Origin of the sequence: Mesorhizobium sp. M1328, from assembly GCF_040318075.1 — a bacterium.
Lineage (GTDB): Bacteria > Pseudomonadota > Alphaproteobacteria > Rhizobiales > Rhizobiaceae > Mesorhizobium.
This window is the reverse complement of sequence record NZ_JAMYLO010000012.1, coordinates 114,261-169,107: the sequence shown is the minus strand read 5'-3', so window position 1 is coordinate 169,107 and position 54,847 is coordinate 114,261. Positions and strand designations below refer to the sequence as shown.

Here is a 54,847-nt window from a genome sequence, read left to right as displayed (position 1 = left end):
CCCTTCATGGCGCTCCAGATGCCGTCGAGACCGGCGTCGAGCTCCTCGCGCGACATCTGCGTCTCCTCGTTGACGCGCTTCATCTCGGCAATGGAAAGCCCGCTTCTCGCTGCCAGGGACAGCATTTCGACGGCATTCTTGAACGGATACGGAACCTTCTTGCCCTCTGTTGTCGCCGAGCCCCTTGCCTTCAGCCGCTGCAGTTCTTCCTCGGACACTACGAAGCCGCCGCCGATCGAATAGTAGACCCGCCTCAGCAGCAACCGGTCGCCGGCATCATAGGCAGAGAAGGCCATGCCATTGGCGTGACCCGGCAGCGGCGTCTTGCGATCCAGCACAAGATCCGTTCCCGGGTCGAAACGATAGGACGGATGGCCAGGCGGCGAAATCCGCTTCTCGGCGGCGATGCGAGCGACGATGCCGTCCGCCTGGTCGGGATCCACCATCTGCGGCGTCTGGCCGGCGAGGCCGAGCACCACGGCACGATCGGAGCCATGGCCGATGCCGGTGTAGGCGAGCGAGCCATGCAGGCTGGCCGCGATGCGGTCGACCTTGGCGCCGGCCGGGCGCGGCCAGTCGTCTCCCGCAATCTCATCGAGAAACCGCCGCGCAGCCGTCATCGGCCCCATCGTGTGCGAACTCGATGGGCCGATGCCGATCTTGAACAGGTCGAAAACCGAAAGGAACACGTGGGCGTTTTCTCCTGGGACCCTGTTGAGGTCTACATATAGGAACTGCCATGATGTTTTCCGCTGTTTTGAAGATCGCGGCGCTGCGCCTGCCGACCTTGTTTGCTCCGGCAGCGACATTCCAGCTTCGACCATCGAAGCGTCCCCTCGGCCTGTGGTAAAAGCAACGCATGAGCGATTCCTTTCATCTATCGATGGCCGACCTTGCGGCGCTGGGGTTCTTCCTTGCCGCGTGGGTGCTGCATACGCTCGCCGCCGACGGAATGCTGGTCAGCCGCATGTCGCTGACGAGGGCGATGAACGTGCAGCGTGAGGCCTGGATGCGGACCATGGCCGAACGCGAGATCCGCATCGTCGACACCGCCATCATGAGCGGCCTGCAACAGGGAACCGCCTTCTTTGCCTCCAGTTCGCTGATTGCCATCGGCGGCTGTTTTGCCCTGCTCGGCGCCTCCGATCAGGTTCTGACCGTGCTGAGCGACCTGCCGTTTGGCGCCACGTCCTCACGCGCGGCCTTCCAGACGAAGGTGTTCGGGCTGGTGCTGATCCTGGCCTTTTCCTTCTTCAAGTTCGGCTGGGCTTACCGGCTATTCAATTATTGCTCGATCCTGATCGGCGCCGTGCCGATTCCGCATGGCGAGGCGTCGCGCAATCCGGTCACCGAAACGGCAGTCTGGCGTGCCGCGCGCATGAACATGCTGGCCGGGAAGCATTTCAATTCGGGCCTGCGCGGCGTGTTCTTCTCGATTGGTTATCTCGGCTGGTTCGTCGATCCCACCGTTTTCGTGCTATCGACGCTGCTGCTACTGGCGGTACTGGTGCGCCGCCAATTTTTCTCGGCGGCGCGGCAGGCGGTGCTCGGTCAGCCGCCCGGCCCGGGAAAAGGCCGATCGATGCGGCCCGACAGCCAATAGGCGATGAGCCCTATCCATTCGCGGATCGCAACAGTGGTGACCTCCAGCCAGTCGCCGGGATAGGGGAACGTGGTGATGCCTTCCCTACCGGAGGTGCGATAGTCGACTGGCCACGGAACGGTCGAAAAGCCGGCTTTGTCGAACAGCGCCTTGGCGCGTGGCATGTGGAAGGCCGAGGTCACCAGCAACCAGGTCTCGCCCGGTTTCGGCGTCACCAGTTCCTTGGTAAAGACAGCATTCTCGTAGGTGTTGCGGGATTTGTTCTCGAGGATCAGCCGATCGGCCGCGACGCCGAAAGCGGCAAAAAGACGCGGCGCGGTATCTGCATCGCCTTCGCCGCCGCGGAACGTTTCGATGCTGCCACCGGAGATAACGACTTTCGCTGTCGGAAACCGCCGCGCCAGCACGGCCGCCTCGACCATCCGGTCGCCGCTGGAGTTCATTTCATAGCCACCACGCACCAGATTGACGGCGCCATCCAGACTGCCGCCAAGTACCACGATACCGTCAACCTTTTCCGGCAGCGGCGGCCTGGGGAAGCGTTCCTCCAGCCGATTGAGCATCATGGGGCCGAGCGGGCTCCATGTCGAAACCGCCAGAATGAGGAAGGCAAGAGCGCTGCCGGCGGTCGCCAATCGCCGCCGACCGAACATCGCCGCGACCAGCCCCGCCAGCAGCAGGAAGATCGTGAGATTCAACGGCTGGACGAAGAACCAGAGAATCTTGGAGACATAGAAGAACATCCCTCACCCCCTCAGATGAGAAACGATCCTACCACCATTTTTCCGGCTGAAATGTGCCGGCCGCCTGTTCGATTACGTGGGCTGTCTGGAACAGCGTTTCCTCGTCGAAGGGCCGGCCGATTAGCTGCAGGCCGAGCGGCAGCCCCTTGGCGTCGAGCCCAGCCGGAACCGCTATGCCGGGCAGGCCGGCCATGTTCACCGTCACCGTAAAGATGTCGTTGAGATACATTTTGACCGGGTCGGCTGCCATGTCCTCGTCGGCGATGCCAAAGGCGGCGGACGGCGTTGCCGGCGTCAGAATGACGTCGACGCCTGCGGCAAACACATTTTCGAAGTCACGTTTGATCAGGGTTCGAACCTTCTGCGCCTGCAGATAGTAGGCATCGTAATAGCCGGCGGAAAGCACATAGGTGCCGATCATGATACGGCGCTTGACCTCGCGCCCGAAGCCGGCGGCGCGGGTCTTTTCATACATTTCGACAATGTCCTTGCCGGGCACGCGCAACCCATAGCGGACGCCGTCGTAACGGGCGAGGTTGGACGAAGCTTCGGCGGGCGCCACAATGTAATAGGCCGGCAGCGCGTATTTCGTGTGCGGCAGCGAGATATCGACGATCTCGGCGCCGGCATCCCTCAGCCAGGCAATGCCTTTCTGCCACAGCGCCTCGATCTCCGCGGGCATGCCGTCGACACGGTATTCCTTGGGGATGCCGACCTTCATGCCCCTGATCGGGCGGCCGATCGCCGCCTCGTAATCCGGCACCGGCAGGTCGACGGAGGTCGTGTCCTTCGGGTCGACCGAAGCCATCGACTTCAGCAGGATCGCGGCGTCGCGGACGTCGCGCGCGATCGGCCCGGCCTGGTCGAGCGACGAGGCGAAGGCGACGATGCCCCAGCGCGAGCAGCGGCCATAGGTCGGCTTGATGCCGACCGTGCCGGTGAGGGCAGCGGGCTGGCGGATCGAGCCGCCGGTATCGGTGGCGGTGGCGCCGGCGCACAGGAAAGCCGAGACGGCTGATGCCGAGCCACCGGACGAACCGCCCGGCACCAATTGGGCATTGTCCAACGTGCGCGCGGTCCTGGTGCCGCCGGCCGAAACGAAGCCGCCCTCGCCCTGATGCGTCGTCGGCATCACCACCGTGTCGAGGCGCGAACGCCGCCACGGGTTGATGACGGGCCCGTAATACGAGGTCTCGTTGGACGAGCCCATGGCGAACTCGTCCATGTTGAGCTTGCCGAGCATGACGGCGCCATCCGCCCACAGATTGGCGGTGACAGTCGATTCGTAGCGCGGCTTGAAGCCGTCTAGCACATGGCTGCAGGCCTGGGTGTGGACGCCTTCGGTGCCGAACAGATCCTTGATGCCGAGCGGGATACCCTCAAGCGGCCCGCCCTCGCCCTTGGCTAGTTTCGCGTCGGAGGACTTGGCCATGTCCCGCGCCTTGTCGTCGGTGACCACGACATAGGCGTTGAGCGCCGGATTGGCTCGCTCGATCGCCGATAGATAAGCCTCGGTGATTTCGGTGGCAGTGATCTCCCTGGAGCGCAATTTGGCGCGGGCCTGCGAAATCGTCAGCTGGGTCAGATCGCTCATCAGGCAAGGCTCTTTTCGTAAAACACCGACCACTCGGAATCGGGATAATTCAGCACCGGACGGCAGCGAGAAAAACCGGCGCGTTCGTAGACGGTCCAGGCGGCGGGATGACGGTCCCCCGTCTCCAGCACCAGACGCTTAAGCCCTTCTTGGCGCGCCAGCGCCTCGATTCGCTCGACAATCTTCGCGCCGATCTTGCGGCCGCGATGCGAAGGTCGCGTATACATGCGCTTGACCTCGCCGACGACAGTATCGTGGCGCTTCAGTGCGCCGCAACCGATGGCAAGACCGTTATCGCGGGCGATGAAGACGGTCGTGTCGCCGTCCGCCATCTGCTCGACCGTCAAATGGTAGCAATGCTCCGGCGGCGTCAGCTCCAGCAATGTGGCGTTGAGCTCCTCGACCAGCCCACGCACATCGTCCTGCAGCGGCGTCTCCGCGGCGATCTCGATTGCCATCGGCCAGCTACTCCACGACCTTCGGCACAAGGAAGAAATTCTCTTCGGTCGCCGGCGCGTTGGCGACGATGTCGGCTGCCTTGCCGCCGTCAGTGACGCCGTCCTGGCGCTTTTTCATTGCCATCGGCGTGACCGAGGTCATCGGCTCGACGCCGGAAACATCGACCTCGTTCAATTGCTCGACAAAGCCCAAAATGGCGTTCAATTCGCCGGTCATGCGCTCTGCATCCTCCTCGCTCACCGCAATACGGGCAAGATGCGCGACGCGCTTCACGGTTTTTATATCAACGGACATGTTTGTGCCTCGGGGAAAACCAGCGCTATAGCGGCGCGGCGCGTGCCGCGCAACATGCATCGTGCCGACAACTGCCCTATGGCATCGCGACGCCGTCGCAGAGGAAATAACTGCCGCCGTTGCCGCTCTGCTCGCCTTCGTCGGCGGCAGGCCGAACCGATACCAGGTCGATCTGCTTCGGGCTCATCTGTGTCAGTGAGAGAACATCGGGAAAGACGTAGCCCGGTTCCTGGCATATGGCGGTCACCGCCCAGCTTGGCGAGCGAGTCGCTTTGGTGATCTGCAGGAACTCACAGTTATATTCGATGCTTTCCAGGCCATTTGCAGACAGCACGATATTGCCGCCCTCGATCACCGTCTGCAGCGTATCCTTTTTGGCCTGCGCGCAGAGATCCTCCGATTGCAGATAGATGCCCTCGATGAAATCCTCCGCCGCCAGCGCCGGCGACGCGGCAACCAGCATGGAAATGCAAAGAGAATTTCTCAAGCGCATCGTATCGTTCCGGATCGGCTTTCTTTACAGCGTAATCGTCTTGCCGATCTTCGGCAACGCCACTTTCACGCCCGATCCGTCCAGCCCGGCCACGAATTTGTCGGCGGTCTGGTCGATCATCGGAAACGTGCCGAAGTGAGCGGGAACGACCGTCTCGAACTTGAAGAAACGCAGGCAGGCAAGGGCTGCCACCGCCCCACCCATGGTGAAGCGGTCGCCGATCGGCACGATGCCGATCTTCGGTTCATGCAACTCGTTGATCAGCGCCATGTCGGAAAAGATGTCGGTGTCGCCCATATGATAAAGCGTCTTGTCCTCGGGGAAGTGCAGGACGAGCCCGCCCGGATTGCCGAGATAGGTATTCTGGCCGCCCTCGCCCGGAAAGGACGATGAGTGCAGGGCCTGAACGAAGGTGGTGGTGAAGCCGCCGCAATCGACCGTACCACCGATATTGCCGGGATTGATCTGCTTGTCACCGACGCCCTTGCCGACCAGGTACATGCAAATCTCGAAATTGGCGACCAGCATCGCGCCGCTTTTCTTGAGCACTTCGATGGCGCCGCTGATGTGGTCGCTGTGGCCATGGGTAAGCAAGACATGCGTGATCCCTTCGGCCGGCCCTTCCCAGCCGCCCGTCCACGACGGGTTGCCGACTAGATAGGGGTCGATCAGGATTTTCGCGCCTTCGATTTCGATTCGGAATGCCGAATGTCCGTACCAGGTCAGTCTCATCAATGCTTTCCTCGATTTTTGTTTCGGTAGAGGATAGAACGCCGACGGCGAAATTAAAGTGCCACGCACGCTTTGCGCGTATAGGACGTGCGGCGTCGCGGTCAAAGGAAAAGCCGTTGGGCATCATCACCATCGAGGAGTTGCCGGCCCGGCTAGGCGGCGGCAAAACCCTGGCCGGTCTCGACCTCGGCGACAAGACGATCGGCGTGGCGGTTTCCGACCGCGGCTTGTCCTTCGCGCACCCGCGCCCTGTCATCATGCGCAGGAAATTCTCGCTCGATGCCGCAGTGCTGCTCGCTCTGCTACAGAAGGAAAATGCCGGCGCCGCGGTGATCGGCCTCCCCATCAACATGGACGGCTCGGAAGGCCCGCGCGCCCAAAAATCCCGCGCTTTCGTGCGCAATATGGCTGGATTGACCGATCTGCCGTTCGTCTTTTGGGACGAAAGGCTGTCGACGGTGGCGGTCGAGCGGACGCTGATCGAGATGGATTTTTCCCGCAAGAAGCGCGCCGGCAAGATCGATTCGGCGGCGGCCGCTTTTATCCTGCAGGGCGTTCTCGACCGCCTTCAGGCGCTCGGCGTCGATGCCTGGTCGAAATAGCGGTTGCGCATCGCCGTGATCCAGCCGCCAATTGCCTTGCGGCGGCGAAATGCCCAGAACGCCATCAGCAGCAGCCCGTCGAATACGCAAGCTTTCGCCACCATGCCCGGAATGAGCGCGGGATCAACGCCCAGCATCTGTCCATAGAGCTGGAAGACGAGATCGTGCAATTGGCGGCTCAGCATGACATAGCCGAAATTGATGTCGTTGAGCGACAGAAAGAACCAGCCCCAAAATAAGAGGAGCGGAGCCGCCCACAGCGCGAACAAGGTGCGCATTAGCGGTCATCCCTCGAATCCAGCCGGCCGGAAATGCGGGCAAGCGAGGAATTATGCGCCGCTGCCTTGGCCATGACATGGGCGGCCGCTCGGATTTCGCCGGTTCCTGGAACTGCCGCGGCAACGGCCGACCGCCGCTCGGCGAGCATCGCGACATAGGACGCCAGAAGTGCCGCCAATTGCACCGCGACAACCATGAACAGCCCATTAATGCCTTGCGCGGCGCCGCCGATGACTATCAGCGACAGCACGCCCAAGGCGGAGATGAAGGCGATCCGCACGACGCTGTCGGCGGGGTCCGGGTTGGTCGCGTCGCTGGTCAGTGCTTCAACAAAGGCCCAGCAGAACAGCACCGCGACGACAAGCAGTGCCACGGCGAGCGGCGCCACGACGACAGCGTTTTCGAGATCGGCAAATCGAGTGTTCTGGACGGGAACGCCGAGCACGCCAAGGGCCGTCGCGACGCCTCGATTTCCGTCGATGCAGATGAACGCCAGCAGGGCGAAAACGGCCGCCCAATGCAATGCCAGAAAAGAGCTCAGAATATGCCGCATGACGCTCCTGCTTCGCAGGGCAAAGCCGCTCAAGCTGAACAATCCTTGCCTTAACCATAACACTGGGCTTTGCCACCGGTCGCCGCAATGGAAACCATTCGTTAAGGTTAACGGCCATCCACAGGGGGCGCGAGAGCGGCAGCGAATTGGGCGACGGCACTTAGTTGATCGGCGGGTAGAGCGTATCGATGATCATGCGCGCATCATGGCGCGAATCGATCATGCCATAGGTATTGCGCCACTGGCCGGCGAGGCGCGTTTCGACGAAGGCGTCGGCGATCCGCCCTGCCCCCAGCCTGCGAAGCTCTGCCGCCGCCGCCGACAATGCCAATTGCTCGGTCAACAGCCGCGCCGAGCCCTCGTCGGTAGCCGCGACCTGCATTGCCGCCTTGAGCACGCCGACGGTGCCGCGTCCGCCTGCACCGAGATCGCGGTCGATGCCGGACAGCACGTCATCGAACAGGCCGGGTGCACGCCCCAGCACACGTAGCACGTCAAGCGCCATGACGTTGCCTGAACCTTCCCAGATCGCGTTGACCGGAGCTTCGCGATAGTAGCGGGCGAGCGGCCCCTCTTCGACATAGCCGTTGCCGCCGAGGCACTCCATTGCTTCATAGAGCAGCGGCGGCGCGATCTTGCAGACCCAGTATTTGACGACCGGCGTCATGGCGCGGGCGAAGGCCGCCTCGCCGCGGTCGCCGGCCGCCTCGTCGAAGGAGCGCGCCAGCCGGAACGACAGCGCGGTAGCGGCGGCAACGTCCAGCGCCATATCGGCCAGCACACGCTGCATCAGCGGCTGCTCGATCAGATTGGTTCCAAACACCTTGCGGTGGCGCGTGTGGTGGACAGCCTCGGCCAGTCCGGCCCGCATGATCGCCGACGAGGCGACGGCACAGTCGAGCCGCGTCAGGGTCACCATGTCCATGATCGTCTTCACGCCGGCGCCGGGCTCGCCGACCATCTCGCCGATGGCATTGACGAATTCCACCTCCGACGAGGCATTGGATCGATTGCCGAGCTTGTCCTTCAGCCGTTGAAAACGGAAGCCGTTGCCGGATCCGTCGCCGAGCAAGCGGGGCACGAGAAAGCACGACAGTCCCTCCGGCACCTGTCCGAGCACCAGGAAGGCATCCGACATCGGCGCCGACATGAACCATTTGTGGCCGGTCAGGCGATAAAACCCGCTGCCGGCGCGCTCGGCCTTGGTGACGTTGGCACGGACATCGGTGCCGCCTTGCTTCTCGGTCATGCCCATGCCGAGCGTCAGCCCGGCTTTTTCGACCGGAGGCTTTTGGCTTTGATCGTATTTCCGCGTCGTCACCCGAGGCGCCCATTCGCGAAACAGCTTCGGGCTGGCCATCAGCGCTGCCAGCGAAGCGCTGGTCATGGTGATCGGGCAGAGATGCCCGGTCTCGAGCTCAGCCGTGAGATAAAAGCGCGCGGCACGCACCTGGTGGCGACGGCCGATCTCGGCGTCGCCATTCTCCCAGACCGACGAATGCAGCCCGTTGGCAACAGAGCGGCGCATCAGCGCGTGATAGGCGGGATGGAACTCGACCTGGTCGATGCGCCGGCCCTGGCGATCATGGGTCCTGAGCTTCGGCGTCTCGACATTGGCAAGACGGGCCAGTTCCTGCGCCTCATGGGTCAGAACGAAACGACCAAGCCCGTCGAGGTCCTTGCGGACCGGATCGGAAAAGCGCTCGGCAAGCTGGATCAGCAACGGATCGCCCCGCCAGGCGTTGCCGCCGGCCAGCGGCGGCGGCTGGTTGGTCACGTCGTCAGTCACGCTTCGTCCTTATCACCTGAAGGCTGCGAATCCAAAGCCAAGGCGGTTTATAGCCTATGGCCAGCGGCGCGCGACGAAAATACCGGGGAGAACCAATCCAATCCCAAGCCGGTGCTTGCAGCCGCGAGGCCTCCCCCCTATAGCAGCGACTTGAGATGACCGACGCATCGTCCCTGCCACTTTATCCCCACCGCCATCTTCTGGGCATCCGCGATCTTTCCCCCGCCGATATCGAGCTACTGCTCGACCGGGCGGACCGGGCCGTTGCCATCTCGCGGCAGTCGGACAAGAAGACATCGACGCTGCGCGGCCGCACTCAGATCAATCTCTTCTACGAAGCCTCGACCCGGACGCAATCGTCGTTCGAGCTGGCCGGCAAACGGCTCGGCGCCGACGTCATGAACATGTCCGTAGCGAGCTCTTCGGTGAAAAAGGGCGAAACGCTGATCGATACGGCGATGACGCTGAACGCCATGCGTCCCGACATATTGATCATCCGCCATCAATCGGCCGGTGCGGCAGCACTTCTTGCCCAAAAAGTCGGCTGCTCGGTGGTCAATGCCGGCGACGGCGCCCATGAGCACCCTACCCAGGCGCTGCTCGACGCACTGACCATCCGCCGCGCCAAGGGTCCGCTGTCAAAGCTGATCGTGGCGATCTGCGGCGACATCCTGCATTCGCGCGTGGCGCGCTCCAACATCATCCTGCTCAACGCGCTTGGTACCCAGGTCAGGGTCGTCGCCCCTTCGACGCTTTTGCCCGCCGGCATCGAGAAGATGGGCGTCATCGTCACCCGCTCGATGGCCGAGGGTCTGAAGGACGCCGACGTGGTGATGATGCTGCGCCTGCAGCGCGAACGCATGGAAGGCGCTTTCGTACCGTCGGTGCGCGAATATTTCCACTATTTCGGCCTCGACGCCGAGAAGCTGAAAGCAGCCAAGGACGGCGCGCTGGTCATGCATCCAGGCCCGATGAACCGCGGCGTCGAGATCGCCTCCGAGATCGCCGACGGCCCGCAAAGCGTCATCCAGGAACAGGTTGAGATGGGCGTCGCCGTACGTATGGCGGTGATGGAAGCACTGCTCGATCCCCGTCGAAACCACGAGGGCCGCGGCGCATGAGCATAGCGGTCTTCAGCCGAGCCCGCATCGTCGACCCGTCGCGCGGCATTGATGAGGTCGGTACCGTCATGGTCGAAGGCCGCAAAATCGTTGCGGCCGGCAAGGCGGCCTTGAACCAGGGCGCGCCCGAAGGCGCCACGATCATCGACTGCGCCGGCAAGACTATCATCCCCGGATTGATCGATGCGCGTGTCTTCATCGGCGAACCGGGCGGCGAACACCGCGAGACCATTGCTTCGGCGAGCATCGCTGCGGCGGCCGGCGGCGTCACCTCAGTCGTCATGATGCCCGATACCGACCCGGTGATCGACAATGTCGCATTGGTCGAGTTCGTGCTGCGCACCGCCAAGGACACTGCAATCGTCAACATCTTTCCGGCGGCAGCGATCACCAAGGGGCTGGAAGGCCGCGAGATGACCGAATTCGGCCTGCTGCGCGAGGCCGGCGCGGTCGCCTTCACCGACGGCCGCCATTCTATTGCCAGCGCGCTGGTGATGCGCCGCGCGCTGACCTATGCGCGCGATTTCGGCGGCGTCATCGCGCATGAAACCCAGGACGCCGATCTCGCCTCGGCCGGCGTCATGAACGAAGGCCTTTACGCAAGCTGGCTTGGCCTTGCCGGCATTCCGCGCGAAGCCGAATCGATTCCCCTGGACCGCGATCTCGCGTTGGCTCGGCTGACCGGCGGCGCCTATCACGCTGCCAAGATTTCGACGGCTATGGCGGCAAACGCGGTAGCACGCGCGAAAGCCGATGGCGCCAACGTCACATCAGGCGTGTCGATCCACAATTTGTCGCTCAACGAGAACGATGTCGGCGAGTACCGCACCTTCTTCCGGCTGACGCCGCCGCTGCGCGCTGAAGAAGATCGGCTGGCGATGATCGAAGCGATCAAGGACGGCACCATCGACCTCATCGTCTCCTCCCACGACCCGCAAGACGTCGACACCAAGCGCCTGCCCTTTGCCGATGCCGCGGCCGGCGCCATCGGGCTGGAAACGCTGCTGGGCGCAGCGCTGCGGCTCTATCACAATGGCGACGCGACGCTGCTCCGGCTGGTCGAGACACTGTCGACCGCGCCGGCAAGATTGTTCGGCCTGCCCGGCGGCACGCTGAAACCGGGGGCATTGGCCGATCTTGCGCTCGTCGATCTGGACGAGCCATGGGTCGTCAGCGAGAGCGGCATCCGCTCGCGCTCGAAAAACACCTGTTTCGAAGGCGCGCGGCTGCAAGGCAAGGTCTTGCAAACGATGGTGGCGGGCCGCACAGTGTTTTCGGCGTAGGACGGAGCGGCCGTCACGTCTTCAAATCCGCTCGGCCAAGGAAAGTTCGGGGGAACAATGGTTTACAGTCCCGTCTTGGCATTGGTGTTCGGCTATCTTCTCGGCTCGATCCCGTTTGGCCTGCTGATCACCCGTGCCGCCGGCCTCGGCGACGTGCGCAACATCGGCTCCGGCAACATCGGCGCCACCAATGTGCTGCGCACCGGCAACAAGGGCTTGGCCGCGGCCACGCTGCTGCTCGATGCGCTGAAGGGCACCGCGGCGGTGTTGATCGCAGGCCGCTTTGCGCCCGAGCTCGGACTTTGGGCCGGCTTCGGCGCGTTTTTAGGCCATCTCTTTCCGGTCTGGCTCGGCTTCAAGGGCGGCAAGGGTGTCGCCACGTACCTTGGCGTGCTGATCGCCCTTGCCTGGCAGGTGGCGCTGATCTTCGCCGTCGTCTGGCTGGCGGTGGCCTTCCTGTTCCGCTTCTCCTCGCTTGCGGCACTGACGGCAGCGGTCGTCGTGCCCGTGGCCCTGTATCTCCTGAGCACGCCGCAGATTGCCGGGCTTTTCGCGGCGATGAGCCTCATCGTCATCGTAAAGCACCGCGCCAACATTGCGCGGCTGCTTGCCGGCACCGAGGGTAAGATCGGGGCCAAGGAGTGAGCGAGCCCAATTCCGGGCCGCGCCTCAGCGACCGGCAGCGGCTGAGTTGGCTTCGTCTGATCCGTACGCCGAATGTCGGCCCGGCTTCCTTTCGCGACCTGATCAACCGGTTCGGTTCGGCCGAAGCAGCGTTATCGATGCTGCCGGAGCTGATGATTTCGGGTGGCGCCAAAAAAATCGCCCGCATTCCGTCCATTGCCGAGGCCGAGGCGGAGCTGGAGGCAGCCAGGCGTGCGGGCGCCCGCTTTGTCGGCATCGGCGAGGCGGACTATCCGCCGCTGATGAAGAGCATGGATCATCCGCCGCCGCTGCTCGCGGTCAGGGGCAACAGTGCGGTGTTCCGCTTGCCAGCGGTCGCCATCGTCGGCGCTCGCAACGCATCGCTGGCCGGCATCAAGATGGCGCGGATGCTGGCGGCGGATCTCGGCCGCGACGGCTATGGCATTGTCTCCGGCCTGGCGCGCGGCGTTGATACGGCCGCGCACCAGGGCAGCCTTTCGACCGGGACGATCGGCGTGCTCGCCGGCGGCCTCGATTTGCCCTACCCGCCCGAAAATGCCGGCCTGTGCGACGAGATCGCCGAGCGTGGCGGCGCCATCATTTCCGAAATGCCGTTTGGCTGGCAGCCGCGCGCACAGGATTTTCCCCGCCGCAACCGGCTCGTCGCCGGTGCTGCATTGGGATTGGTGGTGGTCGAGGCGGCGCAGCGCTCCGGCTCGCTGATCAGCGCCCGCCTCGCCGGCGAGATGGGCCGGCTGGTTTTCGCCGTTCCCGGTTCGCCGCTCGATCCGCGCGCCGCCGGCACCAATGGCCTGCTCAAGGACGGCGCCACCCTTGTCACCGAGGCCGCCGATATCACCAGCGCGATCGCGCCGCTGGTCGGCGCCTGGACGCCAAGGACATCGCCGCTCGAAGAGCCGCCCGACTTTTCGGCAACGCCGCCGCCGCGCGAGGACGACCGCGACCGCGTCGTCGAGGCGCTCGGCCCGACGCCGGTAGCAGTCGACGAGATCATCCGCCACACCGGCCTGCATCCCGCTCAAGTGTTCATGGTGCTGTTGGAGCTCGACCTCGCCGGACGGCTCGAACGCCATGCCGGCGGCAACGTCTCACTGATCTGACCGAGAGCTTGCGCATGTCCCGGCAAGCAATTCCGACGTGACCCCGATGGCCGATCCGAGCAATAAACCAAAGCAGACGCTGTTCACTCGTACGACGGCCCTCGTCTGGTCAGTGCTGAGCGTCATGCTGGCGCTGCAATGGTCCGCCGATCTCGGCATGCTGGGTTTTCCTGACGGCTACATAACGCCCTTCGCAAGAGCGACCAGCACGCTTCTGGGCATTCTGACGGCAGCCTGCATGGCCCAGGGTCTCTACTTTTTCCTGGCCGGCATGTTCGACAGCAAGGTAAGCGCCGTCGGTCTTTGCCTGCAAATCCTTGCCGCAGCGGTTCTCACCGTGGTGCCAGTGCTTATCGTGAAGGATTGTCCGCATTCACAGCTGTGCAGCAGAGCCTATGAGGCGCTCACCGGCACGATGATGGACGATGGCGCGGGTGGCTAAGGCCACCGCATGCGTTCGGCACGAGGTTGTCACCCATGTCTTAGGTGCAAACTGTTACCCATGTTTCCGGCCGTACAATTTTATTGATGGTGAGCGCGATGGGATTCGAACCCATGACCTACTGATTAAAAGTCAGTTGCTCTACCGGCTGAGCTACGCGCTCCCGCGGGCTCAGAAAGGCCGCCCTCGAAATTGCGCGGAACATAGGGAGAGTGCCTCTGCCGGTCAACCGGAAAAAGACGGCTCCCAAACCGGACTTTCCTGCCGTGTCATGCATGCCGTGCGGTGCGCTTCGGCGTTGACGGAACTGCCTCCCTCTCGCGCAAGGCCGAAGCTCGCGCTTTGCGGGACAAGCACAAGCAGCGAATCGGGAGAACCTTTGCAGATCAGCAACTTGGGATTTTTAGCGGAACAATTTGCGCAGCCTGCCCGTTTTTCCGCGACAAGGGACACGCGTTTCAAGGAGAAGATCATGAATAGGATCATGTCGGGCCTGCTGGCTACCACCCTTTCGATCTCATTCGCTGCCGCGGAGATCGTGCCAGTCAACGCTCAGCCCAGCTATGCGCCCCCTGCCCAGGGGCTCACCTCGAATGTCCAGACCGTCCAGTACGAGCCGTGGCGGAGGCACCGGAGTTTCAACCGCGATCTCTCGCGGCGCAGTTTTGCGCGTGAGGACGGCATGTATTGGCGTGGCCATCGCGGCTATCGCGAATATCGTCGCGGCTATCGCCGTCACGGTGACTACTGGTTCCCGCTGGCCGCCTTCGCCACAGGAGCGCTGATTACGGGCGCCATCGTCAACAGCCAGAATCGTGTCTATCGTGGCGATGCCCACGTGCAGTGGTGCTATGACCGTTATCGGAGCTATCGCGCTTCTGACAACACTTACCAGCCCAACTACGGTCCGCGCCGGCAGTGCCGGTCGCCTTACTGAGTCCTAGCTTAGAGGCTGCAAGCCCGCGCCCGAAACGGCGCGGGTTATTGCTGGGCGAGGAAGCACTGATATTTCCGCCATAGTCACTGCGTCTCGAACGTTCGGCAGGCAGACATCAAGATCAGTTTGCCCGGCTGATGCTCTTGATGGTCGGATAGAGGCTTGCCCCTTCGCCACGAGGAGAACGATAGACCCCACGGGCGTTGCAAATTCGAGCCATTACGGCCGCCAGTTCCCACCCAAGCACGGTCAGGTCATTATCATCTGTCACAAAAAGCTGAGTCAGTTCATCAATGCCGTTCTTCTCCCCGAAGGATCGAACTCGCTGGGCATCGGTAACTACGTCGCCAGGCAGGTTGAATTTCCCCAGGCCCAAAGCCAATTGCCACCTTTGCCGCTTGTGGAGCCTGCAACCTGGATTTCGGCGACGACCTTGACGACACCTTGATCTGAGAAAAGAAGCTTTCCAGTCTTTAGGGCGTAATCATAACGAGGCCAACTGCCGACGCCGAAATCATCTTGCAAGCCTCTATTCTTAGCGCTCAGTTGCTCGATGGCTTCTTGGCGCCAAGCAGGATACCAATCTGGGTGTTTCATGGACCCTCACCCTGCCTGACCCGCTCTCGGAGTCGCCCCACACATCCGAGCAACCACCAGCCCCGCCTGATTAAACAAGGTTGGGAATTCGGCGGCCACTTGCTTATTGCATGCTTAGCGTCCTGCGCACAGCGTGGCGCCAACCTGCCAGCTTGGCGGCACGTGTCGAAGCATCCATGTCTGGGTTGAAGCGGCGCTCGAGCGCCCAACTCCTAGCGAATTCCCGGGCCCTCGGCCAGACACCGGCCTTCGAGCCGGCCAGCCATGCCGCACCAAGCGCGGTCGTCTCGAGAATTGTCGGCCGGTCGACCGGCGCATCGAGAATGTCGGCCAGCCGCTGCATAGTCCAGTCCGACGCCACCATGCCGCCATCGACCCTGAGCACAGTCTTGGCCGAGGCGCCCTTCCAGTCCTTGCGCATGGCGTCAAGCAGATCGCGCGTTTGGAACGCTACGGATTCCAGTGCCGCGCGGGCAAATTCCGCCGGCCCCGAATTGCGGGTCAGCCCGAAGATGGCACCGCGCGCCTCGGCATCCCAGTGCGGTGCGCCGAGCCCGACGAAAGCCGGCACCAGATAGACGTTCTGCGTCGGATCGGCTTCCGCCGCCAATTTGCCGCTCTGCTCGGCCTTGCCGATCACCTTGATGCCGTCGCGCAGCCATTGCACGGCGGCGCCGGCGATAAAGATCGAGCCCTCCAGCGCATAGGTGGTCTTGCCGTTCAGCCTATAGGCGATGGTGGTCAAAAGCCGGTTCTTCGAACGCACCAGATCGCTGCCGGTGTTGAGCAGCGCGAAGCAACCGGTGCCGTAGGTCGATTTCATCATGCCCGGCTCGAAACAGGCCTGGCCGATCGCCGCCGCATGCTGGTCGCCGGCCACACCGAGAATTCTGATCTCTGCGCCAAACAGGCTTTTGTCGGTGATTCCAAAATCATCGGCACAATCTTTCACCTGCGGCAGCATTCTTGCAGGTATGCCGAGAATGGCCAGCAGCTCGTCGTCCCAGGCGTTTTGTTCGATGTTGTAGACCAGTGTGCGCGAGGCATTGGTGGCGTCAGTGGCGTGGACCTTGCCGCCAGTCAGGCGCCAAATCAGAAAACTGTCGATGGTGCCGGCCAGCAGTTCGCCTTTCTCGGCGCGTTTTCTGGCGCCCTTCACTTTGTCCAGCATCCAGGCGATCTTGGTGCCGGAGAAATAGGGATCGAGCAGCAGGCCGGTCTTATTCGTGAATTTCTTCTCCAGCCCTAGCTTCTTCAGTTTCTGGCATAGCGGCGCGGTACGACGATCCTGCCAGACAATCGCATTGTGGATCGGCTTGCCGGTCTCCTTGTCCCAGATGACGACCGTTTCGCGCTGGTTGGTGATGCCGATCGCGGCGACTTCCGCTGCGTTGCGGCCGGCTGTCTTCAGCGCGGCCTTCACCGTTTCCACGACGCTTGCCCATATCTCCTCGGGATCGTGCTCGACCCAGCCGGAGGCCGGATAATATTGGGTGAATTCCTTTTGCCCGCTGCCGACGACCTTCATCTTGTCGTCGAACAGGATCGCCCGGCTCGATGTCGTTCCCTGGTCGATTGCAAGGATGTATCCGGTCATTCTCTCTCCCGTCGAAGCGAATTCAAAGGTGCTACGGTGTCTCGACGCCAGATGGCGCCGAGCCGTTCACGCAAACAGGGGAGACGGCAACATGCCGCCTCCCCTGAGCATGGCGATGCGGGCGCGGACGCCCGCATCAAACGGTCCTATTGCTGCCAGCTCTTCACCAGCTCGTCGTAGTTGATGGTGACCGGCTTTTCCTTCTCGTTCTCGATCTTGAGCTGAGGAGCGAGATTGCCCTTCTTGACCGCGTCCGCATTCCAGTAGGCGAGGTCATGCTCTTCGGCCATCTTCGGGCCAATATCGCCCTGGACGCCCGACTTTTCGATGCGGCTCATCACCTTTTCCTGCTCGGCGCAGAGCGAGTCCATCGCTTCCTGCGCGCTCTTGGCGCCCGACGAAGCATCGCCGATCGCCTGCCACCAGAGCTGTGCCAGCTTCGGATAGTCCGGCACGTTGGTGCCGGTCGGCGACCACTGGACGCGCGCCGGCGAGCGGTAGAATTCGATCAAGCCGCCGAGCTTTGGCGCACGTTCGGTGAAGCTCTTGTCGTGGATCGTGCTCTCGCGGATGAAGGTCAGGCCGACATGGCTCTTCTTCACGTCGACCGTCTTCGAGGTGACGAACTGCGCGTAGAGCCAGGCGGCCTTGGCGCGGTCGGTCGGCGTCGACTTCATCAGCGTCCAGGAACCGACGTCCTGATAGCCGAGCTTCATGCCGTCCTTCCAGTAGACGCCATGCGGCGACGGCGCCATGCGCCACTTCGGCGTGCCGTCGTCGTTCAGCACGGCCTTGGCGCTGGCGTCGACCATGCTGGCGGTGAAGGCGGTGTACCAGAAGATCTGCTGGGCAACCGCGCCCTGCGCCGGAACTGGCCCCGATTCGGAGAAGGTCATGCCTTGGGCTTCCGCCGGTGCATAGGCCTTCAGCCAATCGAGATACTTCTGGATGGAGTAGACGGAAGCCGGACCATTGGTGTCGCCGCCGCGCGCCGTGCAGGAACCGACCGGACGCGAATTCTCGTCGACCTTGATGCCCCATTCGTCGACGGGCAGACCGTTCGGAATGCCCTTGTCGCCATTGCCGGCCATCGACAGCCAGGCGTCGGTGAACCGCCAGCCGAGCGACGGGTCCTTCTTGCCATAGTCCATATGGCCGTAGACCTTCTTGCCGTCGATCTCACGCCCGGTGAAGAACGCTGCAATGTCCTCATAGGCCGACCAATTCACCGGCACGCCGAGGTCGTAGCCGTATTTGGCCTTGAAGTCCGCCTTGTTCTTCTCGTCGTTGAACCAGTCGTAACGGAACCAGTAGAGGTTCGCGAACTGCTGGTCGGGAAGCTGGTAGAGTTTCTTGTCGGGCGCGGTGGTGAACGAGGTGCCGATGAAATCCTTCAGGTCGAGATTCGGGTTGGTGACATCCTTGCCGTCGCCTGCCATCCAGTCGGTCAGGTTGCGCACCTGCTGGTAGCGCCAGTGCGTGCCGATCAGATCGGAATCGTTGACCCAGCCGTCATAGAGGTTCTGGCCGGTCTGCATCTGGGTCTGGATCTTCTCGACAACGTCGCCTTCCTGGGTGACGTCGTGCGTAACCTTGATGCCGGTGATGGCTGTAAAGGCCGGCGCCAGCACCTGCGATTCATACTGATGCGTGGCGATGGTTTCGGAAACCACCTTGATATCCATGCCGGCGAAAGGTTTCGCGGCATCGATGAACCATTGCATTTCGGCTTCCTGGCCGGCGCGGTCGAGCGTCGAGAGGTCGCCGATTTCCTTGTCCAGGAAGGCCTTGGCCTCGTCCATTCCGGCATAGGCGTTGCTTGCCCCGAGCAACAGGACAAGCGCAGTTGTTGATGTCAAGAATTGCCGTCGCATGTATTTCCTCCACTGTTAAAGTTCAAAGTGCGATCTGGATCGGCGGCCGGCACGCCGCCGTTCCAACAGTTTCCCCCTCTATACGTAGCGGAACACGCCAACGGCGTAGACCACGGAGAGAGCGAGAGCCCACCACAGATTGGGTCCGACTAGACCCAGCCAAGCGAGATGGATAAAGGCACTGCCAAGCAGCGACAGGAACAAGCGGTCGCCGCGCGTCGTTTCGAAGCGCAGCACGCCGACGCGCGGATTGCCGCCCGGCGAGACGTATTCCCACACCGCCATGCCGCAAAGCAGCAGAAAGATGGTTCCAAAGAAGGCCGCGGTCGGCCACGTCCAGGCCATCCACGAAAAATCGAGGTTGGACGAGAGGTTAAATCCCCACAGGCGGATATTTGCCGGATCGCTGAAACCTACGGTTATTGCCACGAAATCGATTTGAAGTGCCACCCAGGCCACAACGATCAGGGCGAGAAACAGCACGGCCCACCACCATGGGCTTCTGTCGACCTGCTCCATCATACCCTCCCCAGGGCAAAGCCCTTGGCGATGTAGTTGCGCACAAACCAGATGACGAGCGCGCCCGGGATCAGCGTCAGCACGCCGGCTGCGGCGAGCAGCCCCCAATCCATGCCGGCGGCCGAAACGGTGCGGGTCATGGTCGCGGCGATCGGCTTGGCGTCCGTGGTCGTCAGCGTGCGGGCGATCAGCAGCTCGACCCACGAGAACATGAAGCAGAAGAAGCACGCCACGCCGATGCCGCTCGCAATCAGCGGCATGAAGATCTTTATGAAGAAGCGCGGGAACGAATAGCCGTCGATATAGGCGGTCTCATCGATCTCCTTCGGCACGCCCGACATGAAGCCTTCGAGGATCCACACCGCCAGCGGCACGTTGAACAGGCAATGCGCCAGAGCCACTGCGATATGGGTGTCGATAAGGCCGAAGGCCGAATAAAGCTGGAAGAATGGCAGCGCGAACACCGCCGGCGGCGCCATGCGGTTGGTCAGCAGCCAGAAGAACAGATGTTTGTCGCCGAGGAAGCGATAGCGCGAAAAGGCGTAGGCAGCAGGCAGTGCTGCGGCCACCGAAATCACCATGTTCATAACCACATAGGTGATCGAGTTGATGTAGCCCGAATACCAGGACGCGTCGGTGAAGATGGTGCGGTAATTCGCTAATGTCGGTGCGTGCGGGTAGAGCGTCAGCGACGAGACGATCTCGCCATTGGTCTTGAAGCTCATATTGATGAGCCAGTAGATCGGCAAAAGCAGAACGATGATGTAGAGCGTCGGCACGATCCACCACCAACGCGACTCCTCGCCGCGACGGCGCATGAGCCGTGCGATCTCGTCCTGCCGCAGCGTGCTGGCCAATCCTTGCGAAGCTGTCGTCTCGCTCACTCTGTCGGCTCTTTCGTCAGCGCGGCTCATCTCAGCGCTCCGCGTCGTAATTGGTCATCACGGTGTAGAACACCCATGACAACAACAGGACGATAAGGAAGTAGACCAGCGACATCGCCGCCGCCGGGCCGAGGTCGAACTGGCCGAGCGCCGTCTTGACGAGATCGATCGAAAGAAAGGTCGTCGAGTTGCCGGGTCCGCCGCCGGTCACCACGAACGGTTCCGTGTAGATCATGAAGCTATCCATAAAGCGCAGCAGCACGGCAATCAGCAGCACGCGGTTCATCTTCGGCAACTGGATGTAACGGAACACCGCCCAGCGCGAGGCACCGTCGATCTTGGCCGCCTGATAAAAGGCATCCGGGATCGAGACCAGGCCGGCATAGCAGAGCAGAACGACGAGGCTGGTCCAATGCCAGACGTCCATGATGATGACCGTGACCCAGGCGTCATAAGGGTCTTGCACATAATTATAGTCGATGCCGAGCGCGTTGACGTAATAGCCGAGCAGGCCAATGTCGTTGCGCCCGAACACCTGCCAGATGGTGCCGACGACGTTCCATGGGATCAGCAGCGGCAACGCCATCAAAACAAGGCAAACCGGCACGCCCCAACCCTTCTTCGGCATATTGAGCGCAATGAAGATGCCGAGCGGCACTTCGATCGCCAGGATGATGAAGGAGAAGACAAGGTTGCGGATCATCGCCTGCCAGAAGCGGCTGGAGGAAAGCAGTTCCTCGAACCACTCGGTGCCGGCCCAGAAGAAGACGTTGTTGCCGAAAGTGTCCTGCACCGAATAATTGACAACCGTCATCAGCGGTATGACCGCCGAGAACGCCACCAGCAGCAGCACCGGCAGCACCAGGAACCAGGCTCTGTTGTTCCAGGTCTTTTCCACTTCAGGCTCCCATCTCGACGCGCCAGGAATCGGCATAGATGTTGATGCCGGCAGGGTCGAACCGCACCTTCGGATCAGCCGGAACCGTCTCGTCCTCGCCGATGACGGCGGCGATCTCGCGCCCTTCGAGATTGGCACGGACCACCTTGTGGCGGCCGACGTCCTCGACCTTGCTGATCCGGACGGCCATGCCCTGGCTGCCCAGGCGCACATATTCGGGACGGATGCCGAGCTCGATGGCGCCGCCGCCCGCCTTGGGCACGCCCGGCAGTTCGATCTGCTGCGAGCCCAGCTTCGCGGTCTTGCCGTCGATCGCCACCGTCATGACATTCATGCCGGGCGAGCCGATGAAATAGCCGACAAAGGTGTGGCGCGGGCGCTCGAACAGCTCCGCCGGTGTGCCGATCTGCACGATTTCGCCGTCATACATGACGACCACCCTGTCGGCGAAGGTCAACGCCTCGGTCTGGTCGTGCGTGACATAAACCATGGTGTAGCCGAAGCGGCGGTGAAGCTGCTTCAACTGCGAGCGCAGCACCCATTTCATATGCGGGTCGATGACGGTCAAAGGCTCGTCGAACAGGATGGCATTGACGTCGGAGCGCACCAGCCCGCGCCCGAGCGAGATCTTCTGCTTCTGGTCGGCGGTCAGTCCGCGCGCCTTTCGTTTGGCCATATCGGCCAGCCCGGTCATCTCCAGCGTCTCGCGCACCTTGCGGTCGACGTCGGCCTCCGGCACGCCGCGATTGCGCAGCGGGAACGCCAGATTGTCGTAGACGGTCATCGTGTCGTAGATCACCGGGAACTGGAAGACCTGGGCAATGTTGCGCTCTTGGGTCGACAGATTTGTCACGTCCCTTCCGTTGAACAGCAACTGGCCGTGCGAGGGATGCAGCAATCCCGAAATGATGTTGAGCAGCGTAGTCTTGCCGCAGCCGGACGGGCCGAGCAGCGCATAGGCGCCGCCATCCTCGAACGTGTGGTGCACTTCCTTCAGCGCGAAATCGGCATCCGTGCGCGGGTTCTGCAGATAGGAGTGGCGGATATGATTGACGTCGATGCGCGCCATCGCTTCCTCCTAAACCGCCAGCTTCGGCGCGGCCACGGCGCGGCCGTGCTCGTCGAAGACCATGATGTGGCGCGGGTCGATGAACACCTCGACTTCCTCATCCGGCTCGAAGTCGCGAATGCCGTGGGTCAGCATGACCCAGCGCGCATCGGCGAAATCGAGATGGATGAAGCTTTCCGATCCCGTGATCTCGGTGATCGTCACCTTTGCGCGCACCGGCACTGCGGCGGCGTTGGGCCGATCGAGGGAAAGATGATGGGGCTGGAAGCCGATCGTATAGATCGCATCGGCAATGCCGAAGAGCTCGGCCGGCACCGGCAATTTCACGCCGCCCTCGAGCAGGAAATCCAGGCCCTTCTTGGCAAGCACGATGGTGTTGAGCGGCGGATCGGCGAAGGTTCTCGCCGTCACCAGATCGACCGGCTTGCGGAACACTTCGATGGTCGGCCCGAACTGGGTGATGCTGCCTTCGGAAAGCGTCGCCGTGTTGCCGCCGAGCAGCAAGGCCTCGTGCGGCTCGGTCGTGGCATAAACGAAGATTGTGCCGGCGGCCGCGAAGACCTTCGGCAGTTCCGCGCGTAATTCTTCGCGCAGCTTGTAGTCTAGGTTGGCGAGCGGCTCGTCGAGCAGCACGAGGCTGGCATTCTTGACGATGGCGCGGGCCAGCGCGGTGCGCTGCTGCTGGCCGCCCGACAGACTGAGAGGCGTGCGGTCGAGATAGGGCGTGAGTTTGAGAAGGGCGGCGGCATTGCGCACCTCCCTGTCGATCGTTGCCTCATCCGTGCCGGCCACCCGCAGCGGTGAGGCGATGTTTTCGTAGACCGTCATCGCCGGATAATTGATGAATTGCTGGTAGACCATGGCGACGTTGCGCTTTTGCACCGGCATGCCGGTGACATCCTTGCCATCGAACCAGACCGAGCCGGAGGTCGGCACGTCGAGGCCCGCCATCAGCCGCATCAGGCTGGTCTTGCCGGAGAGCGTCGGCCCGAGCAGGACGTTGAGCGAGCCGTGCTGAAGCGTCAGCGAGACGTCGCGGATATGTTCCGCCGCACCCACCGTCTTCGTCACGTTTCTCAGTTCAAGCATGATGCCTCCTCCCAGGCTTTCTGCATCAGTCGGCCGTCCCTATTCGGCAGCCGCTACGTGCTGCCGGCTTATTCCGCGCATGAACTCGTCGAGCACTGCCGCCTGCTCACGGCTGAGACGCAGGCCGCGCTTGGTCCGGCGCCACAATACATCCTCGGCAGTCATCGCCCATTCGTTTTCGACGAGGTAGCGCACCTCGGCCTCGTAGAGATCGGCGCCGAAGTTGCGGCCAAGATCGGCGTTCGACTTGGCGAGGCCCAGCAGCTTCCTTGCGCGGGTGCCATAGAGCCGGGTCAACCGGCGGGCCAGCCGCGCGTCGAGGAACGGGTACGCCGTTTTCAGTTTCGCTACCTCGCCATCGAAGCCGGTGACGGGAAAGTCACCGCCGGGCAGCGGCGTGTTTGCTGTCCATGGCTTGCCTCGCTTGCCGAGAAAACCCTCGATCTTCTCGAGCATTGATTCCGACAATCGGCGGTAGGTGGTGATCTTGCCGCCAAAGGCGTTGACGATCGGGGCGGCACCCTCGCCTCCATCGGCCTTCAGCACATAGTCGCGCGTGGCTTCCTGCGCCTTTGAGGCGCCATCATCGTAGAGCGGGCGCACCGCGGAATAGGTCCAGACGATATCCGACGGCTTGACCGGCTGCGCGAAATATTCGCTTGCCGCAGCGCAGAGATAGTCGATCTCGGCATCACTGATCCTGACGTCGTGCGGATCGCCGGGATAGTCCCGGTCGGTGGTGCCGATGAGCGTGAACTCGTCTTCGTAGGGGATGGCGAAAATGATGCGCCCGTCCTTGTTCTGAAAGAAATAGGCGCGTGGGTCGTCGAATTTCTTGCCAACGACGATGTGGCTGCCTTGCACGAGGCGGACATTGTGCACGTCGTTCAGGCCGACGGTGGCCGAAAGAACCTGGTCGACCCACGGGCCCGCGGCATTGACCAGCAACCGCGCCTTGACCTCCTCGGTATCGCCGGTCCGCACGTTTTCAAGCCTGACCGTCCAGAGATCGCCTTCACGTCGGGCGCTGACGACCCTTGTTCGGGTTCGAATGGTTGCGCCGCGCTCGGCAGCGTCACGGGCGTTCAACACAACCAGCCGGGCATCGTTGACCCAACCGTCGGAATATTCGAACGCCTTTCGAAACAACGGCTTCAGCGGCTTGCCGGCCGGATCCTTGGCCATGTCCAGCGTTTTCGTCGGCGGCAGCAATTTGCGCCCGCCAATATGGTCGTAGAGGAAAAGCCCGAGCCGGATAAGCCAGGCCGGACGCAGCCCCTTGGCGTATGGCAGCACGAAGCGCATCGGCCAGATGATATGCGGCGCGTTCCTCCACAGGACCTCGCGTTCCATCAGCGCTTCGCGCACTAGGCGGAATTCGTAGAATTCGAGATAGCGCAAGCCGCCATGGATCAGTTTGGTCGAACCCGAAGAAGTTCCGCTGGCCAGATCGTTCATCTCGGCAAGAAAGACCGAAAAGCCACGTCCAACGGCATCGCGGGCGATGCCGCAGCCATTGATGCCGCCACCGATGACGAAAATGTCATGGATCGGTGATGCGCGCAAAGAAATCCTCCCTCGATTTCGCATTGCAGCATTTTTGAGTTTTGCGAAACCGTGACGGGATTATTTCGAAATGATAACGAATGTCAAACGAAATATGATCGGCGGCAGATGCCGCAGCGGCATCTCTAGGAGAGCGACGTTTCGATCAGCTGAACCTCTGCCTCTTCACAGATCTTGCGCACCGACGGGATGTCGCAACGATCGGTGATGAAGGTGTTGACCTGCGACAGATGGCCGATGCGGACGGGCGCGGTGCGCTCGAATTTGGTCTGGTCCGACACCAGGATCACATGCCGGGCGTTGGCGATGATCGCCTGAGCCACCTTCACCTCACGAAAATCGAAGTCGAGCAGTGCGCCGTCATGGTCGATGGCCGAGGCGCCGATCACCGCAAAATCGACCTTGAACTGCCTGATGAAATCGACCGCTGCCTCGCCGACCACGCCGCCGTCGGAACCGCGCACGACACCGCCGGCGATCACCACCTCGATCGAAGGATATATGCGCATCCTATTGGCAACATTGATGTTATTGGTGATGACCATCAGGCCGCTGTGATCGAGCAGCGACTTGCTGACAGCTTCCGTCGTGGTCCCGATATTGATGAACAGAGATGCGTTGTCGGGGATCAGCCGGGCTGCTGCGCGGCCGATCGCCTCCTTCTCCTCGGCGGCGATCTTGCGCCGAGCCTCATATTCCATGTTCTCGATGCCGGACGGGAACAATGCCCCGCCATGAATGCGGGACAAAAGTCGCTGGTCGCAGAGATCGTTGAGATCCTTGCGGATCGTCTGCGGCGTCACGTTGAAATGCGTCGCCAACTCCTCGACCAGTACGCGGCCATGATCTTTGGCCATCTGGATGATTTCGGAATGACGCGGCGACAGATACATCTAGCAACCTCTCATTTTCGTTTTTCTCGTCTATAGCTGAAAACGAAAGCCATGAACAGGTATGAGCCGGCTAATGAAAATCGGGCGACTGCAGAGAGAAAAGCTCCGGCGCAATCTCGACGAGGCTATCAACTTAGGCCCCGCGCGATGTCAGTGATGACCTCGAAAGCAGTATCGACGTCCGCCGCAGTCGTTTCGAACTGCCCGACCTGAAAGCGGATCGCCACCTGCCCGTCCACCCGGGTCTGCGTCAGGTAAATGCGGCCGTCATTGTTGATCGCGTTGACCAGCCGCAAATTGTGCTCGTCAAGGTCGATTCCCGCAGCCGCGAGATGGCGGAATGAGAACAGCGACAGCATCGGTTCCGTGACGATTTCGAAATCCGGTTCCCGAGCCAGCCAGGCGGCGAGGCCCTCGCTCCAGGCGACATGGTTGCGGATCATGGTCCGCAGATTTTCCAAGCCATGCGCACGCAGCAGGAACCAAAGTTTCAGCGCGCGGAACCTTCGGCCGAGCGGCACCGACCATTCGGAGTAGTTGATGACCCCGTCGCGGCCATGTGTCTTGAGGAATTCGGGCTTGATCGCCAGCGTGCGCACGAGGTCTTCCGGCTGGCGGATGAATTGCATCGAGCAATCGAACTGTGCGCCCAGCCATTTGTGCGGATTGAAGACGATCGAATCCGCATGTTCGGCGCCGGCCCAGAAATGCCGGAACTCGGGGCAGATCATGGCGGAGCCGGCCCATGCGGCATCGACATGCAGGTAGAGCCCGTGCCGCTTCGCCACCGCGGCAACAGCCGCGACATCGTCGGTGCCGCCGGTACTGGTGCCGCCGACGCTGGCGATAATGCCGGCCGGCAGCATGCCGTTTTCGCGGTCGGCGACGATCGCCGCTTCCAGAGCCGCCGTCTGCATAGCGCGGAAGCGTCCCGCGACCGGAATGCGCACGAGGTTCGCCTCCCCGATGCCCGACACCCAGATCGCCCGGTCGATGGAAGTATGGACTTGGTCGGAAGAATAGACCCGCACGACCGGCTGGCCTTGCAGGCCGCTCTTGTTGCCTTGCCAGTCGAGCGCGCGCTCGCGCATGGTCAGCACGGCGGCAAGCGTCGCTGATGAAGCCGAATCCTGCATGACGCCGGAGAATCCCGCCGGCAGACCAAGCGCCTGCCGCATCCAGTCGACGACCCGCATCTCGAGCTCGGTCGCTGCCGGCGAGGTCTGCCAGAGCATGCATTGCGCGGCCATCGCGGAAACCAGATACTCGGCCACGACGGAGGCCGGTGCCGCGTTAGCCGGGAAATAGGCAAAGAAACGCGGATGCTGCCAGTGCGTCATGCCCGGCAGGATCTTTTGTTCGAAATCAGCGAAGATTGCCTGCATCGTTTCGCCGTCTTCCGGCGGCGCGGCGTCGATGCTTTTGAAGATTTCGCCCGGCTCGACAAGCGGCCGCACCGGTCTTTCGCGAAGGCTGTTTCTGTAGTCGGCGCCCCATTCAGCCGCTCGCAGCGACCATTCGCGGAATTCGTTGCTATTCATCTTCGCCTCCGTAGCGCCCCATCGAGCCGCGATCAAAGAGCACGAAAGACGAAGGTTTTCATTCAGGAAAATCAGGCAAGCTGGCAAAGGCGGTCTTCAGCGCGTTCGACCAGCTATCCGAGATCGTGCGATAATATTGATCGTCCTGATTTATTCGCTTTTTGAGGCCGACCTTGAAAGTGTCCTTTTCATAGAACAGCAGGTCGAGCGGCAGGCCGACCGACAGGTTCGACTTCAGCGTCGAGTCGAACGACACCAGCAGCAACTTCACCGTCTCGGCGAAACTCATCGTCCTTTCATAAGCGCGGATGATGATCGGCTTGCCGTATTTGGTCTCACCGATCTGGAAGAACGGCGTGTCGTCGGTCGATTCGATGAAATTGCCCTCCGGATAGATCATGAACAGGCGCGGGGCGCTGCCCTTGATCTGACCGCCGAGGATGAAGGAGGCGTTGAAGTAGGAATCCGCCTTTTCGCCCGCCGGCGACGAACTGGCGATGACCTCCTTGACGGTGTCTCCGACCAACCGGACTGTCTGGTACATGGAGGGCGTTTCGAGCAGCGTGGCACGGCGCTCCGCCACTGCCTTGGTGCGTTCGTCGAGCAGGCTGACTACGGCCTGCGTCGTCGCCAGATTGCCGGCCGACATCAAAACGATGACGCGCTCGCCCGGCTCTTCCCAGACATGCATCTTCCTGAAGGTCGAGATCGAATCCATACCGGCATTGGTGCGCGTGTCCGACATGAACACGAGCCCGTGATTGATTTTCAGGCCGACGCAATAGGTCATCGAATCTCTTTGGCAACAATCTTGCCGGGGATTACTGCTCCACGGTGACGGTGACCGCAAGCTGTTCTTCCGCCTGTCCCAGCCGAATTCCCGATACCGGGGTTGCGTCGCGATAATCGCGGCCAGTCGCTACCTTTACATAGCGTTCGTCGGGAGAAATGCCGTTGGCGACATCGAAGGCGACCCAGCCGAGGCCCGAGACATGCGCCTCGGCCCAGGCGTGGCTTGCTGCCTGCTCGATCGCTGTATCCATCATCAGATAGCCGCTGACGTAGCGCGCCGGGAAATCCATGGCGCGCGCCGCGGCAACGAAGATGTGGCTGTGGTCCTGGCAAACGCCGGTCTTGAGCGCCAGGGCCTCTTCGGCCGGCGTCGTCGCGTTGGTGGTGTCTGGCGTATAAGCGACACGCTCGCCGATCACCGCCATCAACCGGTGCAGCCTTTCGATGTCGGTACCCTTGCCGACCGAGGCAGCAAGTTCGCGAATGCCGCTGCCGATCGTCGTCAGCGGCGTTTCATGGCCGAACAGCCAGAGCGGCGCGAAACCTTGGTGCGGCCCGCAGACGCCGGCGGTGTCGCGCGTCACCACTTCGCCGGCTGCTTCGACGGTGATGAAGTCGCGCTCGCCCTCGACGCTCAACAGCCTGGTATCATTGCCGAAATGGTCGGTGAAGCGCACTTCCTCGCGTGCGCCTTCGATCTTCAGCGCCCAGGACAGTACCGTCTGGGTGCGCCCGTTCACCGGGAGCAGCCGCAAACGCTGCAACAGATAATGCACCGGCGCATCGTAGCGGTATTCGGTCCGGTGGGTGATCTTCAGCCGCATCGCACTCGTCCCTGGAGCATGAGCTTTTCCGAAAACCGGTCTCCGCTTTTTGGGGTCATGCTCAATAGAACCTGTAATCCTGCGCGATCTCGTCGCCGAGCCTGGTGTTGTCGCGGATGAAATTGGCCAGGAATTCATGCAGGCCGGCGTCGAAAATATCCTTGATCGAGCCGGCCGTCAGCATGGCCTGGGTCTTGGCAGCCGTCGCATGACAGGCGTGGCGCTCCCCATAGTCGTCACCCAGGAATTTGAGATGCTCCGTCAGGAAGCGGTAGCAAAAGGTCAGCGAGCGCGGCATGCGGACGTTGAGGATCAGATAATCGGCGATGTTGCTCGGCTTGTAGTCGGCGTCATAAACCCAGCGATAGGAACGGTGCGCCGACACCGAGCGCAGGATCGATTCCCACTGGTAGTTGTCGAGCGTCGAGCCGACCCAGGAGATCGACGGCAGCAGCACGTAGTATTTCACATCCAGGATGCGCGCGGTGTTGTCGGCGCGTTCGACATAAGTGCCGAGCTGCGAAAAATCGAAAATCTCGTTGCGCAGCATCGTGCCGTAGAACGAGCCGCGGATCAGCGCCGTCTCGCGTTTGATCGCGTCGAGCGCGTTGGGCAGGTCGCGCTCGTCGATCGGCTTGGCCAGCATCCGCTTCAGCGACATCCAGGCTTCGTTGATGCTTTCCCAGGTTTCACGCGTCAGTGCGGTACGCACCATGCGGGCATTGTTACGGGCCGTTTCGATAGACGACATCGTGCTCGACGGGTTCGACGTATCGCGCAGCAGATAGTCGGCGACATTGGCGGCGGTGTAGTCGGAATATTTCTGCGTGAAGGCGGCGTCCGAACCGGCGCTGAGCAGCACCGAATTCCACTCCTCCGAAGCGTTCTGAGTACGAGTTAGCGCCATGCGCAAGCCGGCGTCCACCAGCCGCGCCATGTTTTCCGCCCGCTCGATATAGCGGTTCATCCAGTAGAGCCCGTTGGCGGTGCGGCCGAGAAGCATGTCAGGCGGTCCTGCGGTGAATAGTGAATGGTGAATAGCGAATGGTGACTGTCCAGATTCCAGGGCACGATGCCGCGTGCTTCACTTCAGGGCATTTCACCAACATCAACGACACATATCCTTATCTATTCACTATTCACTATTCACTATTCGCTCTCTAATCATCCAACACCCACGTATCCTTCGTGCCGCCGCCTTGCGAGGAATTGACGACCAGAGAGCCTTCCTTGAGCGCTACTCGGGTCAGCCCGCCGGGCACGATCTGAATACGGTCGGAAACCAGCACATAGGGGCGCAGATCGACATGGCGCGGCGCCAGTCCCTTGTCCGTCAGGATCGGACAGGTCGACAGCGCCAGCGTCGGCTGGGCAATGTAGTTCGACGGTTTTGCTGCGAGCTTTTTGGAAAACTCTTCGCATTCCTTCTTGGTCGCCGCCGGACCGACCAGCATGCCGTAACCGCCGGACCCGTGGACTTCCTTGATCACCAGTTCGTCGATGTGCTCCAGCACATATTTCAGGCTGTCCGGCTCCGAGCAGCGCCAGGTCGGGATGTTGCCAAGCATCGCCTTGCGGCCGGTGTAGAATTCGACGATTTCGGGCATGTACGAATAGATCGCCTTGTCGTCGGCGATGCCGGTTCCCGGCGCATTGGCGATGGTGATATTGCCGGCGCGGTAGACGTCCATAATGCCCGGCACGCCAAGTGCCGAGTCGGGGCGGAAGGTCAGCGGATCGAGGAACGAGTCGTCGACACGCCGGTAGAGCACATCGATCTGCTTGTAGCCCTCGGTAGTGCGCATCGCGACATGACCATCGACGACGCGCAGATCCTGTCCTTCAACAAGCTGCACGCCCATCTGGTCGGCAAGGAAGGCATGTTCGAAATAGGCTGAGTTGAAGCTGCCCGGCGTCAGCACGGCAATGGTCGGCGTGCCCTTGGTGCTTTGCGGCCGCACCGCCGCCAGCGACTGGCGCAAGAGCTGCGGATAATTCTCCACCGGCCGCACCTTGATCTGCTGGAACAACTCGGGAAAGAGCTGCATCATCGTCTCGCGGTTCTCCAGCATGTAGGAGACGCCGGACGGCGTGCGCGCATTGTCCTCCAGCACGTAGAACTCGTTCTCGCTGATGCGTACGATGTCGACGCCGATGATGTGGGTATAGACGCCGGCCGGCGGCCGAACCCCGATCATCTCGGGCAGGAACGCCTCGTTCTTGGCGATCAACTCCTTCGGCACCCGGCCGGCGCGCAAGATCTCCTGGCGATGGTAGATGTCGTCGAGAAAGGCGTTCAGCGCCTGGACGCGCTGCTCGATGCCTTGCGTCAGCCGTCGCCATTCATTGCCCGAAATGATGCGCGGAACGATGTCAAAGGGTATCAGCCGCTCCGATGCTTCCTGCTCGCCGTAGACGGCGAAAGTGATGCCGGTCTTGCGAAAGACGCGTTCGGCGTCCTGCATCTTCTCGGTAAGCCTGGCCGGGTCCTGTTCCTTCAGCCAGCGATCGTAAGCCGAATACGGTTTTCTCAGCCCGGAAACTTCCGGAAGCATTTCGTCGAACGCTGCCAATCGCATACTCCCCTGTGACGCCATTTCACTGGCCTCGCTGGAGAAAATCAAGCGCAATCGGTGATTTGGCGGGCGCCGGCTATCAGTATATCGCTCTTGCCTAAAATTAAGGCAGCACCAATAGGGCCTTGATCAGGCTTTGCCTGGTGTCCGGGCAATGCCGAACGAGGTCAAAAGGCGCGAAAGGTGACGACCGTGAACGTGTCCTTTATGCCCGGGAGAATCTGCACTTTCTCGTTGACGAAATGGCCGATGTCTTCCTCGTCGTCGACATAGAATTTAGCGAGCAGGTCGTAGTTTCCGGCTGTCGAGTAGATTTCCGAAGCGATCTCGGCATCGGCCAAAGCGCTGGCAACGTCATAGGCCTTGCCCAGATCGCACTTTATCTGCACGAAAAATGCCTTCATTGCCTGGTCCTGCCCAAGATCGCACGCTCTAGGTATAATCGAGCGGCCCTTGTGGCAGACTGACGCCCGCCTTTCAAGCATCGGCCATCGCTCAGGCAATTCTCGCCTCGGCGACGCTTTCTCGGTCTGGACACGGACTGCCGCGCCGAATGTTTGCGCTCGGCTGAAACCCTGAAGCACGGCAAAGCGTATGGTATCATGTACCTTCGGACAGCGATTTCTCAGGGACAACGGAGACAGGCCATGCGCCGCGCGTTTTTCGCATTCGCAGTCATTCCACTCATTTTCGCATCCCCGGCGTTCGCCGGCGACGCCGAAGTCACAGCGGCGCAGACGGTCATCGATGGTCAATTGAAGGCCTTCATCGCCAATGATGGAGCGACGGCCTACAGCTTTGCCGCACCGAATGTGAAACGCATCTTTCCGACCGTCGATACCTTCATGAACATGGTGACCAACGGCTATCCGCCGGTGCGCCAACCGCAGACCTACTCCTTCGGCAAGGTTCGCGAGACGAGCCCGACCTCGATCGTCCAGCAGGTGCTGATCGTCGGCCCGGATGGCAAGGACTACGAGGCGGTCTACACGCTCGAATTACAGCCTGACGGCAGCTTTCGGATCACCGGCTGCAGCCTGCGCGCGTCCACGTCGCTCAGCACCTGAGGGGCGCTTGAGGAGGGGCAAAGCTGCCTCAATCCTGTCGCCGGTAGAGCGTCCAGCTCAGGCCTGAAAACCCCCAATGTCTCGACGCGTCGGCCCGTTCATAGGCCAGAGCGCATGCGGCCGCCGGTTCGACATGTTCGGCTTGTTTGTCCACGTCCCCCTCGAGGATCAGCCAGGCGGGCCGTTCGGTGCACAACCTGTCGTCTGGAACCAGCAATGCCCGACGATCCATTCGCGCCGCAAAATAGTCGACGACCATGGCGGTGCGGAAATCACTGTTGCTGGCATAGGTGGCAGCGCCACTTCTGGTCATCTCGTCGACCATAGCAGCGTACGAGCCGCGTCCGTACTGATAGAACTGGAGCAGCGACGAAATGCTTCCACTCACCACGATCGCCAGCGCCCCCATCGCAAGTAGCCTGGCAGTCCCGCGCGCATCCAGGCCGCGGCCAATCATCTCGCCGGCCCAGAGCAGCAGCAATGTTCCGCTGATGATGAAATAGCGCGGGAACTCGAGGTTGGGCAGATGTGCCGCCGCCATGAGCAAAGGCAGTCCGATAATCCCGATGGCATAAAGGCTGGCCCGGCGACCGCGCCAGACACCGGCGGAGAGGCCGACAAGCCCACAGGCGGCAACGATATAGGGCCCGTCGCCGAACCAGGGTGGCAGCCCGAACAGAGAGCGGATCATCCCGCCATAGCCCTGCGCGAAGGCGGCAATCGAGAACGGCGAAACACCACCGACACTGAAGCCGAACAGCCTGCCGCCGACAAACACGCAGACAGCCAGCGGCAGCACGGCAAGCAGGGCCGGCAGGAAGATCGACGCCAGGTCCGCAACGACACGGCCGGCCCGCGCCGTACGCTGCCAGGCGAGCCACGCGGTCCAGGTTGCGAGGACTGCCACCATTCCGATCATGGTGAGGTGGCATAGGAACCCGAAAAGGATCGCCGCTGCCAAGGCCATTCCAGACCACCGTTTATTGTCGAGTCGGCGCTCTAGAAAAACCACCGAAAGCAGCGTGAACAGCACAAGGCCGGCGTAGCCGCGCGCCTCCGAGCCGTAATGGACCATTGGATAGCTCACGGCAAACAACAGGCTTGTGGCAATCATCGCCTGTCGTCCGCGCGATGCGGCGCTCGCTGCCGCCGCACCGATCGTGGCAACACCTAATGCTATCGACAGGCCTCGCTGGATCAGCGGCGAAGCGTCGGGGCCGATGAGATAGAGATAGACCGAGTTGAGGAAATGATTGTTGTCGTGATTGACGCGCCAGAATATCTGACCGATCGAGGTCAGCGGCTCGATCAGCGCAAAGCTCCAGATCTCGTCCAGCCAAAGGTCGCCGCGCGCGCCAAGCAAGCGCAAGACCAGACCGGTCACGGCGATCACCAGAGCGGCAAGCAACGACCCCGCCGTCCATTGCTGGACCGCCACGGAAGACGAAGGCGAAGCGATGCCATTCGTCCGCACCGTCGTGCCAGGAACTGAAACTTGCCCCGAAACGAACAGGTTCTTGATCCTCGCCCAACGTTGTCCGGCAATGCTTATTAGGCAGACGTTTCAAAACAGTTCATGGCAGGTGCAGCTCCTCGCTGGAGCCGGATTCCTGGCGAGCATGCCTACCGGACGGCGAGGTCACCGTTTGCCCATTGCTGCGTGATGATCTCGGCTTGTTCGGCGAACCTGCCAGCCTCGATCGCTTCACGAATGTCGCGCATCAGCTGCTGGTAATAGGACAGATTGTTCCAGGTCAGGAGCATCGCCCCAAGCGCCTCTTGCGAGCGCACCAGATGGTGCAAATAGGCCCGCGAATAGTCGCGTGCGGCCGGGCAGTCGCTTTCCTCATCGAGCGGGCGCGGATCGTCGGCATGGCGGGCGTTGCGCAGATTGACCTTGCCGCGCCGTGTGTAGGCAAGGCCATGGCGCCCTGCCCGCGTCGGCATCACGCAGTCGAACATGTCGATGCCGCGCGCCACCGACTTCAAGATATCGTCCGGCGTGCCGACACCCATCAGGTAGCGCGGCCGGTCAGCCGGCAGCTCCGGGCAAGTGATGTCGAGCATCTCCAGCATCACCGCTTGCGGCTCGCCGACAGCCAGCCCGCCGATCGCATAGCCCTTCAGCTCCATTGCCTTCAGCGCCTGCGCCGAGCGCAGCCGCAGATCCGGCACGTCGCCGCCTTGCACAATGCCGAACATCGCCTTGCCGGGCTGCTCGCCGAATGCCGCCTTGCAGCGCTCGGCCCAGCGCAGCGACAGTTCCATGGCGCGCTCGATCTCTTTTTCCTTGGCCGGCAGCGCCGTGCACTCGTCGAGCTGCATCTGGATGTCTGAATCGAGCAGCCCCTGGATCTCGATGGAACGCTCCGGCGACATCTCGTAGGCGCCGCCGTCGATATGCGAACGGAAGGTCACGCCATTCTCGGTCAGTTTCCGCAGCTTCGACAGCGACATCACTTGGAAGCCGCCGCTGTCGGTGAGGATCGGATACGGCCAGCAGGCGAATTCATGCAAGCCGCCGAGCCGAGCCACGCGCTCGGCGCCGGGTCTCAGCATCAGGTGATAGGTATTGCCAAGGATGATGTCCGAGCCGACGCCGCGCACCTGATCCATATACATGGCCTTCACCGTGCCGCCGGTGCCGACCGGCATGAAGGCAGGCGTGCGGATTTCGCCGCGCGGCATGGTGATTACACCACGCCGCGCCCTGCCGTCGGTCGCCAGCACCGTGAAGGTGAATGCGTTAGTCATTGAATTCCCTAGCCATCGAACTCCTTGTCGAATACCGGCGCGTCCGGAGCCTGCTTATCGAGCGACTGGCGGTAGCGGATGCAGCCGCGCATGAATTTCGGCCACGGCGGCACGGCAATCGCCGGCTCGGTCTTTTCGGGCAAAAGCGACCACAGGTCGGGATGATGCCAGCACAGATCGTGGCCGGTGGCGTCGCGGTGTTGGCGGATGCCGGCGCGCAGTTTCCTGACCTCGGCGATCAAGGCTTCGCGGTCGAAGGTTTCAAGGTCATCGTCCATCGGTATCCTTCCTGAACAGAAGACTTGCGTCTCCATAGGAATAAAACCTGTAGCGGTTCTCGATCGCATGCGCATAGGCCGCGCGCATCGTCTGCAAACCGCAGAAGGCCGAAACCAGCATGAACAGCGTCGAACGCGGCAGATGGAAATTGGTCATCAGCATGTCTGCGGTCTTGAAGCGATAGCCGGGCGTGATGAAGATGTCGGTCGGGCCTGACCATGCTGCCAGCCTGCCGTCCTCGCCAGCCGCGCTCTCCAACAAGCGCAGCGATGTCGTGCCGACAGCGATAATGCGCCCTCCTTTTGCCTTCGCCGCATTCAGCGCCTCGGCGGTTTCCGGGCTGACCGAACCGGTTTCGGCGTGCATCTTGTGGTCGGCGGTGTCGTCCGCCTTCACCGGCAAAAACGTGCCGGCGCCGACATGCAGCGTGACGAAACGGCGCTCTATGCCCTCGGCGTCGAGCGTCGCAAACAGCTCCGGCGTGAAATGCAGCCCTGCCGTCGGCGCGGCCACGGCGCCCTCCTCCCTGGCATAGATGGTCTGGTAGTCGCTCCGGTCACGTTCGTCGTCGTCGCGCCTGGAGGCGATGTAGGGCGGCAGCGGGATATGCCCGACGGCGTGCAGCGCCTCGTCGAGGAACGGACCTGACAGGTCGAAGCCGAGCAGCACCTCGCCACCTTCCCCCTTCTCGATCACGGTCGCGTCGAGCTGGCCGAGAAAGCAGGAATTGGCATCATGACCGAAATGGATGCGATCGCCGGCGGCGACGCGCTTGCCGGGCCGCATGAAGGCGAGCCACCGGTCGGGCGCCGTCCGCATATGCAGCGTGGCTTCGACCTGCGTCGCCGCCTCGCCGCGCCGCCTGATGCCCTTCAGTTGTGCCGGAATAACCTTGGTGTCGTTGAAGGCCAGCACATCACCGGCCTTGAGCAGGGACGGCAGGTCGCGCACCGTCCGGTCCTCGAACCCCTCACCCGGCCTGACCACCAGCATCCTGGCGCTGTCGCGCGGTTCGGCTGGGCGAAGCGCGATGCGCTCTTCCGGCAGATCGAAGTCGAAAAGATCGACGCGCAAGAAATCCCCGCCTCAAGGTTCCGGGCAGGTCACCGCCCAGGCGCCGACACCGTCTATGCTCAATGTGCCGCCCATCGCGAAACTGGACTGCTCGCTGGCTTTGACCAGCCGCAATCTGGCGACGATCGAGCTGAGGCCCTCATCAGTGAGATCGATCAGCATACGCTCGTCGTCTTCGAATGCCTGTCCGACGATCACTTTCGTTGAACCCGGCTGGCCGTCCGTGGTCCATGTCTTGCCGCCGGCATCCAGCCACACGCGCGCCACCGCAATGACGGCCGTGTGTCCCATCAAAACGTCGATCGATGCCGCGCCGCCGTCGGCGCTGCAAACGATCGATTCCGTCGCCAGCGCCGGCGTGGCCGCCGCGACGAGCACAAATGCGATGGCCGCGACAGCCCGGCCGGTCATTTCACGTCGGCCGCTACCTTGAGCGACACGATCTTGTCGGGATCCTGCACCGGTTCGCCGCGCTTGATCTTGTCGACATTGTCCATGCCTTCGATGACCTGGCCCCATACCGTGTACTGGCGGTTGAGGAAGGCGGCATCGTCGAAGCAGATGAAGAACTGCGAATTGGCCGAGTTCGGGTTCTGCGAGCGCGCCATCGAGCAGGTGCCGCGGCCGTGGTTGGCGTTGGAGAACTCGGCCTTCAAGTCGGGCTTGTCGGAACCGCCCGTACCGGCGCGGGTCGGTGCGAAAGACGGCTTGTTGGAGTTGCCGAACTTGACGTCGCCGGTCTGCGCCATGAAGCCGTCGATGACGCGGTGGAAGACCACACCGTCATAGGCGCCTTCGCGCGCCAGCTCCTTGATGCGGCCGACATGGCCGGGCGCCAGGTCTGGAAACAATTCGATGACGACCTTGCCCTTGGTCGTGTCCATGATGAGCGCGTTCTCGCGGTCCTTGATCTCGGCCATGTCAGAAATATCCTTTTGAAACTTGGGTTTATTTGCCGTCGGCGGCGATGCGCACCTTGATCATGCGATCGGGGTCGGTCACCGTCCCGTTCTGCGCCTCTTCGCCTTTCTTGATGTGGTCCACCAGCTCCATGCCGCTGACCACATTGCCAACGATGGTGTACTGGCCATCGAGCGGCGGTGCCGGCGCGAACATGATGAAGAATTGCGAATTGGCGGAATTCGGATCGTCGGAGCGGGCCATGCCGACCACGCCGCGCTGGTAGTGCTCGGTGCTGGAGAATTCGGCCGGCAGGTCAGGAAGATCGGAGCCGCCGGTGCCGACCGCGTCGGCATTGAAGCCGCTCTTCATGTTGCCGAACTTGACGTCGCCGGTCTGTGCCATGAAGCCGTCGATGACGCGGTGGAAGGCGACGTTGTCGTAGGCGCCCTGGCGCACCAGCTTTTTGATCTGCGCGACATGCTTCGGCGCAAGGTCGGGCCTCAGCGCGATGGTCACGTCGCCGTCCTTCAGCGTTACGATCATGGTGTTTTCCGGATCGGCGGCAAACGCCGACACGGATGCGGTCACAAGACCGGCAAGCACGGCAAGCAAGAAGGCAAGCTTTTTCAGCTGCATGGGATCTTTCTCCGAATATCTTCGTTCATGCAAGTCGTTACCCAAAGCCGGGTTCCACTTTTGGGCGACATGCATTTATTTCGCGAATTTGGCGGTGAGCGCGCCGGCCACGGCCGCCGGCACGAAGGGGCGGATGTCGCCTCCCATCGAAGCTATCTGGCGCACAAGTGTGGCGGTAATGGTGCGCACCGAGGGGCTGGCGGGCAGGAAAACCGTCTGCAGCTCCGGTGCCATGGTCTCGTTCATGCCGGCCATCTGCATCTCATAGTCGAGATCGGTGCCGTCGCGCAGGCCGCGGATCATGATCGAGGCGCCATGCTTCCTGGCTGCGTCGATGACCAGCCCGTCGAAGTCGACTACTTTGATACGCGCACCGTCGCTGCCGAATTCCGCCTTCGCGGCCGTTTCGATAAGATCGACCCGTTCCTCGAAGGAAAACAGCGGCTTCTTGCCGGGATGGATGCCGATCGCCGCATAGATGGTATCCGCCACGGCCAGCGACGCCTTCAGCACGTCGAGATGGCCGTTGGTCAGCGGGTCGAAAGAGCCGGCATAAAGGGCGATGCGTTCGGTCATGGCAGGTGCTTCTAGCGAGCCTCTCCCCTAAAGGCAAATCCGATCGGCAGGCCCGCCCCATGAACCTTTTGGCCTACGTGAACGACAGATGAATGTGCCGCTCACAACGGCTTCACGCAGTGTTCACTAAGTTTGCAGCTGCAGAAGATGAAACCAAACACCCATCTAATCGTTGTTAGGCGCAGGAGAACACGCACATGCTGATCTACATGCTCGCCACCGCAATGACCGTCGCCATGCTGATCGCTACCGTATTCGGGTTGCATCAGGAAGCACAGCGCGTCCGCGCCAAGGCCAATACCAAGCGGTTCGAAGGCTTCGGCAACCGCAAGCCTTATCGCCACTTCTAGATTGCCGGGGTTTCTTCACAACGCCGGCCCATAGGGCTACGCCGCCGTGGCAAACTCACTCGACGGTAGTGTCAGGCTCCCCACCTTCGGCATCGGTAACAGCGCCACCTTCAACCTCGACACTCTCTTCGATCTCCTCGTCCGCTTGCGGCTCTGAAATCCGCTCCACCGAAACGACCTTCTCGTCCTCTGCGGTATTGAAGATGGTAACGCCCTTGGTGGCGCGGCTGGCGAAACGAATACCGTTGACCGGGACGCGGATAACGGTGCCGCCATCCGAAACCAGCATGATCTGATCGTCATTGCCGACCGGGAAGGTCGCCACCAGGCGGCCGATTTCGGCCGTTTTCGACACGTCGGTGGCACGAATACCCTTGCCGCCACGGCCGGTCAGACGGAAATCGTAGGACGACGAACGCTTGCCGTAGCCATATTCCGTCACCGTCAGCACGAACTGCTCATGTGCCTTGAGGAATTCGTAGCGCTCGTCGGAAAGTTCCGCCTCTTCGCCGACCTCCTCATTGGTGAGCTGGATTTCCTCCTCCTCGCCGGCCGCGATGTCGGCGGCAAGCCGGCGTTCGGCCACCACCCGCTTGAGGTAGGCGGCACGCTCCGCCGGCGGTGCATCGACATGCTCGATCACCGCCATCGAGATCACCCTGTCGCCATCGGCCATTGCAATGCCACGCACGCCGACCGAATTGCGGCTCTGGAAGACGCGTACGTCGCTGACCGGAAAGCGGATGCACTGGCCGGAACTTGCCGTCAAAAGCACGTCCTCATTGTCGGTGCAGGTCTCGACGCCGAGGATCTCGTCGCCTTCCTCGTCCAGCTTCATGGCAATCTTGCCGTTGCGGTTGACCTGGACGAAGTCCGAAAGCTTGTTGCGGCGCACGGTGCCGCGCGTGGTGGCAAACATCACGTCGAGCTCGCCCCAGCTGGTCTCATCCTCCGGCAGCGGCATGATGGTGGTGATGCGCTCGCCCTGTTCGAGCGGCAGCATATTGATCAGCGCCTTGCCGCGCGATTGCGGGTTGCCGATCGGCAGGCGCCAGACCTTTTCCTTGTAGACGATGCCGCGCGAGGAGAAGAACAGCACCGGCGTGTGCGTGTTCGCGACGAACAGCCGGGTGACGAAATCCTCTTCCTTGGTCGACATGCCGGAGCGGCCCTTGCCGCCGCGGCGCTGCGCCCGGTAGAGTGACAGCGGCACGCGCTTGATATAGCCGGAATGGCTCACCGTGACGACCATGTCCTCGCGCTGGATCAGATCCTCGTCTTCCATGTCCGCCCCGCCCTCGGCGAGCTCGGTGCGGCGCGGCGTGCCGAATTCGTCACGCACGGCGATGAGCTCGTCCTTGACGATCTGCTGGATGCGGGCGCGGGACGACAGGATATCGAGATAATCCTTGATCTCGTCGCCGATCGTGTTCAGTTCGTCGGCGATCTCGTCGCGGCCGAGCGCGGTCAGGCGCTGCAGGCGCAGTTCGAGGATGGCGCGCGCCTGTTCCTCGGAGAGATTGTAGGTGCCGTCCTCGTTGATGCGATGGCGCGGGTCGTCGATCAAAAGAATCAGCGATTCCACGTCGCCCGAAGGCCAGCGCCGCTCCATCAACTGCTCGCGTGCCGTCTGCGGGTCCGGAGCGCTGCGGATCAGCTTGATGACTTCATCGATGTTGGCAACGGCGATGGCAAGGCCGACCAGCACATGGGCGCGGTCGCGCGCCTTCCGCAGCAGGAATTTCGTGCGCCGGCTGATCACCTCTTCACGGAAGGCGACGAACGCCTTCAGCATGTCGGTCAGCGTCAGCAATTCCGGCTTGCCGCCGTTCAGCGCCACCATGTTGGCGCCGAAGGACGTCTGCAGCGGGGTGAAGCGGTAGAGCTGGTTGAGGATGACATCGGCGACCGCGTCGCGCTTCAGTTCGATGACGACGCGGTAGCCCTGGCGGTCGCTCTCGTCGCGAATGTCGGAAATGCCTTCGATGCGCTTGTCGCGCACCAGCTCGGCCATCTTCTCGATCATAGACGCCTTGTTCACCTGATAGGGAACTTCGGTGATGACGATCGATTCACGGTCGTTGCCGCGCGCCTCGACGTTGACGCGGCCGCGCATGACGATGGAGCCGCGGCCGGTCGAATAGGCGCTGTAGATGCCGGAGCGGCCGAGCACGATGCCGCCGGTCGGGAAATCCGGCCCCGGAATAATCTCCATCAGTGCCGGCAGATCGATCGCCGGATTGTCGATGAGGGCAATGGCGCCGTTGCAAACCTCGCCCAGATTGTGCGGCGGGATGTTGGTGGCCATGCCGACGGCGATACCGCCGGAGCCGTTGACCAACAGGTTCGGAAAGCGCGCCGGCAGGACTTTCGGTTCGCTGCCCGACGCATCGTAAGTGTCCTGGAAATCGACGGTGTCCTTGTCGATGTCTTCCAGCAACTCATGCGCGACCTTGGTCAGCCGCGATTCCGTGTAGCGCATCGCCGCCGGCGGATCGCCGTCGATCGAGCCGAAATTGCCCTGCCCGTCGATCAGCGGCACGCGCAGCGACCAGTCCTGCGCCATGCGCACCAAAGCGTCGTAGATCGAGGCGTCGCCATGCGGATGGTATTTACCCATCACGTCGGCGACCGGGCGTGCCGATTTCACATATTTGCGGTTCCAGTGATAGCCGCTCTCATAGGCGGCGTAGAGGATGCGGCGATGCACCGGCTTGAGGCCATCGCGCACGTCCGGCAGCGCGCGGCTGACGATCACGCTCATGGCGTAATCGAGATAGGAGCGCTGCATCTCCTCGATGATGGATATCGGCTCGATGCCGGTGGGGCCGCCGTCGGCGCCGCGCGGTGTCTTTTGGTCGGTCAAATCGGATCACAATCTAATCAGGAATCACTTGGTGCTTATATAGGAAGCCGGCCCGAAACTCCAACAATCGCGGCAGTTTTCCAGTGTGGTTTTTAGCGGCAAATTCAAAAGGATACACCAATTGCGACGATATGGCAGTGGCTCGCTTTCACGAGCGTCGCCGGCGGGCGCGATAAGTACCCGGTGCCTCGCCCATCAGCCGCCGGAAACGGCGATTGAAGGTCGACAGATCGTTGAATCCTGCTGCAAAGGCGATCGCCGAAATCGTCTGATCCGACGTCCGCAGCCGCACGGAAGCCCTGTGCAGCCGCGCTCTCAGCAGAAACTGGTAGGGCGTCATGCCGGCGACGTGCCGGAAGGTGCGCAGGAAATGATAGGGGCTGGTGGCGGTCTCGTCGGCGAGTTCGGCAAGCGAGATCGGCCGGTCGGCATCGACTTCGATGCGCCGCACCGCTTCGGCGACGCGCTTCTGGTCACGGCGGCTCGGCGCGCTCTGTCCTTCCGTAGCGCTGCAAGCCGCTGTCACCGCCGCACCGGCAATGCGCAGGGCGAGTTCCTCGAACGCGCCGGTGTCGGCCATCTCGCGCGCCGCCTCCGCTTCGGCGAGCAGCGGCACCAGCGCCGGCAAGGGCGGCAGGCGCGGCGTGCGGAAATCGAGCTGCTTCGCGCCCGGCACGTCGGCGACGATCCGCTCCATATAGGCCGGTCCGAAATGGAAGGAGAGGCAACGGTCGCCGGCGCCATGCTCATGGCCGCATTCGTAGCATGTGCCGGGATTGCCGAGCAGGAGCGCTCCCGGCGCCAGCATCGCCGTGCCCTGGCGCGCACGATAGCGGAAGGTGCCGCTGGTTACGGCGGCGACGCAGAAATCCCGATGCTCCTCCTCGAATGGCCTGTCGGCGGCGCTGGCGGTGCAGATGACATCCGACACCTGCCAGCCTCGGCCCGACGCCAGCCTATGCGCGCTCGTCGCCATCGCCGAAATATAGCAATTTTTCCCAAGCGCAGAACCCCTGTCGACCTCTACGCTTGCCGGTCTACTGACAAGATGAGAGCGAAGCCATGTCCAATTCCTTTGCCAAGGCCCTGCACAGCGATGGACCCGTACCGGCCCTTGCCGAGAAACTAAACCTTTACGGCCGCTTCGTCGGCGCCTGGACGTTCGACGCCACGCGCCATCTCGAGGACGGCCAGGTGCTGACCGGGCGCGGCGAGGTGCATTTCGGCTGGGTGCTCGAAGGCCGGGCCATCCAGGACGTATGGATCCTGCCCGCCCGTGACGCCGGCGCCTCGCCGTCGCTCGGCAAATGGACCTTTTATGGCACGACGTTGCGCGTCTACGACCCCGGCGTCGACGCCTGGCACATCTTCTGGAGCGATCCGCGCAGCCAGTACTACAGCCGCCAGCTCGGCCGTGCCGAGGGCGACACCATCATCCAGCAAGGCGCAGACGGCACCGGATCTGCTGTGCGCTGGAGCTTTTCGCGCATCACCGAAAATTCGTTCCGCTGGCTGGGCGAACGCTCACAGGACGACGGCGCCACCTGGCGTCTCGAAGTCGAGTTTCTGGCGCGGCGCGCCGCGAGCCCCTGATCCGCACGGTTTCCACTGGCTCCGCTTTGCTCTACCAATCCCGTTATCCGGCATTGCCGGCGGGGAGGGTCAGCATGCCGAGCTTCGACAGCCTGTTCAACGCCTTCGTCACCATACTGGTGACGATCGATCCGCCCGGCCTGGCGCCGCTCTTCCTTGCCGTGACCCGCGGCATGAACCGCAAGGAGCGCAACCAGGTCTCCGTGCGCGCTTCGATCATCGCTTTCCTGGTGATGGCGTTGTTCGCAATCGCTGGCGCGTCGATCCTGTCAGTCTTCGGCATCACCCTGCCGGCCTTTCGCGTCGCCGGCGGCTTTCTGCTGTTCTTCATCGCCTTCGAAATGGTGTTCGAGCGCCGGCAGGACCGCAAGGAGAAGATCGGCGATGTCGCCATCACCAGGGATATGATCCACAACATCGCCGCCTTTCCGCTGGCGATCCCGCTTATTGCCGGTCCCGGCGCAATTTCGGCGACCGTCCTGCTCTCAAGCTCGTTTCAGGGTTTTGGCGCGCAGACAGCACTTGTCGGCATCATCGCCATCTGCCTTGTCATCACTTACCTGGTGTTCGTGCTGTCAGAGCGCATCGACCGTATCCTCGGCCAAACCGGCCGTTCGATCCTGACACGGCTGCTCGGCGTCATCCTGGCGGCGCTCGCCGTACAGTTCGTGGCCGACGGCATCAAGGCGCTGATGGCGACGTAGGAACTGCCCTACTTCGCTGTCGTTTCAATGACTTCGAAGTCGTGGGTGATCTCGGCGGTCTTGGCCATCATTGCCGAGGCCGAGCAGTATTTCTCGATCGAAAGCCCGATCGCCCGCTTCACCTTGTCGTGTGACAGCGCCCGGCCCTTGACGACAAAATGCATGTGGATGCGGGTGAACACCTTGGGATCGGCTTCTGCACGGTCGGCATCGAGTTCGACCACACAATCGTCAACCGCCTCGCGCCCCTTTTCGAGGATATGGACCACGTCATAGGCCGAGCAGCCGCCGGTACCGATCAGCACCAGTTCCATTGGGCTCGGCCCCGGCGTCTTGCCCTCCGGCCCGAACGCAGTGCCTAGCACCAGCTTGTGCCCACTGGCGGACTCGCCAACGAAGGTGCGCTCCTCGACCCATTTGACCCTTGCTTTCACTCGATACGTCCTTTCACCGCTCAAACGCACAACGTCCCGAAAATCCAAGACAGATTTTCGGGACGCCATTTCGTGGCCAAGGTGCTGGCGCTTTTCGCCGCAAGGGCAGTCCGCCCCGAGAAATCAGAACGGGATTTCGTCGTCCAGCTCGCGCGACGAACCACCGCCGCCGCCCTTGTTGGCGCCACCGCGATTTTCGCCCGGGCCGGACTGGCCGAAATCGGAACCGCGGCTCGCACCACCACCGGCATAGTTGCCGACCTGGCCGCCGCCCTCGCCCCGCGCATCGAGCATCTGCAGCTCGCCGCGGAATTTCTGCAACACGACTTCGGTCGTATAGCGGTCATTGCCGGTCTGGTCCTGCCATTTGCGCGTCTGCAGCTGGCCCTCGACATAGACCTTCATGCCCTTCTTCAGATACTGCTCGGCCACCTTGGCGATCTGGTCGTTGAAGATCACGACATTGTGCCACTCGGTCTTTTCCTTGCGCTCTCCGGATGTCTTGTCGCGCCAGCTTTCCGACGTCGCGATGCGAATGTTGACAACCGGGTCACCCGAATTCAGGCGGCGGATTTCAGGGTCCGCCCCGAGGTTGCCCACCAGAATGACCTTGTTGACGCTACCCGCCATGATACTTCTCCGCGCTCATCCGAAACCAGATTTCTGTCGCTGCACCTTACAGGCTACGGATAATCCCTGCCTGCCGTCGCTGCCTTTTCCCACAACGTTTTTGTTCTCTTTTCGTTCTATAGTACAGGCCCTGCACTGTCAATAGTTGTCAGTAAGAATTAGTGTCTTGACGTCGAATTTCCACAGGCCATGGGATCGAGGCGAACGCATGAAGATGGTTGCGCATGACGATCAGCCGCAAGAAGAATGGCGGGCGGGAGTAAAGACCCGAATGCATGTCTCGGCCCGCAACGGCGCAACTCAACTTTGCATATTCGAACAATGGGTCGAACCAGCGGCTGGCGCCCCGACACATTGGCACCCGGTCGAGGAAGTGCTTACCGTCATCGCCGGCAGAGCCGAGATGTGGATCGACGAAGAGCATGTCGTCTTGACTGCCGGACAGTCGCTTGTTGTTGCCGCGCGCAGGCAACATGGCTTCCGAAACGTCGGCTCCGAAATGCTTCATATCCATGCCGTGCTCGCGTCACCAGTTTTCGAGGCGACGTTCAACGGATCCCCCGACATGGTGAGACGCTGGCTTTCAGCGAGTTTGTAAAACCTCGCCTGTCTTAAAAAACACCTCCTGTCTTAAAAAAACACGGCTTGCCAAACCGATAAGTATTGACTTATGCTTTCGGCATGATCGAAGCAGAGATTTTTCGGGCACTGGCCGATCCAACGCGTCGCGCCGTCTATGAGCGGCTCGCCGACGGCGAGATGACGGTGTCTGAACTGCGCACTGGCATGCCGGTATCGCAGCCGGCGGTATCGCAACATCTCGCAGTGCTGCGCGGCGCCGGCCTCGTGGTCGAGCGCCGGGCCGGTCGCAACGCCTATTACCGCGCCGATCCGAAGGGGCTTGCGCCACTGCTCGGCTGGATCGAACGCTACCGCGCGTTCTGGCCAGAGCGCATCGAAAGGCTCAAGACGGTTTTGAAGGACATGGACCAATGACCAGCCGAGGCAAAGAACGCGCGGAAATGGCGGCAGACAAGATCGAGTTCGAGTGCGAGCTGCCCGAGCCGCCGGAAAAGGTGTGGCGGGCGCTTACGGTGCCGGACCTGCTCGCGGCCTGGATGATGCCAAACGACATCAAGCCCGAAATCGGCAACCGCTTTGCCTTTAGAGCGCCGAATGCGCCGATCGAGTGCGAAATCCTCGACGCCGATCCCGGACGGCTGCTGCGCTATTCCTGGCGGGAGCGGCCGGCGCCCGGCGGTACGCAGGTGCCGCCCGGCAGCCCCGTGGACCGCCCAATGAACGACAGCCCAGTGGACAGCATCGTCACCTTTACGCTTGACCGCACCGTTTCCGGCGGCACGCATCTGCGCATCGTCCATGATGGTTTTGCTGGGGCAGCGATGCCGGAGATCGCGATGGCAGGCGCCGGTTGCCGGCTTTCCTTTGAAGCGCACACTCCCAGGCACAAGCAGATCGCCGCAAACACCCCGCGCCTCTTCCTGCGCGCGGCCTGAACGACAACAGTCAACGGAGACAAACGATGAGCGGCCTTGCCAATCTGGTGCCGATGGTGATCGATCAGTCGAGCCGCGGTGAACGCGCCTTCGACATATTTTCGCGGCTGCTGCGCGAGCGCATCGTCTTCATCAACGGGCCGATCGATGACGGCACCTCGGCGCTGGTCTGCGCCCAGCTTCTGTCGCTGGAATCCGACAATCCCGACAAGGAGGTCTCGCTCTACATCAACTCGCCGGGCGGCGTGGTGACCAGCGGTTTCGCCATCTATGATACGATGCAGTATATCAGTTGCCCGGTCTCCACCGTTTGTATGGGTTTCGCCGCCTCGATGGCCTCGTTCCTTTTGATGGCCGGCACGCCAGGGCGGCGTATCGCGCTACCCAACACCAGCATCGTGCTGCATCAGCCTCTCGGCGGTTTCCAGGGCCAAGCCTCCGACATCCAGCGCCATGCCGAGGGCATCCTTCGCACCAAGCGGCGCATGACCGATCTTTACGCCCACCATTGCGGCCGCACCTACGAAGAAGTGGAACGCACGCTCGACCGCGACTTTTTCATGACCGCACAGGAGGCCAAGGATTGGGGCCTCGTCGACCATGTTTTCGACACTCGCAAGCAGGCCGCGTGAAGCACCTTCGAACGGAACTGAGCGATATGAGGGCCGGCAACTCTCAGCGCCGCCGGTCTGGCTTCGGCGCTATCGCCGCACTATAGTCAGGTGATGACCGCCATTCGTTCATCCAGCCTATGCCTTGCCATTGCCGCCATTGTGGGCACGAACATGCTGGTGGGCATGGCACTTGCCCAAGATAATTCGACGTCTTCGCAAAAGGGCGCCCTGCCCGGTGTGACGAGTGACTATCGCATCGCCGAGCCAACTCCGCAGCCCGAGCCCGACGACGCGGTTCCAAGCAGCGGCAACGGCACGTTCAAGATCGGCGATACCGATGTTCGGATTTCCGGCAGCATCACCATCGATGTCGCTACCGGCGGGATCAGGCCCTCCAGCCGCTAAGTTCGCCTGGTGTGAACCACAAATATTGCGCTTCAAACGAACAGCCCCGCCATTGCTTTTGCAACTGACGGGGCTTCTTGGATCTAAAATCCAAATTGCCGGGAGTGTACTGCCGGCTTTTTATTTCGGATGCTTCGCGGCGTTCAGCCGACGATCCGACTAGCAGTCTCTGATTGTTGTGGGGATCGGCAGATCAACGTTGGCAGGTAGCGCTAAACGCCTGACCTGGCTACTTATACCTGCCGCGGCTCCAGCGACACGTGGAGCCTCAAGGAACTTCCGGTGGAGTCATGCCTCTGCTCTCCTTATGTTCGTTGCGACTGTCGTCGTCGAAGCGCTCATCGCATAACCCGCGGCGTCTCGCAGGCTAGCCCCAGGCCGCGAGGCCATCGAAAGACGGCCAGCTTCGTTGACGTTTGGAGTCTGCCCCCGTGACGCATGGACGTCAACCTTGAATAGCCGATTACCGAAAAATGTGATCGCGAGACGCTTTGTGAAGCCGGCTGTACGGGCAGCTTTTGTCAGGAGCGTGTTCGGCCTTTGTTCTTTCCGCTTGCCCGTTCGCGCGAAAGGCGGTTAAACGCTTTGGTCGAGAGTTGTGGCGTCTCTCGAAAAGGCGGCGAAATTACCTACATAGGGGATGGTCGGGAAAACCCGCCCATCCCACGAATTCCAGATTCTGAGGCGGCGACCGGCGATGGCCGACCATAAATATCTCTCCATTCGCGGGGCACGCGAACACAATCTGAAGAATGTCGATCTCGACCTGCCGCGTGACAGCCTGATCGTCATGACCGGCCTGTCGGGGTCGGGCAAGTCGTCGCTTGCCTTCGACACCATCTACGCCGAGGGCCAGCGCCGCTATGTCGAGAGCCTTTCGGCCTATGCGCGGCAATTCCTCGAAATGATGCAGAAGCCGGACGTCGACCAGATCGACGGCCTGTCGCCAGCCATCTCCATCGAGCAGAAGACCACCTCGAAGAACCCACGCTCGACGGTCGGCACCGTCACCGAGATCTACGATTATATGCGGCTTTTGTTCGCCCGCGTCGGTGTACCCTATTCACCGGCCACTGGCCTGCCGATCGAGAGCCAGACGGTTTCGCAGATGGTCGACCGGGTGCTTGCAGTCGAGGAAGGCACCCGGCTGTTCATCCTGGCGCCGATGGTGCGCGGCCGCAAAGGCGAGTACCGCAAGGAACTGCTGGAGCTGCAGAAGAAAGGTTTTCAGCGCGTCAAGGTCGATGGCGTCTTCTACGAGATCGCCGACGTGCCGGCGCTGGACAAGAAGTACAAGCATGACATCGACGTTGTCGTCGACCGCATCGTCGTGCGCGGCGATCTGGCGACGCGGCTCGCCGATTCCATCGAGACCGCGCTGAAGCTGGCCGACGGACTGGCGGTAGCGGAATTTGCCGACAAGCCGCTCGACGCCAGCCAGACCGGCGAGGATTCGGTCAACAAGTCGAAGAACGAGACGCATGAACGCATGCTGTTCTCGGAAAAGTTCGCCTGCCCGGTGTCCGGTTTCACCATTCCCGAGATCGAGCCTAGGCTGTTCTCCTTCAACAATCCGTTCGGCGCCTGCCCAACCTGCGACGGGCTCGGCAGCCAGCGCGCCATCGATGCCAGCCTGGTCGTGCCCGACGAGAATGTTTCGCTGCGCGCTGGCGCCGTCAGCCCGTGGGCGAAGTCGACCTCGCCCTATTATGCGCAAACGCTGGAAGCGCTGGGCGTTGCCTATGGCTTCAAGCTCGGCGACAAGTTCAAGGATTTGAGCGAGGAGGCAAGGCAAGCCGTCCTGCACGGCACCGGCGAGCGCGAAATCACCTTCCACTACGATGACGGCCTGCGCTCCTACAAGACGACGAAAACCTTCGAGGGCGTCATCCCCAATCTCGAGCGCCGCTGGAAGGAAACCGAATCCGCTTGGATGCGCGAGGAGATCGAGCGCTTCATGTCGGCCACGCCCTGCCCGGCCTGCCGCGGCTATCGGCTGAAGCCCGAGGCGCTCGCGGTCAAGATCGCCGGCAAGCACATTGGCGAGGTCACCGAGCTGTCGATTCGCAAGGCCGACCAGTGGTTCACCGACCTGCCTGCTTCGCTCAATGACAAGCAGAACGAGATCGCGGTGCGCGTGCTCAAGGAAATCCGCGAGCGGCTGCGCTTCCTCAACGATGTCGGGCTCGACTACCTGACGCTGTCGCGCAACTCCGGCACGCTGTCGGGCGGCGAGAGCCAGCGCATCAGGCTCGCCTCGCAGATCGGCTCCGGCCTGACCGGCGTGCTTTACGTGCTGGACGAGCCGTCGATCGGTCTGCACCAGCGCGACAACGCCCGCCTGCTCGACACGCTGAAGCATCTGCGCGACATCGGCAACACGGTCATCGTCGTCGAGCACGACGAGGACGCCATCCTGCATGCCGATTACGTTGTCGATATCGGCCCGGCCGCCGGCATTCATGGCGGCCACATCATCGCCCAGGGCACGCCGCAGCAGATCATGGCGACGCCCGCTTCGATCACCGGTAAATATCTGTCGGGCGAGCTCGAAGTGGCGACGCCAGCCGTTCGGCGCGATGCCAAGAAGAACCGCCGGCTGAAGGTCGTCGGCGCGCGCGGCAACAATCTAAAGAACGTCACCGCCGAAATCCCGCTCGGCACGTTTACCGCCGTCACCGGCGTGTCCGGCGGCGGCAAGTCGACCTTCCTGATTGAGACCCTGTTCAAGGCGGCGTCGCGCCGCATCATGGGCTCGCGTGAACATCCGGCCGATCACGACCGGATCGAGGGGTTGGAATTCCTCGACAAGGTCATCGACATCGACCAGTCGCCGATCGGGCGCACCCCGCGCTCCAACCCCGCCACCTATACCGGCGCCTTCACGCCGATCCGGGACTGGTTCGCTGGCTTGCCGGAGGCCAAGGCGCGCGGCTACCAGCCGGGCCGCTTCTCGTTCAACGTCAAGGGCGGCCGCTGCGAGGCCTGCCAGGGCGACGGCGTCATCAAGATCGAGATGCATTTCCTGCCCGACGTCTATGTCACCTGCGATGTCTGCCACGGCAAGCGCTATAACCGCGAGACGCTGGACGTGCTGTTCAAGGGCAAGTCCATCGCCGACGTGCTCGACATGACGGTCGAAGAAGGCGTCGATTTCTTCGCCGCCGTGCCCGGCGTGCGCGACAAGCTGGAGACGCTGAAACGGGTCGGCCTCGGCTACATCCATGTTGGCCAGCAGGCGACGACTTTGTCGGGCGGCGAGGCGCAGCGCATCAAGCTTGCCAAGGAACTGTCGCGCAAGGCGACCGGCAAGACGCTCTACATTCTCGATGAGCCGACCACCGGCCTGCATTTCCACGACGTCGCCAAGCTGCTTGAAGTGCTGCACGAGCTGGTCGACCAGGGCAACACGGTCGTCGTCATCGAGCACAATTTAGAGGTGATCAAGACCGCTGACTGGGTGCTCGATCTTGGCCCCGAAGGTGGTGACGGCGGCGGCGAGTTAGTGGCGTCTGGCACGCCTGAGGACATCGTTCGCGAAAAACGCAGCTATACCGGGCAGTTCCTGAGGGAATTGCTCGAGCGGCGCCCCGGAGGCAAGCGCGAAGCGGCGGAGTGATGGCAAAGAACGGTCTCATCACGGTCCAAAGCCGCTTCGGCGTGACCGAAACGATCGATCGCCTGGTCGAGACTGTGGAACGTGCAGGATTGCTGGTCTTCGCCCGCATCGATCACGCCGCCGGTGCGCGCAGTGTCGAAGCATCACTGCGTCCAACCGAACTCCTGATTTTCGGCAATCCGAAAGGTGGTACGCCACTGATGCAGGACCGGCAGCTTGCCGGCATCGATCTGCCGGTCAAGGCACTGGCCTGGGAGGACGAACAAGGCAAGGTCTGGCTCTCCTACAATGACGCGCACTGGATGGCTGATCGCCACGACTTGGGCGACGCCAGTCGCAATGCCGTCGCTGCGATCGCGGCCGGCATGGACAAGGTGATTGCGGCCGCTGCCGGCGCGGGCCAGTTTTGATCATGAGAGCCGCTCGTCCCGGTGATCTCCCCACGGTGATCTCGCTCACCACCGACGCATACGCGCCCTACACTGCCCTGTTCGGAGCGCCGCCGATCCCCGTCACCGAGGACTATGCGCCGCGCATCCACCGCGGCGAAGTCTGGCTTTCGGAGCAAGATGGACAGACGGCTGGCCTGATCGTTCTCGAACGACATGCGGACCATACAATGATCTTCAGCGTCGCCGTTGCGCCCGCCTTTCAGGGCAAGGGTTTCGGCATCGGGCTGCTCGACTGGGCCGAGCAACAGACGCGCCTGTGGAGCTTGCCTGAAATCCGACTCTACACCAATTCCAGAATGGAACGGAACGTTTCGTTGTATAAGGCCTACGGCTTTCGCGAAACGGGTCGCCGGCCCAATCCATATCGGCCAGGATGGACGGTCGTCGACATGGCGAAAGCCGTCGAGACGACCGCCATCGCGTGATCCTTTTCTGCAAACCGGGAGGACTACCATGACTCAATCAGGAACAATCCGCGCCGGCATGGGCGGCTGGACCTTCGAGCCGTGGGACACGTCCTTCTACCCGGACAAGTTGTCGAAGGCCAAGCAGCTGAATCATGCCAGCCGGCAGGTGCCGACTATCGAGGTCAACGGCACCTATTATTCGAGCTTCAAGGAACCGACCTTCGTCAAATGGGCGAACGAGGCGCCGGATGGTTTCGTCTATTCGCTGAAGGGCAACCGCTTCGTCACCAACCGCCGCGTGCTCGGCGAGGCCGGCGAATCGATCATGCGCTTCCTCGGGTCGGGCGTCGCGGCACTTGGCGACAAGCTTGGGCCGATCCTGTGGCAGTTCGCGCCGACCAAGAAATTCGACCCGGACGACTTCGAGGCCTTCCTCAAGCTGTTGCCGGAAAAGCAGGACGGCGTTGCGCTGCGCCACGCGGTCGAGGTGCGCAACGACAGCTTCGTCGCGCCGGAGTTCGCCGCCTTGGCGCGAAAGCACAAGGCCGCCATCGTCTATGCCGACCACGCCAAATATCCGGGGATTGCCGACGTCACCGGCGATTTCATCTATGCGCGGCTGCAGACCGGCAGCGACCACAATCCCGATTGCTACACGCCAAAGGCGCTCGACGAATGGGCGGCGCGCGCAAAAACCTGGGCGGAAGGCAAGGTGCCGGCCGACCTGCCGCGGGCCGATCCTTCAACCGAGGCGCCGGTCAAGCCACGTGACGTGTTCGTCTACTTCATCACCGAGGGCAAGGTCCGCGCTCCATTCGGCGCCATCGCGCTGATGAAGCGGGTCGCAGGCTGACGCCCCCGCTGTCGGTGGTCTGCCTGGCCGGGTCCTCAACTACCGGCTATGCGGCGCGCTCGTCCGAACGCCGATCAACCCTGACGATCTCGTTGAAAGCATCGAGATCGACATAGAAGACCTTTGTGATCTCCGCGATGAGTTCGTCGTGGTCATACCCCTGCGATTTCAGAATGTTGATGGCTGTTAGGATGTCGACGCGCTCCGTGAGTCGTCGTTTCTGGTAGTCCTCGACATAGCGCTCCATCGACTGGCTCTAGCTCCCAAGCACCCGAAATGTTGGACGACAACAGATCGCTGGAAGGGAGCGGCTTGCGCGCAAGCATGCCGACGCGGCCCGCGCCTTCCCCTGATCTGCCAATTTGAAACTGGTACGGAAAGCGGCCGACTCACCAAGGCCAAGCAAAATCTAACACGCAATCTTCGGCGCGCCAGAGTTGCAAAGTAATAGAATCAATAAGAATTCAGACGGTCAGGAACTTCCGCACGTCCGCCCGGTCGAGATCCTCGGCGGGGCCGGTATGGACGATCTGGCCGCGGTCCATGATATTGACCTCGTCGGCCAATTCCCGGCAGAAATCGAGATATTGTTCGACCAAAAGCACGGCAATGCCTGCCTGGTCGCGCAGATAGCGGATGGCGCGGCCGATATCCTTGATGATCGACGGCTGGATGCCTTCCGTCGGTTCGTCGAGCACCAGCAGTTTCGGCCGCATCACCAGCGCCCTGCCGATGGCAAGCTGCTGTTGCTGGCCGCCGGACAGATCGCCGCCGCGGCGCGCGAGCATCTGCTTCAGCACCGGAAACAACTCGAAGACGTGACCGGGAATGTTGCGATCGGAGCGCTTCAGCGGCGCAAAACCCGATTCGAGGTTTTCCCGCACCGTAAGCAGCGGAAATATCTCCCTGCCCTGCGGCACGAATGCGATGCCCGACCGGGCGCGATCATACGCCGCGCTCCGGTCGAGCGCCTTCCCCTCGAAGGCAACACTTCCGCTCGTCAGCCGATGATGGCCGACGATCGATCTCATCAAACTGGTCTTGCCGACGCCGTTGCGGCCGAGCACGCAGGTGATCTTGCCGGCGCCGGCTGTCAGCGAGACACCGCGCAGCGCCTGGGCAGCGCCGTAATGCAACGTGGCATTGGAGACTTCGAGCATGGTCAGTGCTTTCTCCAACGCCTGAAGAACGAAAGGTCGAAATGATGGAACGGAACGCGCCAGACCATGTTCATCTCCCCAGGTAGACTTCGACGACGCGCTCGTCGGCCGAAACGAAATCGAGCGAACCTTCGGAAAGGACCGAGCCTTCGTGCAGGCAGGTGACCTTGACGCCGAGCTCGCGCACGAAATGCATGTCGTGCTCGACGACGATGACCGAATGGTCGCGCGCGATATCCCTAAGCAGCCGCGCGGTCTCTTCGGTCTCGGCGTCGGTCATGCCGGCGACCGGTTCGTCGACCAGCAGAAGCTTCGGATCCTGCGCCAGAAGCATGCCGATCTCGAGCCATTGCTTTTGGCCATGGCTCAAATTGGCGGCGAGCTCGTCACGCTTGTCGCCGAGCCGGATGATGCCGAGAATGTCGTCGATCTGCCGCACGTCCGCGGCCGAGCGACGATGGAACAGTGCCGGGAAGATCGAGCGCGGGCCTTTCAGCGCCAGCATCAGATTGTCCTCGATCGTGTGGCTTTCGAAGACGGTCGGC

General features: G+C 62.1%; 61 protein-coding genes, 1 tRNA gene and 1 pseudogene (2 of these 63 only partly in view). 21 read left to right on the top strand and 42 right to left on the bottom strand.

The genetic code is table 11. The annotated features are described in order from the left end of the window. Positions 1-689, bottom strand: partial view of an L-serine ammonia-lyase gene (locus tag NKH23_RS21225; RefSeq protein ID WP_352720205.1) — the beginning only. The gene continues 715 nt to the left of window position 1, outside the view; only the first 689 of its 1,404 coding nucleotides appear in the window; the start codon lies at positions 687-689; its stop codon lies off the left edge, out of view. Between the two features lie 170 nt (positions 690-859). Here NKH23_RS21225 and NKH23_RS21220 point away from each other — a divergent pair, with 170 nt between their 5' ends. Continuing rightward, positions 860-1,603 (top strand): DUF599 domain-containing protein, encoded by a 744-nt coding sequence (locus NKH23_RS21220; RefSeq protein WP_352720203.1) that lies wholly within the window; start codon positions 860-862, stop codon positions 1,601-1,603. On the opposite strand, the gene NKH23_RS21215 is transcribed toward NKH23_RS21220, so the two are convergent. The 6 genes from NKH23_RS21215 to NKH23_RS21190 form a co-directional block, all read right to left on the bottom strand. Further along, complete coding sequence (locus tag NKH23_RS21215; protein WP_352977165.1) at positions 1,552-2,346, bottom strand: YdcF family protein; 795 nt, start codon at positions 2,344-2,346, stop codon at positions 1,552-1,554. The two genes, NKH23_RS21220 and NKH23_RS21215, sit on opposite strands and share 52 nt — an antisense overlap. 28 nt (positions 2,347-2,374) lie before the next feature. Next, complete coding sequence (locus tag NKH23_RS21210) at positions 2,375-3,940, bottom strand: amidase (protein WP_352720200.1); 1,566 nt, start codon at positions 3,938-3,940, stop codon at positions 2,375-2,377. Next, the gene (locus NKH23_RS21205) at positions 3,940-4,398 is read right to left on the bottom strand and encodes a GNAT family N-acetyltransferase (RefSeq protein WP_352466458.1); all 459 of its coding nucleotides are present in this window, start codon (positions 4,396-4,398) and stop codon (positions 3,940-3,942) included. Before NKH23_RS21205 ends, NKH23_RS21210 begins: the two co-directional genes overlap by 1 nt. Before the next feature lie 7 nt (positions 4,399-4,405). Continuing rightward, positions 4,406-4,693: an Asp-tRNA(Asn)/Glu-tRNA(Gln) amidotransferase subunit GatC gene (gene gatC / locus NKH23_RS21200; protein WP_292653488.1), complete on the bottom strand. Its 288-nt coding sequence runs from the start codon at positions 4,691-4,693 to the stop codon at positions 4,406-4,408. Between the two features lie 76 nt (positions 4,694-4,769). Continuing rightward, positions 4,770-5,186, bottom strand: coding sequence for a hypothetical protein (locus NKH23_RS21195; protein WP_352720198.1), 417 nt, complete (start codon positions 5,184-5,186; stop codon positions 4,770-4,772). A 24-nt stretch (positions 5,187-5,210) separates the two neighbouring features. Continuing rightward, positions 5,211-5,918, bottom strand: a complete 708-nt coding sequence (locus NKH23_RS21190; protein WP_352720196.1) for a metal-dependent hydrolase — start codon at positions 5,916-5,918, stop codon at positions 5,211-5,213. 116 nt (positions 5,919-6,034) lie between these two features. Here NKH23_RS21190 and ruvX point away from each other — a divergent pair, with 116 nt between their 5' ends. Then, complete coding sequence (gene ruvX / locus NKH23_RS21185) at positions 6,035-6,520, top strand: Holliday junction resolvase RuvX (RefSeq protein ID WP_352720195.1); 486 nt, start codon at positions 6,035-6,037, stop codon at positions 6,518-6,520. On the opposite strand, the gene NKH23_RS21180 is transcribed toward ruvX, so the two are convergent. From NKH23_RS21180 to NKH23_RS21170, 3 genes are all read right to left on the bottom strand, one after another. After that, entirely contained in the window at positions 6,487-6,798 is a 312-nt protein-coding gene (locus NKH23_RS21180) for a DUF6105 family protein (protein WP_352491551.1), read from the bottom strand. The two genes, ruvX and NKH23_RS21180, sit on opposite strands and share 34 nt — an antisense overlap. Next, the gene (locus NKH23_RS21175; protein WP_292653483.1) at positions 6,798-7,352 is read right to left on the bottom strand and encodes a hypothetical protein; all 555 of its coding nucleotides are present in this window, start codon (positions 7,350-7,352) and stop codon (positions 6,798-6,800) included. Before NKH23_RS21175 ends, NKH23_RS21180 begins: the two co-directional genes overlap by 1 nt. Before the next feature lie 160 nt (positions 7,353-7,512). Next, complete coding sequence (locus NKH23_RS21170) at positions 7,513-9,141, bottom strand: DNA alkylation response protein (protein ID WP_352977163.1); 1,629 nt, start codon at positions 9,139-9,141, stop codon at positions 7,513-7,515. 155 nt (positions 9,142-9,296) lie between these two features. Here NKH23_RS21170 and NKH23_RS21165 point away from each other — a divergent pair, with 155 nt between their 5' ends. Genes NKH23_RS21165 through NKH23_RS21145 form a run of 5 tightly spaced genes read left to right on the top strand, consistent with a single transcriptional unit; the run spans position 9,297 to position 13,753 of the window. Beyond that, positions 9,297-10,262 (top strand): aspartate carbamoyltransferase catalytic subunit, encoded by a 966-nt coding sequence (locus tag NKH23_RS21165; protein ID WP_352466452.1) that lies wholly within the window; start codon positions 9,297-9,299, stop codon positions 10,260-10,262. Next, on the top strand, positions 10,259-11,545 hold the full coding sequence (locus NKH23_RS21160; RefSeq protein WP_352720190.1) for a dihydroorotase: 1,287 nt from the start codon (positions 10,259-10,261) through the stop codon (positions 11,543-11,545). The genes NKH23_RS21165 and NKH23_RS21160 overlap by 4 nt, the downstream gene beginning before the upstream one ends. A gap of 57 nt (positions 11,546-11,602) precedes the next feature. Then, the gene (gene plsY, locus NKH23_RS21155) at positions 11,603-12,190 is read left to right on the top strand and encodes a glycerol-3-phosphate 1-O-acyltransferase PlsY (RefSeq protein WP_352720188.1); all 588 of its coding nucleotides are present in this window, start codon (positions 11,603-11,605) and stop codon (positions 12,188-12,190) included. Then, positions 12,187-13,311: a DNA-processing protein DprA gene (gene dprA / locus NKH23_RS21150; RefSeq protein ID WP_352720186.1), complete on the top strand. Its 1,125-nt coding sequence runs from the start codon at positions 12,187-12,189 to the stop codon at positions 13,309-13,311. The genes plsY and dprA overlap by 4 nt, the downstream gene beginning before the upstream one ends. 46 nt (positions 13,312-13,357) lie before the next feature. Further along, entirely contained in the window at positions 13,358-13,753 is a 396-nt protein-coding gene (locus NKH23_RS21145; protein ID WP_352720184.1) for a hypothetical protein, read from the top strand. Between the two features lie 87 nt (positions 13,754-13,840). Here the strand turns inward: NKH23_RS21145 and NKH23_RS21140 are convergent. After that, positions 13,841-13,916 (bottom strand) — tRNA-Lys (locus NKH23_RS21140). Positions 13,917-14,225: 309 nt separating this feature from the next. On the opposite strand from NKH23_RS21140, the gene NKH23_RS21135 reads away from it, so the two are divergent. Continuing rightward, positions 14,226-14,690, top strand: coding sequence for a BA14K family protein (locus NKH23_RS21135; RefSeq protein ID WP_353035292.1), 465 nt, complete (start codon positions 14,226-14,228; stop codon positions 14,688-14,690). A gap of 121 nt (positions 14,691-14,811) precedes the next feature. Here NKH23_RS21135 and NKH23_RS21130 read toward each other — a convergent pair. The 16 genes and pseudogenes from NKH23_RS21130 to NKH23_RS21055 form a co-directional block, all read right to left on the bottom strand. Next, a pseudogene (locus NKH23_RS21130) lies at positions 14,812-15,287 on the bottom strand (DUF6882 domain-containing protein). A 103-nt stretch (positions 15,288-15,390) separates the two neighbouring features. Next, positions 15,391-16,884: a glycerol kinase GlpK gene (gene glpK, locus NKH23_RS21125; RefSeq protein WP_352720180.1), complete on the bottom strand. Its 1,494-nt coding sequence runs from the start codon at positions 16,882-16,884 to the stop codon at positions 15,391-15,393. A gap of 146 nt (positions 16,885-17,030) precedes the next feature. After that, positions 17,031-18,758, bottom strand: a complete 1,728-nt coding sequence (locus NKH23_RS21120) for an ABC transporter substrate-binding protein (protein ID WP_352720178.1) — start codon at positions 18,756-18,758, stop codon at positions 17,031-17,033. 78 nt (positions 18,759-18,836) lie between these two features. Next, complete coding sequence (locus NKH23_RS21115; RefSeq protein ID WP_031193610.1) at positions 18,837-19,103, bottom strand: DUF2160 domain-containing protein; 267 nt, start codon at positions 19,101-19,103, stop codon at positions 18,837-18,839. A 173-nt stretch (positions 19,104-19,276) separates the two neighbouring features. Then, positions 19,277-20,191, bottom strand: coding sequence for a carbohydrate ABC transporter permease (locus NKH23_RS21110; RefSeq protein ID WP_023717772.1), 915 nt, complete (start codon positions 20,189-20,191; stop codon positions 19,277-19,279). 1 nt (position 20,192) lies between these two features. Beyond that, positions 20,193-21,059: a carbohydrate ABC transporter permease gene (locus NKH23_RS21105; protein WP_023674893.1), complete on the bottom strand. Its 867-nt coding sequence runs from the start codon at positions 21,057-21,059 to the stop codon at positions 20,193-20,195. Between the two features lies 1 nt (position 21,060). Then, positions 21,061-22,128 carry an ABC transporter ATP-binding protein gene (locus tag NKH23_RS21100; protein WP_352720173.1) on the bottom strand — a complete coding sequence of 356 codons (1,068 nt, stop codon included), beginning with the start codon at positions 22,126-22,128 and terminating at the stop codon, positions 21,061-21,063. 9 nt (positions 22,129-22,137) lie between these two features. Next, the gene (locus NKH23_RS21095) at positions 22,138-23,217 is read right to left on the bottom strand and encodes an ABC transporter ATP-binding protein (protein ID WP_352977161.1); all 1,080 of its coding nucleotides are present in this window, start codon (positions 23,215-23,217) and stop codon (positions 22,138-22,140) included. 39 nt (positions 23,218-23,256) lie between these two features. Next, positions 23,257-24,783 (bottom strand): glycerol-3-phosphate dehydrogenase, encoded by a 1,527-nt coding sequence (gene glpD, locus NKH23_RS21090; RefSeq protein ID WP_352720169.1) that lies wholly within the window; start codon positions 24,781-24,783, stop codon positions 23,257-23,259. 125 nt (positions 24,784-24,908) lie between these two features. Then, positions 24,909-25,676, bottom strand: a complete 768-nt coding sequence (locus tag NKH23_RS21085; protein ID WP_352720168.1) for a DeoR/GlpR family DNA-binding transcription regulator — start codon at positions 25,674-25,676, stop codon at positions 24,909-24,911. Between the two features lie 128 nt (positions 25,677-25,804). Then, the gene (locus NKH23_RS21080; protein WP_352720166.1) at positions 25,805-27,217 is read right to left on the bottom strand and encodes a pyridoxal phosphate-dependent decarboxylase family protein; all 1,413 of its coding nucleotides are present in this window, start codon (positions 27,215-27,217) and stop codon (positions 25,805-25,807) included. Between the two features lie 58 nt (positions 27,218-27,275). Beyond that, positions 27,276-28,007 carry a proteasome-type protease gene (locus tag NKH23_RS21075; RefSeq protein ID WP_352720164.1) on the bottom strand — a complete coding sequence of 244 codons (732 nt, stop codon included), beginning with the start codon at positions 28,005-28,007 and terminating at the stop codon, positions 27,276-27,278. A 31-nt stretch (positions 28,008-28,038) separates the two neighbouring features. Beyond that, a complete protein-coding gene (locus tag NKH23_RS21070; protein ID WP_352466439.1) occupies positions 28,039-28,833 on the bottom strand; it encodes a transglutaminase family protein in 795 nt (264 codons plus the stop codon). Positions 28,834-28,894: 61 nt separating this feature from the next. Then, the gene (locus NKH23_RS21065; RefSeq protein ID WP_352491567.1) at positions 28,895-29,836 is read right to left on the bottom strand and encodes an alpha-E domain-containing protein; all 942 of its coding nucleotides are present in this window, start codon (positions 29,834-29,836) and stop codon (positions 28,895-28,897) included. Between the two features lie 157 nt (positions 29,837-29,993). Next, a complete protein-coding gene (locus tag NKH23_RS21060; RefSeq protein ID WP_352720162.1) occupies positions 29,994-31,406 on the bottom strand; it encodes a circularly permuted type 2 ATP-grasp protein in 1,413 nt (470 codons plus the stop codon). 170 nt (positions 31,407-31,576) lie between these two features. Continuing rightward, the gene (locus NKH23_RS21055; protein ID WP_023674883.1) at positions 31,577-31,813 is read right to left on the bottom strand and encodes an Lrp/AsnC ligand binding domain-containing protein; all 237 of its coding nucleotides are present in this window, start codon (positions 31,811-31,813) and stop codon (positions 31,577-31,579) included. Between the two features lie 243 nt (positions 31,814-32,056). On the opposite strand from NKH23_RS21055, the gene NKH23_RS21050 reads away from it, so the two are divergent. Further along, positions 32,057-32,476, top strand: coding sequence for a DUF4864 domain-containing protein (locus NKH23_RS21050; protein ID WP_352720160.1), 420 nt, complete (start codon positions 32,057-32,059; stop codon positions 32,474-32,476). A gap of 28 nt (positions 32,477-32,504) precedes the next feature. On the opposite strand, the gene NKH23_RS21045 is transcribed toward NKH23_RS21050, so the two are convergent. The 8 genes from NKH23_RS21045 to coaD form a co-directional block, all read right to left on the bottom strand. Continuing rightward, positions 32,505-33,884 carry a glycosyltransferase family protein gene (locus NKH23_RS21045; RefSeq protein ID WP_352720158.1) on the bottom strand — a complete coding sequence of 460 codons (1,380 nt, stop codon included), beginning with the start codon at positions 33,882-33,884 and terminating at the stop codon, positions 32,505-32,507. Between the two features lie 215 nt (positions 33,885-34,099). Beyond that, positions 34,100-35,230, bottom strand: a complete 1,131-nt coding sequence (tgt, locus tag NKH23_RS21040; protein WP_292653462.1) for a tRNA guanosine(34) transglycosylase Tgt — start codon at positions 35,228-35,230, stop codon at positions 34,100-34,102. A gap of 8 nt (positions 35,231-35,238) precedes the next feature. Continuing rightward, positions 35,239-35,508, bottom strand: coding sequence for a hypothetical protein (locus tag NKH23_RS21035; protein WP_352448773.1), 270 nt, complete (start codon positions 35,506-35,508; stop codon positions 35,239-35,241). Next, positions 35,498-36,583: a tRNA preQ1(34) S-adenosylmethionine ribosyltransferase-isomerase QueA gene (gene queA / locus NKH23_RS21030; protein ID WP_352720156.1), complete on the bottom strand. Its 1,086-nt coding sequence runs from the start codon at positions 36,581-36,583 to the stop codon at positions 35,498-35,500. Before queA ends, NKH23_RS21035 begins: the two co-directional genes overlap by 11 nt. Positions 36,584-36,595: 12 nt before the next feature. Next, the gene (locus tag NKH23_RS21025) at positions 36,596-36,994 is read right to left on the bottom strand and encodes a hypothetical protein (protein WP_352720154.1); all 399 of its coding nucleotides are present in this window, start codon (positions 36,992-36,994) and stop codon (positions 36,596-36,598) included. Further along, the gene (locus NKH23_RS21020) at positions 36,991-37,503 is read right to left on the bottom strand and encodes a peptidylprolyl isomerase (RefSeq protein WP_023717788.1); all 513 of its coding nucleotides are present in this window, start codon (positions 37,501-37,503) and stop codon (positions 36,991-36,993) included. Before NKH23_RS21020 ends, NKH23_RS21025 begins: the two co-directional genes overlap by 4 nt. Positions 37,504-37,531: 28 nt before the next feature. Then, complete coding sequence (locus NKH23_RS21015) at positions 37,532-38,122, bottom strand: peptidylprolyl isomerase (protein WP_292653458.1); 591 nt, start codon at positions 38,120-38,122, stop codon at positions 37,532-37,534. A 75-nt stretch (positions 38,123-38,197) separates the two neighbouring features. After that, positions 38,198-38,698 carry a pantetheine-phosphate adenylyltransferase gene (gene coaD / locus NKH23_RS21010; protein WP_292653457.1) on the bottom strand — a complete coding sequence of 167 codons (501 nt, stop codon included), beginning with the start codon at positions 38,696-38,698 and terminating at the stop codon, positions 38,198-38,200. A gap of 197 nt (positions 38,699-38,895) precedes the next feature. Here coaD and NKH23_RS21005 point away from each other — a divergent pair, with 197 nt between their 5' ends. Continuing rightward, a complete protein-coding gene (locus NKH23_RS21005) occupies positions 38,896-39,048 on the top strand; it encodes a hypothetical protein (RefSeq protein ID WP_254817366.1) in 153 nt (50 codons plus the stop codon). Positions 39,049-39,103: 55 nt separating this feature from the next. On the opposite strand, the gene gyrA is transcribed toward NKH23_RS21005, so the two are convergent. Then, positions 39,104-41,914 carry a DNA gyrase subunit A gene (gene gyrA / locus NKH23_RS21000; protein WP_352914222.1) on the bottom strand — a complete coding sequence of 937 codons (2,811 nt, stop codon included), beginning with the start codon at positions 41,912-41,914 and terminating at the stop codon, positions 39,104-39,106. A gap of 148 nt (positions 41,915-42,062) precedes the next feature. Beyond that, positions 42,063-42,890, bottom strand: coding sequence for a helix-turn-helix transcriptional regulator (locus tag NKH23_RS20995; protein WP_352720150.1), 828 nt, complete (start codon positions 42,888-42,890; stop codon positions 42,063-42,065). 86 nt (positions 42,891-42,976) lie between these two features. Here NKH23_RS20995 and NKH23_RS20990 point away from each other — a divergent pair, with 86 nt between their 5' ends. Beyond that, on the top strand, positions 42,977-43,507 hold the full coding sequence (locus tag NKH23_RS20990; RefSeq protein ID WP_352977157.1) for a hypothetical protein: 531 nt from the start codon (positions 42,977-42,979) through the stop codon (positions 43,505-43,507). Between the two features lie 74 nt (positions 43,508-43,581). Continuing rightward, the gene (locus NKH23_RS20985; RefSeq protein WP_352720147.1) at positions 43,582-44,211 is read left to right on the top strand and encodes a MarC family protein; all 630 of its coding nucleotides are present in this window, start codon (positions 43,582-43,584) and stop codon (positions 44,209-44,211) included. Positions 44,212-44,219: 8 nt separating this feature from the next. Here NKH23_RS20985 and NKH23_RS20980 read toward each other — a convergent pair whose 3' ends face one another. Both NKH23_RS20980 and NKH23_RS20975 read right to left on the bottom strand, forming a co-directional pair. Continuing rightward, entirely contained in the window at positions 44,220-44,645 is a 426-nt protein-coding gene (locus NKH23_RS20980; RefSeq protein ID WP_352466427.1) for an OsmC family protein, read from the bottom strand. 123 nt (positions 44,646-44,768) lie between these two features. Then, positions 44,769-45,275 (bottom strand): single-stranded DNA-binding protein, encoded by a 507-nt coding sequence (locus NKH23_RS20975; RefSeq protein ID WP_353035289.1) that lies wholly within the window; start codon positions 45,273-45,275, stop codon positions 44,769-44,771. Positions 45,276-45,483: 208 nt separating this feature from the next. Here NKH23_RS20975 and NKH23_RS20970 point away from each other — a divergent pair, with 208 nt between their 5' ends. The 9 genes from NKH23_RS20970 (at position 45,484) to NKH23_RS20930 (ending at position 53,142) form a co-directional block, all read left to right on the top strand. Next, a complete protein-coding gene (locus tag NKH23_RS20970; protein WP_352720144.1) occupies positions 45,484-45,873 on the top strand; it encodes a cupin domain-containing protein in 390 nt (129 codons plus the stop codon). An 83-nt stretch (positions 45,874-45,956) separates the two neighbouring features. Continuing rightward, on the top strand, positions 45,957-46,271 hold the full coding sequence (locus NKH23_RS20965) for an ArsR/SmtB family transcription factor (protein ID WP_292653450.1): 315 nt from the start codon (positions 45,957-45,959) through the stop codon (positions 46,269-46,271). Next, positions 46,268-46,792 carry an SRPBCC family protein gene (locus NKH23_RS20960; protein WP_352720143.1) on the top strand — a complete coding sequence of 175 codons (525 nt, stop codon included), beginning with the start codon at positions 46,268-46,270 and terminating at the stop codon, positions 46,790-46,792. Before NKH23_RS20965 ends, NKH23_RS20960 begins: the two co-directional genes overlap by 4 nt. A 26-nt stretch (positions 46,793-46,818) precedes the next feature. Then, the gene (locus NKH23_RS20955) at positions 46,819-47,424 is read left to right on the top strand and encodes an ATP-dependent Clp protease proteolytic subunit (protein ID WP_352720142.1); all 606 of its coding nucleotides are present in this window, start codon (positions 46,819-46,821) and stop codon (positions 47,422-47,424) included. 93 nt (positions 47,425-47,517) lie between these two features. Beyond that, a complete protein-coding gene (locus NKH23_RS20950; protein WP_352466425.1) occupies positions 47,518-47,811 on the top strand; it encodes a hypothetical protein in 294 nt (97 codons plus the stop codon). Between the two features lie 697 nt (positions 47,812-48,508). Beyond that, positions 48,509-51,430, top strand: coding sequence for an excinuclease ABC subunit UvrA (uvrA, locus tag NKH23_RS20945; protein WP_352720140.1), 2,922 nt, complete (start codon positions 48,509-48,511; stop codon positions 51,428-51,430). After that, the gene (locus tag NKH23_RS20940; RefSeq protein WP_352720139.1) at positions 51,430-51,840 is read left to right on the top strand and encodes a DUF302 domain-containing protein; all 411 of its coding nucleotides are present in this window, start codon (positions 51,430-51,432) and stop codon (positions 51,838-51,840) included. The genes uvrA and NKH23_RS20940 overlap by 1 nt, the downstream gene beginning before the upstream one ends. Then, positions 51,837-52,307, top strand: a complete 471-nt coding sequence (locus NKH23_RS20935; RefSeq protein ID WP_352720137.1) for a GNAT family N-acetyltransferase — start codon at positions 51,837-51,839, stop codon at positions 52,305-52,307. The genes NKH23_RS20940 and NKH23_RS20935 overlap by 4 nt, the downstream gene beginning before the upstream one ends. 28 nt (positions 52,308-52,335) lie before the next feature. Further along, entirely contained in the window at positions 52,336-53,142 is an 807-nt protein-coding gene (locus NKH23_RS20930) for a DUF72 domain-containing protein (RefSeq protein ID WP_352720135.1), read from the top strand. A gap of 46 nt (positions 53,143-53,188) precedes the next feature. Here NKH23_RS20930 and NKH23_RS20925 read toward each other — a convergent pair whose 3' ends face one another. From NKH23_RS20925 to urtD, 3 genes are all read right to left on the bottom strand, one after another. Next, entirely contained in the window at positions 53,189-53,389 is a 201-nt protein-coding gene (locus NKH23_RS20925; protein WP_352466420.1) for a hypothetical protein, read from the bottom strand. Between the two features lie 217 nt (positions 53,390-53,606). Then, positions 53,607-54,302, bottom strand: coding sequence for an urea ABC transporter ATP-binding subunit UrtE (urtE, locus tag NKH23_RS20920; protein ID WP_352720133.1), 696 nt, complete (start codon positions 54,300-54,302; stop codon positions 53,607-53,609). 70 nt (positions 54,303-54,372) lie between these two features. Next, on the bottom strand, positions 54,373-54,847 hold the 3' portion of the coding sequence (gene urtD / locus NKH23_RS20915; protein ID WP_352466419.1) for an urea ABC transporter ATP-binding protein UrtD. The gene runs 272 nt beyond the window's last position; 475 of the gene's 747 nt are visible here — the last part of the coding sequence; its start codon lies off the right edge, out of view; its stop codon occupies positions 54,373-54,375.

Coding starts and splice junctions, on each gene's coding strand:
- NKH23_RS21220 (WP_352720203.1), top strand. CDS start 860: ATGAGCGATTCCTTTCATCTATCGATGGCCGACCTTGCGGCGCTGGGG.
- NKH23_RS21215 (WP_352977165.1), bottom strand. CDS start 2,346: ATGTTCTTCTATGTCTCCAAGATTCTCTGGTTCTTCGTCCAGCCGTTG.
- NKH23_RS21210 (WP_352720200.1), bottom strand. CDS start 3,940: ATGAGCGATCTGACCCAGCTGACGATTTCGCAGGCCCGCGCCAAATTG.
- NKH23_RS21205 (WP_352466458.1), bottom strand. CDS start 4,398: ATGGCAATCGAGATCGCCGCGGAGACGCCGCTGCAGGACGATGTGCGT.
- gatC (WP_292653488.1), bottom strand. CDS start 4,693: ATGTCCGTTGATATAAAAACCGTGAAGCGCGTCGCGCATCTTGCCCGT.
- NKH23_RS21195 (WP_352720198.1), bottom strand. CDS start 5,186: ATGCGCTTGAGAAATTCTCTTTGCATTTCCATGCTGGTTGCCGCGTCG.
- NKH23_RS21190 (WP_352720196.1), bottom strand. CDS start 5,918: ATGAGACTGACCTGGTACGGACATTCGGCATTCCGAATCGAAATCGAA.
- NKH23_RS21180 (WP_352491551.1), bottom strand. CDS start 6,798: ATGCGCACCTTGTTCGCGCTGTGGGCGGCTCCGCTCCTCTTATTTTGG.
- NKH23_RS21175 (WP_292653483.1), bottom strand. CDS start 7,352: ATGCGGCATATTCTGAGCTCTTTTCTGGCATTGCATTGGGCGGCCGTT.
- NKH23_RS21165 (WP_352466452.1), top strand. CDS start 9,297: ATGACCGACGCATCGTCCCTGCCACTTTATCCCCACCGCCATCTTCTG.
- NKH23_RS21160 (WP_352720190.1), top strand. CDS start 10,259: ATGAGCATAGCGGTCTTCAGCCGAGCCCGCATCGTCGACCCGTCGCGC.
- plsY (WP_352720188.1), top strand. CDS start 11,603: ATGGTTTACAGTCCCGTCTTGGCATTGGTGTTCGGCTATCTTCTCGGC.
- NKH23_RS21145 (WP_352720184.1), top strand. CDS start 13,358: ATGGCCGATCCGAGCAATAAACCAAAGCAGACGCTGTTCACTCGTACG.
- NKH23_RS21135 (WP_353035292.1), top strand. CDS start 14,226: ATGAATAGGATCATGTCGGGCCTGCTGGCTACCACCCTTTCGATCTCA.
- glpK (WP_352720180.1), bottom strand. CDS start 16,884: ATGACCGGATACATCCTTGCAATCGACCAGGGAACGACATCGAGCCGG.
- NKH23_RS21120 (WP_352720178.1), bottom strand. CDS start 18,758: ATGCGACGGCAATTCTTGACATCAACAACTGCGCTTGTCCTGTTGCTC.
- NKH23_RS21115 (WP_031193610.1), bottom strand. CDS start 19,103: ATGGCCTGGACGTGGCCGACCGCGGCCTTCTTTGGAACCATCTTTCTG.
- NKH23_RS21110 (WP_023717772.1), bottom strand. CDS start 20,191: ATGAGCCGCGCTGACGAAAGAGCCGACAGAGTGAGCGAGACGACAGCT.
- NKH23_RS21100 (WP_352720173.1), bottom strand. CDS start 22,128: ATGGCGCGCATCGACGTCAATCATATCCGCCACTCCTATCTGCAGAAC.
- NKH23_RS21095 (WP_352977161.1), bottom strand. CDS start 23,217: ATGCTTGAACTGAGAAACGTGACGAAGACGGTGGGTGCGGCGGAACAT.
- NKH23_RS21085 (WP_352720168.1), bottom strand. CDS start 25,676: ATGTATCTGTCGCCGCGTCATTCCGAAATCATCCAGATGGCCAAAGAT.
- NKH23_RS21080 (WP_352720166.1), bottom strand. CDS start 27,217: ATGAATAGCAACGAATTCCGCGAATGGTCGCTGCGAGCGGCTGAATGG.
- NKH23_RS21075 (WP_352720164.1), bottom strand. CDS start 28,007: ATGACCTATTGCGTCGGCCTGAAAATCAATCACGGGCTCGTGTTCATG.
- NKH23_RS21070 (WP_352466439.1), bottom strand. CDS start 28,833: ATGCGGCTGAAGATCACCCACCGGACCGAATACCGCTACGATGCGCCG.
- NKH23_RS21065 (WP_352491567.1), bottom strand. CDS start 29,836: ATGCTTCTCGGCCGCACCGCCAACGGGCTCTACTGGATGAACCGCTAT.
- NKH23_RS21055 (WP_023674883.1), bottom strand. CDS start 31,813: ATGAAGGCATTTTTCGTGCAGATAAAGTGCGATCTGGGCAAGGCCTAT.
- NKH23_RS21050 (WP_352720160.1), top strand. CDS start 32,057: ATGCGCCGCGCGTTTTTCGCATTCGCAGTCATTCCACTCATTTTCGCA.
- tgt (WP_292653462.1), bottom strand. CDS start 35,230: ATGACTAACGCATTCACCTTCACGGTGCTGGCGACCGACGGCAGGGCG.
- NKH23_RS21035 (WP_352448773.1), bottom strand. CDS start 35,508: ATGGACGATGACCTTGAAACCTTCGACCGCGAAGCCTTGATCGCCGAG.
- NKH23_RS21025 (WP_352720154.1), bottom strand. CDS start 36,994: ATGACCGGCCGGGCTGTCGCGGCCATCGCATTTGTGCTCGTCGCGGCG.
- NKH23_RS21020 (WP_023717788.1), bottom strand. CDS start 37,503: ATGGCCGAGATCAAGGACCGCGAGAACGCGCTCATCATGGACACGACC.
- NKH23_RS21015 (WP_292653458.1), bottom strand. CDS start 38,122: ATGCAGCTGAAAAAGCTTGCCTTCTTGCTTGCCGTGCTTGCCGGTCTT.
- coaD (WP_292653457.1), bottom strand. CDS start 38,698: ATGACCGAACGCATCGCCCTTTATGCCGGCTCTTTCGACCCGCTGACC.
- NKH23_RS21005 (WP_254817366.1), top strand. CDS start 38,896: ATGCTGATCTACATGCTCGCCACCGCAATGACCGTCGCCATGCTGATC.
- NKH23_RS20995 (WP_352720150.1), bottom strand. CDS start 42,890: ATGGCGACGAGCGCGCATAGGCTGGCGTCGGGCCGAGGCTGGCAGGTG.
- NKH23_RS20990 (WP_352977157.1), top strand. CDS start 42,977: ATGTCCAATTCCTTTGCCAAGGCCCTGCACAGCGATGGACCCGTACCG.
- NKH23_RS20985 (WP_352720147.1), top strand. CDS start 43,582: ATGCCGAGCTTCGACAGCCTGTTCAACGCCTTCGTCACCATACTGGTG.
- NKH23_RS20975 (WP_353035289.1), bottom strand. CDS start 45,275: ATGGCGGGTAGCGTCAACAAGGTCATTCTGGTGGGCAACCTCGGGGCG.
- NKH23_RS20970 (WP_352720144.1), top strand. CDS start 45,484: ATGAAGATGGTTGCGCATGACGATCAGCCGCAAGAAGAATGGCGGGCG.
- NKH23_RS20965 (WP_292653450.1), top strand. CDS start 45,957: ATGATCGAAGCAGAGATTTTTCGGGCACTGGCCGATCCAACGCGTCGC.
- NKH23_RS20960 (WP_352720143.1), top strand. CDS start 46,268: ATGACCAGCCGAGGCAAAGAACGCGCGGAAATGGCGGCAGACAAGATC.
- NKH23_RS20955 (WP_352720142.1), top strand. CDS start 46,819: ATGAGCGGCCTTGCCAATCTGGTGCCGATGGTGATCGATCAGTCGAGC.
- NKH23_RS20950 (WP_352466425.1), top strand. CDS start 47,518: ATGACCGCCATTCGTTCATCCAGCCTATGCCTTGCCATTGCCGCCATT.
- uvrA (WP_352720140.1), top strand. CDS start 48,509: ATGGCCGACCATAAATATCTCTCCATTCGCGGGGCACGCGAACACAAT.
- NKH23_RS20940 (WP_352720139.1), top strand. CDS start 51,430: ATGGCAAAGAACGGTCTCATCACGGTCCAAAGCCGCTTCGGCGTGACC.
- NKH23_RS20930 (WP_352720135.1), top strand. CDS start 52,336: ATGACTCAATCAGGAACAATCCGCGCCGGCATGGGCGGCTGGACCTTC.
- NKH23_RS20925 (WP_352466420.1), bottom strand. CDS start 53,389: ATGGAGCGCTATGTCGAGGACTACCAGAAACGACGACTCACGGAGCGC.
- urtE (WP_352720133.1), bottom strand. CDS start 54,302: ATGCTCGAAGTCTCCAATGCCACGTTGCATTACGGCGCTGCCCAGGCG.